Raw genomic sequence first — 56,130 nt, 5'->3', positions numbered from 1 at the left:
CCTGCTGGCGCGGCAGATCTTTGGGGTTGGAGGCGGTAGCACGGGCCACGGCATCCGGCTCATTGACCGCGTACAAGGTATCGCCATCGGCCTCGGCACGGGCTTCCTGGCGGGCGTTCAACCAGCCCAGGGCCTGGGTCTCGATGCGGTGACGCAGATCGTGCTGGCTGGTGATGGTCATCAGCAGGGCCACCACGCCAAGACCCACAAGGGCCAGGGTGTTGTGGCTGACGACCAGCAATCCCTGGGCGATGTCCTTGACGAACACCGAGGAGGCACTACCGACGTCCTCCATCAGGGCAAACAATTTTCGACGCGCTGTCATGCGACTCCTTTCTTCTCTGGGCAGGTCTCTGTTCGTGAACATGTCCACGCTTCAAGACCCGCCAGTGATAATGGGCTGTACTCCGCAGGCTGGGCCAAGATGGCCAGGCAGCACTCGGGACACAGCGTCCATCGGCAGCGTTGCGCTTCCTCCTCCTAGCAGAGGTCGCACGGGTTAACCCCAGTCAAGTCTGGGCTTGGGCGGATTCTAAAGAGCAAAAATAACGAGTCAAGCTTTAGACTGGTCTTCTTAATAACTAATAAGTATGAAATACCGAGATTTGCGTGACTTCATGGCGAATTTGGAGGCCATGGGCGAATTGCGCCGGATTGCAGAGCCAGTGGCGACTCACCTGGAGATGACGGCGCTGAGCGACCGCGTGCTGCGTGCCGAGGGTCCGGCGCTGCTTTTTGAACAACCTAGGGGGTCCGGCATCAAGGCGCTGACGAATTTGTTCGGCACCCCCAAACGAGTGGCCCTGGGCATGGGGGCCGACAGCCTGGCCGAACTGCGCGACGTCGGCCGTGTGCTGGCCAGCCTCAAGGAACCCGAGCCGCCCAAGGGCCTGAAAGACGCAGGCAAGCTGCTGCAGATGGCCAAGGCGCTGTGGGACATGAAACCCTCGGTCGTGCGCAAGGCTCCCTGCCAGGATGAGGTGTTCGCCGGGCCGGACGTCGATCTGGGCCGTCTGCCGGTGCAGACTTGCTGGCCCGGCGACGCGGGGCCCTTGATCACCTGGGGCCTGGTGATCACCCGCGGGCCGCAGTCAATTCCGGTGCCGCGTGCCAGGCAGAACCTGGGCATCTACCGCCAGCAGGTGATCGCCCGCAACCAGGTCATCATGCGCTGGCTGGCACATAGAGGCGGGGCGTTGGACTTCCGCGACTTCGCGCTGGCCAACCCCGGCAAACCGTTCCCGATTGCCGTGGCGCTGGGCGCCGACCCGGCAACGATTCTGGGCGCGGTCACGCCGGTCCCCGACAGCCTGTCCGAGTACCAGTTCGCCGGCCTGCTGCGTGGCAGCCGTACCGAGCTGGTCAATAGCGGCGTCGGCGAGGCGGGCGTGATGCTGCAGGTGCCGGCCAGCGCCGAGATCGTGCTGGAGGGCCATATCCCGGTGGCCGAACCCGGTTTCACCGGCCGCAGCGAAGCGGGTGTGCAGCTGAAGGAGAAGGGCGGCTATCTGCATGCGATGGAGGGGCCGTTCGGCGACCACACCGGCTATTACAACGAGCAGGACTGGTTCCCTGTGTTCCAGATCGACCGCCTGACCCAACGCCAGGACCCTATCTACCACTCGACCTACACTGGCAAGCCGCCCGACGAGCCGGCCATCCTGGGCGTGGCCTTGAACGAGGTCTTCGTGCCGATACTGCAAAAGCAGTTTCCTGAGATCGTCGACTTCTATCTGCCACCCGAGGGCTGCAGCTACCGGATGGCCGTGATCTCGATCAAGAAGGCCTATCCGGGCCATGCCAAGCGGGTGATGTTCGGCCTGTGGAGCTTTCTGCGTCAGTTCATGTACACCAAGTTCATCGTGGTCACCGATGACGATGTCGACATCCGCGACTGGAAGGAAGTGATCTGGGCCATCACCACCCGCATGGATCCGGTGCGCGACACCACGCTGGTCGAGCAGACGCCGATCGACTACCTGGACTTCGCCTCGCCGGTCAGCGGCCTGGGCGGCAAGATGGGGCTGGACGCCACCAATAAATGGCCCGGCGAGACCACGCGCGAATGGGGCCGCACGATCACCATGCCGGCCGAGGTGGAGCAACGGGTGGCCCATCTGTTTGACGCGCTGATGTCAAAAAAATGACCATCCTGGCTTGAAGCCGGGAGTTCGCTCGCCTACTCTTCCACTACCTGCGATGCAGGCCTATCCGCTGGCGCAGTCTCTGCGCGGCAGGAGCCCCAGGGCAATGACCTGGAGCCCCAATGACGGCGTAAGCCGTCCAACCCCTCCCGACTTCGGTCGAGAGGGGTTCGTCGTTTATGGGCTGCAGTTATGTGCTGGAGTTATCGGCTGCAGATTTGCGGCCACTCAGGCCCCTGACAGAGATCCCATCCATTCCTTCAGAACCAGGCGCACCGTCTGTCCGCCCTGTGCCGAGGGCAACCAGCGCTGGCTGCTGACCTTGGCCGAGACGCCCATGCCCATGGGCGCGGCAACAATCTCGATCTCGTTGCCGGCCAGCGCCTGGAAGGCCTTCAGCGCCCGCGGCATGTGCCAGCCGTGTGTGACGACGATCACCTTGCGCACACCGGCCTCGCGCAGCAGGACCAGGCTGCGCAGCGCGTTTTCATGGGTGTCCTTGGCATAGGGGTCGACCCACTGCAGGCTGCGGCCGAACTCCTGGCTGGCGATGCGCTGTGCCACCAGGGCCTCCGGCGTGTCATCGTCGCTGGCCCCTTGGGCCAGCCCGCCGGAGAAGCCCACCGGCGCACCCAGCCGCTTGCCCAGCCACAGGCCGTAGCGCAGGCGCTCCAGCGAATGCGCGCTCAGATTGGCCACCCCATACTCCGGCGCATAGGGCTGGGTGCCGGCGCCCAGCACGGCGATGCTGAGGGTCTTTCTGCTTTGCGTGTCCTTGCTGAGGGCGGCCAGGGCATCGACATCAAGCGCCGGCTGCGGGGGCAACAGCAGCCGCGCCAGACCCTGTCCGGCGGCCTCGCTCTGGCTCAGCCACAAACCTGTCGCGCTGAACAGCACCAGCAGCCAGCCCGCCGCATGCTTGCGCCACAGCAGCAGCGCCGCCAGCGACAGCAGGATCAGGAACGGAATCGGAGGCAGCAGCAGTGCGGAGATGAAGGGCTTTAGAGACTGCAGGGCAAGCGCTTCGAGCAAGGCATTCATTGAGGTAAGGGGCCGGTGATGGGGAGGGGCGCCTGATTGTCCTGGTGCCGTCATGGTCCCCTGCATCCGGATGTAGCCGGCCCTTGATAGCTCAGCCCGGTGTGCCAGGTGGCCGACGTACCGCCGCTTACCTTTGTTGCAGCTTTCGCCTGCTTGCTTCGAGGTGCAGGTCTCGCCATCCGCCGGGGTACAGTTTGATATCTGATCCTTGCTTGGAGCTGTTTTTGCGAATTTGGCGTGGTGCGTGGAAGGCCGGGGCAGCGGCCATTGTTGTGTTGCTGTTGCTGGTCTTGTCCAGCATCTGGCTGCTACCCTGGATGTTGCGGCAACAGGTGTTGCCGCAGCTGGCGCAGACCCTGGGTCGCGCGGTCACGGTGCAGCAAATGGACTTCGTGCCCTGGCGCATGGAGCTGACCCTGCAAGGACTGCAGGTGGCCGGCGCCGCGGCCGGTGATGCCCCGCTGCTGGAGATCGAACGGGTGGCAGTGAATCTGTCGCTGACCAGTCTGTGGCATCGCGCGCCCGTGATGGAGGCGCTGACCTTGGAGCGGCCGCTGTTGCGCCTGGCGCGCCTCGCCGAGGGCCGCTACAGCATCGACGACTTGCTGCAGCGCCTGCAAGCAGGCCCGCCGCCCGCGCCCGACGATAAACCCGCGCAATTTGCGCTCTACAACCTGCAGCTCCGCGAGGGCAGGCTGCTGCTCGACGACAGGCCCGTTGGTCAAGGCCACGAACTCAGCCGGCTTTCGCTGGACCTGCCCTTTCTGTCGAACCTGGACACCCATATCAAGGCCAAGGTCCAGCCGCGGCTGGCCGGTGTGCTCAATGGCGTCGCCTTTGATTCCGGCGCGATCACCACGCCCTTTGATGCGCGTCACGAAACCAGCCTGAAACTGCATCTGGACGCGCTCGATCTGCGGCCCTATCTCGGTTATCTGCCCAAGGGCCTGCCGATCAAGCTGCTGCAAGGCCGCGTGACGACCGATCTGGAGCTGGACTTCGCGCAGGCCGACAAGGCGGCGCCGAAGATCAGCCTCAGAGGGCGGCTGCAGCTGAGCGACTGGGCCCTGGCTCATGCCGATGACCAGCCCTGGCTTGAATGGAAGCGGCTGGATCTGAGCCTCAAGGACGTGCAACCGCTGCGCCAACTGGCGCGGTTCGGCGAGCTGCGGTGGGAGGCGCCCAGCCTGAGCCTGTTGCGGCTGCGCTCGGGTGAGCTGAAGCTGCCGGGCTCAGGTGCGAAGGCTGCCGCTGGCCCATCCGCCAACAAGACCGAGCCCGGCTGGCAACTGAGCCTGGACCGTTTCGCCCTGCAGCAGGGGGCGCTGCAATGGCGCGACCAGGCCGGCGGCCCGGCCGCGGCGCTGAATGTCGAGCAGTGGGCGCTGGAGCTGAAGGGCCTTGCCTATCCGCTGGCCGCCGAGGCCGGCCTGCAGCTGTCGGGACGGCTGGCCTCGGCCGCCAAAGCCGCCGCCGCCGCCGACTTCAAGGCCCAGGGCCAGATCAAGCCCGACGGCGCGCAGATCGAGGCGCAGCTGCAGGGCCTGCAACTCGCCTGGCTGGCACCTTATCTGCAACAGGCCACGCCGCTGAAGCTGCAGGGCCAGTTGGGTGTGCAGGCGCGCTTGAGCTGGATGCAACCTGCCGGTGGCGAGGCCAAGCTGGGCCTGGAGATCCAGCAGGCCAACCTCGACAACTTCCAGGCCCTGGACGGCACGGCGCCGGTCCTGGGCTTGAAGCGCCTGGAGCTGGCCGATACCCGGGTGGACCTGGCCTCGCGCCAGCTGCAGATCGGCGCGCTGAGCCTGAAGTCGCCCAGCGCGCGCCTGGAGCGGGCCGGCAGCGGTGGCTGGAATGTCGAACGCTGGGCGGCCGCACCATCCGCTACAGCAGCATCGGCCCCGGCCGCCACCCCCTGGGCCGTGCAACTGATGACGCTGCGTGTCGAGGACGGGCGCCTGGCCTTTAGCGACGCGCAGGCGGGCGACGGCATCGATGACCTGCCGGTTCGCTATGCGCTGGACGGCCTGCGAATGGAGTTGCAGGAGCTGAACCTGGGCGGCAAGCCCGGCGCGATGGCGCCGCTGCGCCTGCAGGCACGGATCGGCCCCTTGCGGCCCGGGCAGGCCGTTGCCGCAGCCACGGAGACGGGCAGCCTGGACTGGCGCGGCAGCCTGGGCCTGCAGCCGCTGGCCGCCAAGGGCAGCCTGCGCCTCGACCGCCTGCCCATCCAGGGGCTGGACGGCTATCTGGAGCGCGAGCTGCGCCTGAGCCTGCAGCATGGCGACCTCGGCTACCGCGGCGACTTTGCCGTCAGCCTGGCGCCGGGCGGGGGCCTGCAGGCCAGTGCCGATGGCGATGCGTTGCTCGGTGATCTGAAGCTGACCCAGCGCCACACCGGCGAAGACCTGTTGAACTGGCAGGCATTGAGCCTGAAAGGCCTGAAGCTTGCGCTGCAGCCCGGCACTGCACCGAAGCTCGATATTGCCGAGTTGAGCCTCAGCGACTTCTTTGCCCGGCTGGCCGTCAGCGAGCAGGGGCGTTTCAATCTGGGCGAGGTCAGGGTGGTGCACGAGCCAGCTCCTGCTGCCCAATCCGCAAGCGCAGCCGAGGCCACGGCTGCACCGGCGCTGCTGCTCAGCGTGGCCAGCACCCGGCTGCTGAAGGGCCGGGTGGACTTCAGCGACCAGTTCGTGCGGCCCAACTACCGCGCCGACATCACGAATCTGCAGGGCAGCCTCGGCGCCTTCAGCTCGGACAGCACCGAAATGGCGGCGCTGGAGCTGCGTGGCACCGTGGCCGGCACGGCCGCGCTGGAGATCACCGGCCGCCTCAACCCCAGCGCCCAGCCGCTGATGCTGGACATCGCCGCCAAGGCCAGCGATCTGGAGCTGGCGCCGCTGACGCCCTACGCGGCCAAGTACGCCGGCTATGCGATCGAGCGCGGCAAGCTGTCGATGGATCTGAACTACCGTATCCAGGCCGATGGCAAGCTGGAGGCCAGCAACCAGGTGATCCTCAACCAGCTGACCTTTGGCGAGCGGGTGGACAGCCCCGATGCGACCAAGCTGCCCGTCTTGCTGGCGGTGGCGCTGCTGAAGGACTCGAACGGCGTGATCGACGTGCGCCTGCCGGTCAGCGGCTCGGTCAATGACCCGCAGTTCAGCGTCAGCGGCATTGTCCTCAAGCTGATACTGAATCTGCTGGGCAAGGCGCTGACCTCTCCGTTCTCGCTGCTGATGGGCGGCGGTGGGCCGGACCTGAGCTATGCCGAGTTCCTGCCGGGCAGCGCGGTGCTGAGCGAGCAGGGCCAGGCGACGCTGGCCAAGGTCGCCAAGGCCCTGCAGGACCGGCCCGGCCTGAGCATGACGGTGACCGGCGCGGCCGATCCGCAGTCCGAACGTGATGCGATCCAGGCGGCTGACCTGGAGCAACGCCTGCTCGCCGAGCGCCGGCGTGAGCTGCAGCGCGCCCAGACTGCGGCCGGGGCGGCGGCGGCACAGCAGGAGCCGAGTCTGACGCCGGGCGACCGCGAACGGCTGCTGCGGGTGCTCTACAAGAACAGCGACATCCCCGGCCGGCCGCGCAATCTGGTCGGCCTGCTGAAAGACCTGCCGCTGCCGGAGACGGAGGCGATGCTGAGGGCCTGCCATCTCGTCACGGCCGAGTCGGCCCGCGCGCTGGCGCTGGCGCGCGGCGTGGCGGTGCGTGATGCCTTGATCGCCAGCGGCCTGCCCAATGCGCGCCTGTTCCTTGCCGCGCCCAAGCTGCGCGCCGCGGCCGAAGAGGATGAGGCCAAGGCCAACTGGACGCCGCGTGTGGTCTTGTCGCTGGAGAAACATTGAGCAACAAGACATCGCTATGCTGCCGCCTGAACAATTGCAAGGAGATGCAGCCATGAGCGAACCACAAGCCGCCGAAACGATCACCCTCGGTGGAGGCTGCTTCTGGTGCACCGAGGCCGTCTACGAGCAGGTGCAGGGTGTGCTGGGTGTCGAGTCCGGCTACTGCAATGGTCATGTGGTCCAGCCCAATTACGAGCAAGTGTGTTCGGGCCATACCGGCCACGTCGAGGTGGTGCGGGTGCGCTTTGACCCGGCCCAGATCCCTCTGCGCGCGGTGCTGGAGATCTTCTTCAACATCCATGACCCGACCACCCTGAACCGCCAGGGCAATGACGTGGGCACGCAGTACCGCTCGGGCATCTACTTCCACAGCGTGGAGCAGGAGGCTGTGGCGCGCGAGGTGTGGGCCGAGGCCCAGGAGGCCCATGGCGGCAAGGTTGTGACCGAACTGCAGGTCGAAACCAACTACTGGCCGGCCGAGGCCTACCACCAGCACTACTTTGCCCAGCATCCGGAGCAGGGCTATTGCGCCTTCGTCGTCGCGCCCAAGGTCGAGAAATTCCGCAAGACCTTCAAGGCCCATCTTCGCAAGGGCTGAGACGTGATCGAACTGAAGGACTTGCGCTACGACTATCGCAACGGACCCACGCTGAGCTTTGCCGATCTGAGCGCCTCGGCCGGCTGCACGCTGCTGGTGCGTGGTGCCTCGGGTGCGGGCAAATCCACCCTGCTGGCCTTGATGGCCGGGCTGTTGACGCCGACGGCCGGCCAGGTGTTCGTCGATGGCATCGATGTCGGCGCGCTGGCGCCACGCCAGCGCGACGCCTGGCGCGGCGCCCATCTGGGCTTTGTGCCGCAGCGCCTGCATCTGAGCGAGGCGCTGAGCGTGCGCGACAACCTCGGCCTGCCCTATGTGTGCGCTGGCGAGCCGGTGCAGCCGGCACGCATTGCGGAGGTGCTGGAGCGCCTGGGCCTGCAAGGCCTGGCCGCTCGCCGCCCGCATCAGCTCAGCGTCGGCCAGGCGCAGCGGGTGGCGCTGGCGCGGGCGGTGCTGCGCGGCCCCAGCCTGCTGCTGGCTGATGAACCCACGGCCAGCCTGGACGATGAAGCTGCGGCCGAGGCGCTGCGCCTGCTGATCGAACTCGCCGCGCTGAGCCGTGCCACGCTGGTGCTGGCCACCCATGATGCGCGGGTGAGCCAGGCGCTGCCGGATGCGCAGTTGCTGCAGTTGAACAGGGCGCCAGCATGTTCCGCCTGATCGCGCTGGCCTGGCGCTATCTGTGGTCGCAGCCGCTGACGGCGGCGCTGAATCTGCTGCTGCTGAGCCTGGGGCTGGGAGCGATCAGCTTCGTGATCCTGGTCAGCGAGCAGGTCGAGCAGGCCGTCACGCGCGATCTGGCCGGCATCGATCTGGTCGTCGGTGCCAAGGGCAGCCCGATGCAGATCATGCTGGCCGGCGTGTTCCATCTGGACGTGCCCACCGGCAATATCCCGCTGGCGACGCTGGAGCTGTTGCGCAAGCAGCCCCTGGTGGCGCGGGCGATTCCGTTGTCGCTGGGCGACAGCCTGCAGGGTTACCGCATTGTGGGCAGCACGCCCGAGTATCTGGATCTCTACCAGGCGAAGCCGGCGGTCGGTCGCGTCTGGCAGGCACCGCTGGAGGCCGTTCTGGGCGCCGAAGCGGCCCAGCGCAGCGGCCTGACCGTCGGCGCCCAGTTCGCCAGCTCCCATGGTCTGGCGGGGCAGGGCGATGCCCATGAAGACCGTCGCTACACGGTCGTCGGTGTGCTGGCGCGCAGTGGCACCGTGCTTGACCGCTTGGTGCTGACCGGTCTGGAGTCGGTCTGGGCCGTCCATGAGCATGGTGACGAACACGATGACGACCATGTCGACGCCGAACTTGATGCCAGGCGTGAGATCACCATGGCACTCGTCAGCTACCGTGGCCCGCTGGGTGCGGCGATGCTGCCGCGCTGGGTGAACGCCCAGCCGGGTCTGCAGGCAGCGGCACCGGCGCTGGAGACGGCGCGGCTGCTGCGCATGGTCGGCGCCGGCACCGAGGTCTTGCGCGGCTTTGGTGTGTTGCTGCTGCTGGCCGCGGGGCTGTCGGTGTTCGTGGCCATGCTGCATGCGGTGCGCGAGCGCCGCAACGATCTGGCGATGATGCGCATGCTGGGCGCGCCCCCCGCACGGGTGGCCGGCCTGGTGGCCGCCGAGGCGCTATGCTTGGGCGTTGTGGCGACGGTGCTGGGTTTGGCACTGGGCCACGGCCTGACCCATGGGCTGGGGCTGATCCTGGCCGCGCAGCAGTCGATCATGGTCACCGGTGGCTGGTGGTCGGTCCGGGAATGGAGTGTGCCGGCGCTGGCCGTGTTGCTGGCCCTGCTCAGCGCGGCCTTGCCGGCCTGGTCCGCCTTCCGGCTCGACGTCACGCAGCTGCTGCAGACGCCGCGCTGAGGTTTTTTGTAGGAATGGAACGATCATGAACCGCAAGCTCAAGCAAATGCTCGTCGTCGCCGCGCTGGGCGCCAGCCTGTTGGCGGGCCAGGCGCAGGCCCAGGCGCCGGTCGGCCAGGGCCCCGGTTACCACGACCCGCGCAGCCCGATCAAGCCGCTGCAGGAGCGTGAAGGCATCGTCTCCTGGCAGCTCTTGAGCTCGGTCACCACCAAGGCCGAGAAGAACAAGCTGATTCCCGAGTTTCCCAAGCCGCTGCAGGCACTGAACAACCAGACGGTGAAGATCCAGGGTTTCATGCTGCCCTTGGAGCCCGGTGACAAGCAGCGCCACTTCCTGCTGTCCTCGGTGCCGACCAGCTGCTCGTTCTGCGTGCCGGCCGGCCCGGAAGGCCTGGTCGAGGTGAAGACCAGGAACCCGGTCAAGTACACCCTGGAGCCGGTGGTGGTCGAAGGCCGCATGGCCGTGCTGAATGCCGACCCGTACGGCATGTTCTACCGCGTCACCGACGCGCAGGCGACCGAGTGACGATGTCCGCCAGGCGCCGAGGCACGCAACACCGCACGCAGCCCTCCTGGCTGTGGGCGCTGCTGCTGTGCGCGGCGCTGCTGGGCAGCCAGGGGCTGGGCCTGGCCCACAGAGTCGTTCACGCCCAGGCCGGCACCGCGTTGCTGGCGCTGAAGGCGGCAGCTCAGCCATCGGGTGACTTTGCCGGCCATGCCGAGCACAGCATCCAATGCCAGCTGTTCGACCAGCTGTGCCATGGCGATGGGTTGACCGCCCAGAGCCTACAATTTGGCGCCATCGCGCCCCAAGGCCTGCAGACGCTGATACGTCTGGCCACGGCCCATCCTGCGCCGCTCTGGCGCAGCCCCGCCCGCGCACCTCCCGCGCTGGGCTGACAAACCCCCGCTGATCCCTTCCTGACCCAGGTGGCCGTTCGCCGGCCTCGGGTTGGCTGCCTTTCTTGTTGGCCGCTGCCTTGCGAGCGCACATCGCTGCGCGCGGGCCGCCGCCATGGAGTTTCTGTCATGACGAGTTTTGTTCCCCGCCTCAGCCTGCTGAGCTTGGCTTGCCTATTGAGCGTGCCCGCCCTGGCGCAGGTCGGCGACGCCGCCGCCGTATCAACCTTGAAGCCGGTGCTGATCACCGGTAACCCACTGCGCAACAACGAGCTGAGTCCGCCGGCCAGCGTGCTCAGCGGCGAGCAACTGTTGCTCAAGCGTGGCAGCAGCCTCGGTGAGACCCTGGCCGAGGAGCCTGGCGTGTCGTCCAGCTATTTCGGACCCAACAGCAACCGCCCAGTGATACGCGGCCTCGATGGTGACCGCGTGCGCATGCTCAGCAACTCGGGCGCCTCGGTCGATGCGTCGAGCCTCAGCTTCGACCATGCCTTGCCCATCGACCCGCTGGTGATAGAGCGGGTCGAGGTGCTGCGCGGCGCGGCCGCCTTGCTCTACGGCGGCAGCGCCGTCGGTGGCGTGGTCAACACCTTGGACAACCGCATCCCGAAAACGGCCTTGAGCGGCCTCAGCGGCCAGGGCGAGCTGCGTCTGGGCGGCGCCGCCAACGAGCGCAGCGGCTCGGTGCTGGTGGAGGCCGGCAACAAGGCATTCGCCCTGCATGCCGATGCCTTCGACCGCCGCAGCAATGACCTGCGCGTGCCGCGCTTCAGCGGCGTCATCGATGGCGAAACGCTGGCGCCCAGCAGCCGGGTGCGCAATTCCGCATCCGAAGCGCGTGGCGGTGCGCTGGGCGCCTCGGCGACCTTTGCCCAGGGCTATGCGGGTGTGTCGGTGGACGACTACCGCAACACCTATGGCATCACGATGGAGCCCGACGTGACCATTCGAATGCAGAGCCAGCGTTTAGCCACCGCCGGTGAATGGCGGGATGAGCGGGCGCCGCTGCGCCGCCTGAGCTGGCAGGCCAGCCGCACCCGCTATCAGCATCAGGAGGTTGAAGGTAGCGGCGAGGTGGGCACGACCTTCAAGAGCCGCGGCAGCAATGGTCGGCTCGAGCTCGAGCACGCACCTTTGGGCGCGGTGCGTGGCTTGTTCGGGCTGCAGCTCGACAACAGCGACTTCTCGGCCCTGGGCGCGGAGGCATTTGTGCCCTCAACCCGCACCCGCTCCAGTGCCCTGTTCGGCTTGGAGCAATGGAGTGAAGGCGCCCTGAGCCTGGGTGCAGGCCTGCGTGCAGAAAGCGTCAAGGTCAGTTCGCTGGGCGACGAGGCGGGGGTTGAGGAACCCCGCTTCGGTGCCGCCAGCAGCCGCAGCTTTGCGCCCCGCAGCGCCTCCCTGAGCGCCGGCTACAGACTTGATGAGCACTGGTCGCTGAGCGCCAATCTGAGCAGCACCCAGCGCGCACCGGTCTACTACGAGCTCTATGCCAATGGCCTGCACCTGGCCACCGGCAGCTTCGAGATCGGCGACGCGAATCTGGGCCTGGAGCGAGCCCGTGGTGTTGATCTGGGCCTGCAGTGGCAGCAGGGCCACAGCCTGGTGCGTGCCCAGGTCTTCAGCACACGCTTCGCCAGCTTCATTGCGCTGGATGCGACCGGTGCCATGGTCAGCATGCCGAACGAGGAGGGCGGCGTCAGCGAGACGCCCGAGTACCGCTTCAAGGCGGTGCGCGCCACGCTGCAGGGCTTCGAGCTGGAGGCCCGCCACCGCCTGCCCGAGTCACTGACCGGCCGCGACTGGCAGCTCGACATCAGCGGCCAGCTCGACGCCGTGCACGGCCGCAATCTGGACAGCGGCGAGCCGCTGCCCCGCCTGGCCCCGCTGCGTGCCGGCATCGCCCTTGAGGGAAGACACGGACCCTGGGGGATGAAGCTGGAGCTGCGGCGTGCGAACGCACAAAACCGCGTCAACGCCCAGGACCAGGCCACGGCCGGCTACACGATGCTGAAGGCTGCACTGACGCGGCAGTTCAGCCTGGGCAGCAGCGACGCCACCTGGTTCCTGAAGCTGGACAATCTGAACAACGCGCTGGCCTACAGCTCCAGTTCGATGTTGCAGATGCGGGGCCTGTCGCCGCTGCCCGGGCGCAGCCTGCAGACCGGGGTGCAGCTGAGGTTCTGAGCCCGGACGGAGTCTGGGCCGGGTGGTCAGGGAGCGAGCCGCTCCTTGACCCACACACCATCCTGCTGCCGATACACCAGCCGGTCATGCAGGCGCGACTTGCGCCCCTGCCAGAACTCCCAGCGCTCCGGCACCAGGCGGAAGCCACCCCAGTGCGGAGGCCGCGGCGGGTGCAGGCCGTGCTGGGCAGCGGCCTTGGCGGCATTGGCCACCAGCACGGCGCGCGAGCTGATCACCTGGCTTTGCGGCGAGGCCCAGGCGCCCAGGCGCGAGTCCAGCGGGCGGGACTGGTAGTAGGCGTCGGACTCCTCGGCCGTGGTGTGCTCGACCCGGCCCTCGATGCGCACCACCCGTTCCTGCTCCACCCAATGGAACTGCAGGGCGGCAAACGGGTGCAGCGCCAGCTCGCGGCCCTTGCGGCTGTCGTAGTTGGTGTACCAGACGATGCCGCGCTCGTCGGATCCCTTGATCAGCACGATGCGGGTGGAGGGGCGGCCGTCGGCACCGACGGTGGCCACCGTCATCGCATTCGGCTCGGGCACCTCGGCCGCAAGGGCCTGCTCCAGCCAGAGATGGAATTGCTTCAGCGGTTCGTTGGCCGCCTTGGCTTCGTCCAGCTCGCCCAGTTCGTAACTCTTGCGCAGATCGGCTAGTTTGCTCATGCGCCCAGTATGCTGCATCTGAGCGCGTCGCTCAGCTTGGACCCGACCGGGAGCCGGCGGCCCTGGGCAAAGCCCTTAAGTATTGGCCCCACTAGCCCGCAAGGCCCCGAGCTTTCATGCTTGCGCTCATCCCCGGGGGTGACATCCCGGCAAGCAGTTCAAGGGCCTATCAGGGGTAGATGAATGAAACGCGGACCCGTTGTGGTCGTGCTCGCTGCGGGGCGTGGAGAGCGCTTCAAGGGCAGCGGGCACAAGCTGGAACAGGCCTTGGGCACCGAAACGGTCCTGGCCGTCACGATAGGTCATGCCATCGAGTCGCAGCTTCAAGTGCTCGTGGTGACCACCGAAAGCCTTGCGCCCCAGGTGCGGCGTATGGTGGCTGCGCGCGATGTGGTGATTGTTCCCGAGCCAGGCCTTGGCAAGGCGGCCACTTTTGGCATGGGGCACTCGATTGCCGCCGGCGTCAGCGCCAGCAGTCAGGCCCCTGCCTGGCTGATTCTGCCCGGCGACATGCCCCTGGTGCAGCCGTCCAGCCTGCTGGCGGTGGCGGCGGCGCTGGAGCAGTCACCGATCGCCTATGCGCAGTACCGGGGTCGGCGCGGCCACCCTGTCGGCTTCAGCTCCGAGCTGTATTCGGAGCTGACCGAGTTGTCCGGCGATGAGGGCGCGCGCCGCATCGTGGCCCGTTTCCCCGGAGTCGGCGTCGAGTTGGATGACCCCGGTGTGTTGCAGGACGTCGATACCCAGGAAGACCTGCACCGGCTGCGCCTGGTTCGATCGGCTGCTTGATTCGTCAGGGCGCGAGACCATGCCGGCGGGCCAGGGCCACCTGGCGCTGCACCTCGCGGTCCTGGATGCCGTGCTCGCTCAGCGACGCTGCAGTCTGCAGCAGATAGTCCAAGGTGCTGCCGTAGCGGCCCTGGGCATGCCGGAAGATGTGCAGCAGCCTGGCGTCGTCCAGCGGGCCCGTCCAGCCCGGGCTGCGCCGAGACAAGGTGAAGGCCAGCGCCTTGACCTCACCCTCGGGCGTGCGGCAGCTTACCCATTGCGGGTCATAGACGCCGGTGGGCATCTCACGCGCCCACAGGCGGGTCAGTGTGGCCTCGGCCTCGGCCTGGCCAATGCGATAGACCAGGCCCCGGCAGGACCCGCCCGACAGCAACGCAAACACCAGGCCCGGCTCCTGGGGCGAGCCGCGGTTGACACGCGAGCGCATGCGCAGGGCCCGGTGAAAGCCATGCAGCAGGGCGCTGCGCTGCTCCATGGCATGAAAGTCCGGGCGCCAGATCAGCGAGCCATAGGCGAACAGCCACAAATCATCGCTGCCGCCCCACTGGGCCAAGATGCGTTCCAGCAACGGCTGAGGGTCGCGCAGTGTCAGTTGATGGGAATGGCTTGAGGCGTCCACGTCGGCAACAGGGGTGTCATCAAATTGAAGCATAGCGTCAGGCTCCGGCAGCGGCGACAGATCGCCCGTAAAAAGGGGCGCATAACGCCCTTGACGTTGACGCATGTAACTTGGTTACCTGATAATTGAAGTATTGGTTACATCGACGCGCTTGCTGCGCGCTCCCGCATGAAACAAGTTCTTGTTGAAGTCACCCAGCGCATACGCGAGCGCAGCGCACCGACCCGCGGTGCCTATCTGCGGCGCGTCGATCAGGCCATTGCCCGACCACGCGGCAGCGACCGCATGGGTTGCGCCAACGTCGCTCACGCCTTTGCAGCGATGCCGGCAGGCGATAAGCTGCGCATCGTTGCCGAGCGGGCGCCGCATATCGGCATCGTCACCGCCTACAACGACATGCTGTCGGCCCATCAGCCCTACGAGGCCTTCCCGGCGCAGATCCGCGACGAGGCGCACAGGCTCGGTGCCACGGTACAGGTGGCCGGCGGCGTGCCGGCGATGTGCGACGGCGTGACCCAGGGCCTGCCGGGCATGGAGCTGAGCCTGTTCTCGCGCGACAGCATTGCCATGGGCACGGCTATCGCCTTGACTCACGATGTGTTCGACGCGGCGCTGCTGCTGGGTGTGTGCGACAAGATCGTGCCGGGCCTGTTGATCGGCGCGCTGCATTTCGGCCATCTGCCCTGCGTGTTCGTGCCGGCCGGGCCGATGAGCAGCGGCATCACCAACAGCGCCAAGGCCAAGGTGCGCGAGCAGTATGCGCAGGGACTGGTTGGGCGCGACGAGCTCTTGCAGTCGGAGTCGGCCGCCTATCACGGCCCCGGCACCTGCACCTTCTACGGCACGGCCAACAGCAACCAGATGCTGCTGGAGGCGATGGGCCTGCATGTGCCGGGCGCCGCCTTCATTCACCCGCACGACGGCTTGCGCGAGCAGCTGACCCGCGAGGCGGTGCGCACGGTGCTGGGTATCACCCAGCGCACCCAGCGCTTCACGCCCATCGGCCGCCTCGTCGACGAGCGTGTGATCGCTAATGCGATGGTTGCGCTGCTGGCGACCGGTGGCTCGACCAATCACCTGATCCACTGGGTGGCGGTGGCCCGCTCGGCCGGCATCCTGATCGACTGGACCGATTTCTCCGAGCTGTCGCAGGCCACGCCGCTGCTCACCCACGTCTATCCGAACGGATCGGCCGATGTGAATCAGTTCCAGGCCGCCGGTGGCCCGGGCTGGGTGCTGCGCGAGCTGCTCGACGGTGGCTATCTGCATGGCGATGTGGCGACCGTCGATGAGCGCGGCCTGTCGGCCTACGGCACGGTGCCGCACAGCGAGGCCGGCGCACTGAAGTGGTCTGCCTTGCCCTCCGCCAGTGCCGACGAAAGCGTCGTGCGCACCGCCGCCGCGCCGTTCAGCGCCACTGGCGGCCTGGCGCTGCTGACCGGCAATCTTGGCCGGGCGGTGATCAAGGTCTCGTCGGTGCCCGACGACCGCCATGTGATCGAGGCCCCGGCCATTGTGTTCGACACGCAGGAGCAGTTGCAGCAGGCCTTCAAGGCCGGCGAGCTGGAGCGCGACTTTATCGCCGTCGTGCGCTTCCAGGGGCCGCGGGCCAATGGCATGCCCGAGCTGCACAAGCTGACGCCGCCGCTGGCGGTGCTGCAGGGCAAGGGCTACAAGGTGGCCCTGGTGACCGATGGCCGCATGAGTGGCGCCTCGGGCAAGGTGCCGGCGGCCATCCACGTCAGCCCCGAGGTGCTGGCCGGCGGGCCGCTGGGCAAGGTGCGCACTGGCGACCTGATACGGCTGGATGCGACGACAGGCACGCTGCAGGCGCTGGTCGATGCCAACGAGTGGGCGCAGCGTGAACAGGCCGAGCTCAGCGACGAGCAGGCCGAGATCAATGCCCATGACCTGGGCCGCGAGCTGTTCGGCGGCATGCGCCGCAATGTGCTGACGGCCGAAGAGGGCGCCATCACCTGGCTCTGATGGATTCGAACAAGGAACGAACGATGTTGAATACGCTGAAATTGGCCGAGCACGGCCCCGTGATCCCGGTGATCGTGATCCAGAACCTGGCCGATGCCGTGCCCATGGCCCAGGCCCTGGTCGATGGCGGCGTCAAGGTGCTGGAAATCACGCTGCGCACGCCGGTCGCCCTGCAATGCATGGAGGCGATCGCCCGGGCCGTGCCCGAGGCCATTGTCGGCGCCGGCACCGTGCGCAGCGTGGCCGACGCGCAGGCGGCGAAGAACGCCGGCTGCCAGTTCGCCGTCAGCCCCGGCTACACCAGCGAGATCGGCCTGGCCTGCCGCGAGATGGGCCTGCCGCTGCTGCCCGGCACGGCCACCGGCAGCGAGGTCATGCAGGCCAATGCCGACGGCTATTTCTTCCTGAAGTTCTTCCCGGCCACGGCGGCCGGCGGCATACCGATGCTGAAGGCGCTGGCCGGCCCGTTCACCGATGTGATGTTCTGCCCGACCGGCGGCATCACGCTCGAGACGGCGCCGCAATTCCTGGCCCTGCCCAATGTCAAGGTCTGCGGCGGCTCCTGGCTGACGCCCGCCGAAGCGGTGGCGAGCCAGGACTGGGCGCGCATCACGCGGCTGGCCCGCGAGGCCAGCGCGCTACGCGCGAACTGACTTACCAACTGCCAACGTTAGGCATCGAAGCCCAAGGCTCGGCCGGCGGCAGGGCGGTGCCCGCCTGCAGCAGCTCGATCGATATATTGTCCGGCGAGCGCACAAAAGCCATGCGACCATCGCGCGGCGGGCGGTTGATCAGCACGCCGTGGTCCTGCAGGCGCTGGCAGGCGGCATAGATGTCATCGACTGCGAAGGCGATGTGGCCGAAGTTGCGGGCGCCGCCGTAGTCTTCCGTGTCCCAGTTGAAGGTCAGCTCGACCTGGGCCTGATGGTCGCCAGGAGCGGCAAGATAGACCAGGGTGAAGCGGCCCTGCGGGTACTCGCGTTGCGAGACCAGCTCCAGGCCCAGCGCGTCGCGGTAGAAGCGCAAAGAGGCGTCCAGATCGGCGACGCGCACCATGGTGTGCAGATATTTCATTCGAGAGCCCGGGAGTTTGTGGGAGGCCGGATTCTGCTTGAAGACGGCGAGGCTCAGTGTACGGTGGCGCCGCGGCGCAAGGCCACGGCATCGGGTGGCGGCGCCATCGTGTCGCTGGCCCGCAGTTTGAACACACGCACCGCCTGCACCACATCCTGGGCCTGACCCAGCATCGAGTTGGCCGAGGCGGCGAGTTGCTCGACCATCGCGGCATTTTGCTGGGTGATGCCGTCGAGCTGGCTGACCGCCTCGTTGATCTGTGAGATGCCGGTCAGCTGCTCGCCCGAGCTGGTGTTGATGTTGCCGATCAGGCCCTCGAAACGACGCATGGCCTCCAGGGTTTCATCGATGCTGGCGCGGGCCTGCTGAGTCTGGCGCTCGCCGGCCTGCACTTTCTCGGCCGACTCGGTGATCAGTTGCTTGACCTCGCGCGCTGCGCCCGAGGTGCGTTGCGACAGCGCTCGCACCTCGGCCGCGACGACGGCAAAACCGCGCCCCTGCTCGCCGGCACGGGCCGCCTCGACGGCCGCGTTCAGCGCCAGGATATTGGTCTGGAAGGCGATGCTTTCGATCACCTGGATGATCTCGCTGATGCGGTGTGACGAGGCCGAGATCTCGCCCATGGTGTCGCTGACATGGTGCACCGAGTCGCTGCTGCGCTGGGTGACGGCGGTCAGCTGGGCGGCAACCTCCGAGGCCTGTTTGGCCGAGGCCGAACTCTGGCGTACGGTGCCGGTGATTTCCTCCATCGTCGCGGCGGTCTGTTGCAGGCTGCTGGCCTGCGATTCGGTGCGCGATGACAAATCCTGATTGCCGTTGGCAATCTCGCGGGTCGAGGCACACATGCTCTCCAGCTCAACGCGGGTGTCGGAAACGATGGCGCGCATATTGACCGTTAGCTGACTCAGCGCACGCCCGAGTGCGGCGGCCTGGCCGGTGCCGGACAGGGTCAGGCTCTGCGTCAGGTCGCCCGCGGCCAGACGGTTGGCATAGGACAGCAGCGCTTCGATGGGCGCATTGGCCATGCGCTGCGACAGCCAGGCGCCTCCCAGTGCCAGCAACGCGATCACCAGCAGGACAGCCAGCACCGAGCCCGCACCTGTGGTGGCAACGGCGGCCCAGACGCCCAGGCCGACGGCGGCAAACAGCAGCGCGGACTGGGCCACCGGACCGGGGGTCAGCCAGGCCTTGATGCGACCCCAGGCGTCCTGGCGTTGCAGATGGCCGCGGTGCAGCGCATGCACGACGCGACCCGAGGCCTTCTCCTTGGCCATCAGTGCGTAAAGACCCTCGGCCGACTGGATCTGCGGCCGAGTCGCCTCGGTGCGCACCGACATATAGCCGACTGGGCGATTGCCCTCCATCAATGGTGTGACATTGGCCATGACCCAGTAGTAGTCGCCATTCTTGCGCCGGTTCTTCACTGGCGCCGACCAGGGCTGGCCGGACGCGATCGTCTCCCACATGTCGCGGAAGGCCTCCTCCGGCATGTCGGGGTGGCGGATCATATTGTGCGGCTGGCCGAGCAACTCCTGTCGCTGGTAGCCGCTGACCTCGATGAAGGCCGGGTTGCAGTGCAGGATGCGGCCCTTCAAGTCGGTCGTGGAGACCAGCGTTTGTCCCGAAGGGAAGGGGTACTCCGTCTTCGTGACAGGAAGGTTCTGGCGCATGTTCTGGCACTCCCGAGTGCTATGGCGCGCGGGCATCAAGCAAGACGATGCTTGTAAAACTGCCCGGAGCGCCGCAAGCTTGAACCACCCCTGTACGGTTGACCTGATCTGCGTCAAGTGCCGCCAGTGCCTCCCATGGGCGGCAAGTGTTGCGAGCATTTGATCACGAACCCGCGTGAGCGGGAAGTATCAAATGCGGCGGTGCTCAGGCGGCGCGGCGCACGTTTTCATTGGCTGGTGCCAGTTGCAGTTGGCCGAACAAGTCCTTCGGGTCGGCCATCTCGGGGATCAGCGCCACCTGGCTGCCCAGTCCCAGCTCGCGGGCGCTGTCACGCAAGAAGCGCAACGCCGAGAAGTCTTCCAGCGCAAAACCCACCGAGTCGAACACGGTGACTTGGCCGTGGTTGTCGCGGCCGCCGGCCTGGCCGTTCAGCACGCGCCAGAACTCGGTCACGGTGAAGTCGGCCGGCATCTGCTGGATATCGCCCTCGATGCGCGACTGGGGCTCGTATTCGACGAAGACCTTGGCCCGCTCAAGCACGGCGCGGTGCAGCTCGGTCTTGCCAGGGCAGTCACCACCGACGCCGTTGATGTGCATGCCTGGTTCGATCATCTCGGGCGTGATGATGGTGGCATTGGTCTTGTCGGCGGTGACGGTGGTGACGATGTCGGCGCCGCGCACCGCTTCAGCAGTGCTGCCGCAGACGGTGAGCTTCAGACCGGGCACGGATTGGAGATGGCGCAGCAGCTTGGCGGTGGCGGCGGGGTCGATGTCGAAGAGGCGTATCTCTTCGATGCCCAGCAGATGGTGAAACGCCAGTGCCTGGAATTCGCTTTGCGCGCCATTGCCGATCAGGGCCATGGACTTGGCGTCGGGACGTGCCAGATGGCGGGCCACCATGGCCGAGGTGGCGGCGGTGCGCATGGCGGTGGTCAGGGTCAGTTCGGCCAGCAACTCGGGGCGGCCGGTGGCCACATCGGCCAGGGCGCCGAAGGCCATCACGGTGGACAGGCCCAGGCGGGTGTTCTTCGGATGGCCATTGACGTATTTGAAGCTGTACAGCGAGGCATCGGCGATGGGCATCAGTTCGATCACGCCATCTTGCGAATGGGCGGCCACGCGGGGCGTCTTGTCGAACTCGTTCCAGCGCAGATAGTCGGCTTCCAGATAGCCGACCAGGCGGGTCAGGCAGGTGTCAATGCCGAGGCGCTGGACGATCTGGGCGACGTCTCGGGTGGTCAGAAGGGTCGTCATAGGCAGGCTCGGCTGTTGTGATGGCCTGATTCTTCTTAAGCGGCGTGTTAGCGAGAAGCTCAATAAATGCTCAATAAGTGATGGTGTTCTACCATTTTGGCGGTTGCAGATGCCAAAATGGCAAAATTACTGTCGGCTGGAGACCCTCGATGGACACGCTTGACCAGCAATTGATGGCGCTCTTGCGCCTGGATGCCCGCGCCACCGTCGCCACCCTGGCGCACAAGCTCAAGGTCTCGCGCGGCACGGTGACGAACCGCATCGCCAAGCTGGAGGACGCGGGTGTGATCGTCGGCTACACCGTCACCTTGCGGCCCGATGTGACGCCCAACCTGATCACCGCCTGGATGAGCATCGCCGTCGAGGGCAACAAGACGCGCGAGGTGATCAGCATCCTGCTCGGCGAGCCTGGCGTGTCTCGCCTGTTCGACACCAACGGCCGCTGGGACCTGCTGGCCGAACTGCGCGCCAGCACGCTGGGCGAGCTGGCCGATGTGCTGGAGCGGGTGCGCCTGATCAAAGGCATTGGCGCCACCGAGACCAGTATCCACCTGCAGACCTACAAGAACGCCTGAGCAGGTACATTGCCGCCATGAGTCTTGCAAAGAACACCCACCTGCTGATCATCGACGCGCAGAACGATTTCTGCGATCTGCCCGAGGCCTGGCTGCCACCCGACCCGGTGCAAGGCGGCCTGTTGAGGCCGGCCCTGCCGGTGCCTGGGGCGCATGGCGACATGCAAAGGCTGGCGCACCTGATCCGCGCGGCCGGCGATGCGATCGCCGAAATCACCATCACTCTGGACTCGCACCACCGCATCGACATCGCGCATCCGGCTTTCTGGGCGGGTCAGGTCTTGCCTTTCACCGCAATCACCGCGGCACAGGTGAGGGCAGGCGAGTTCAGTCCACGCGATCCGTCCGGCTTGCCGCGCACGCTGGCCTACCTCGATGCGCTGGAAGCGACGGGCCGCTACACCCTGATGGTCTGGCCGGTGCATTGCGAGATCGGCAGCTGGGGTCAGGCTGTGCATGCCGATGTACGCGCGGCCTACAACGGATGGGAGGAGCGGCGGCTGAAGCTCGTGCACAAGGTCTTGAAGGGCAGCAACCCCTGGACCGAGCACTACAGCGCGCTGCAGGCCGAGGTGCCCAGCGATGGCGACGAAGGCACGCAGCTGAACCGCGATCTGCTGGCGCGGCTTGACAGCGCCGAGCTGCTGCTGATCGCCGGCGAGGCCTCCAGCCATTGCGTCAAGGCGACGACCGAGCATCTGGCCCGGCATCTGCCCGGCGGGCGCCTGGACCGGCTGGTGCTGCTGACCGACTGCATGAGCCCGGTGGCCGGCTTCGAGGCCCAGCAGCAGGCCTTCTTCGCGGCGATGCGCGAGCGCGGCCTACGCCTGGCGAGCAGTGCCGAAATGTTGAAAGAATTGTCGAAAGAGCGCGCATGACGCATGTGATCCACAGCCTGCTGGAGACCGATCTCTACAAGTTCACGATGTGGCAGACGATGTTGCATCGCCATCCGCAGACCCAGGCCGAGTACAGCTTTCTATGCCGCAACGAGACGGTGTTTCCGCTGGCCGAGCTGCTGCAGGAGGTCGAGCGCGAGATCGATCATCTGTGCAGCCTCAGCTTCAGCCTCGGTGAACTGGCCTATCTGAAGGGACTGCGCTTCATCAAGTCAGACTTCGTTGACTTCCTGCGCCTGTTCCGCTTCCAGCGCGAGTTCATCTCGGTCGGCGCCGAGGGCCAGGACTTGCGCATCGTCGCTAGCGGCCCGCAGGTCCATGTGATGGGCTTCGAGATCTTTGTGCTGGCCATCGTCAACGAGCTGTACTTCCGCCGTTTCGATCAGTCAGCGGCGCGGACCGAGGGCCGTCGCCGGCTGCAGCACAAGATCGCCCAGCTGCGGGCGTTTGGCGACGAGCCGCCGCGCGCTCATCCGTTCGAGGTGTTCGACTTCGGCGTGCGTCGGCGCTTTTCGGGCGACTGGCACCGCGAGGTCGTGGCGACCTTGAAGCGCGAGCTGCCTCAATACTTCAAGGGCACGTCGAACGTGCTCCTGGCGCGCGACCTGGATCTGGTGCCGATCGGCACCATGGCCCACGAGTATCTGCAGAGCTACCAGGCCACCGGCGTGCGCCTGCGCGACCACCAGAAGGCGGCGCTGGAGGACTGGGTGCAGGAATACCGCGGCGACCTCGGTGTAGCGCTGACCGATGTGGTCGGCATGGACGCCTTCCTGGCCGATTTCGACCTCTACTTCGCCAAGCTGTTCGACGGCCTGCGCCACGACTCGGGCAACCCCTACGTCTGGGGCGAGAAGGCCTTGGCCCATTACGCCAAGCTGCGCATCGACGCGCACACCAAGCGGCTCGTGTTCTCGGATGGCTTGGATGTGCCCGCCGCGCTGGCCCTGTACCGCCACTTCGCCGATCGCACCCAGCTCGGGTTCGGCATCGGCACCAATCTCAGCAACGATATGGGCCTGACCCCGCTGCACATCGTCATGAAGCTGACGCTTTGCAACGGCCAGCCGGTGGCCAAGCTCTCGGACAGCCCGGGCAAGACGATGTGCGACGACCAGACCTTTCTGGCCTATCTGCGCCAGGTGTTCAACATCGCCCCCGTCTAGGCTCAGCTCAGCGTCACCACCACCGGCGCATGGTCGCTGGGCCGCTCGTTCTTGCGCGGCAGCTTGTCGATCTCGCAGGCCTGGACCTGGGCGCGCAGTGCCTCGCTGACCAGGATGTGGTCGATGCGCAGGCCCTGGTTCTTGCGAAAGCCCAGGTTGCGGTAGTCCCACCAGCTGTAGCTCTTGGGCGGGTGATCGAACAGTCGGTAGGCATCGACCATGCCCAGATCGAGCAGGGCCTGGAAGTGCGCACGCTCCTGCGGCGAGCAGTGGGTCAGGCCCACAAAGGCCGCCGGGTCATAGCAATCGCGGTCTTCCGGGGCGATGTTGAAGTCGCCCATCAGCACCAGCTTGTCATGGGCCTTGAGCTCGGTGGCCAGCCAGGCCCGCAGGCCGTCCAGCCAGGCCATCTTGTAGACGAACTTGTCGCTGTCCAGCGCCTCTCCATTGGGGAAATAGGCGCCGATCACGCGCACACCATCCACCGTGCCTGCGATCACGCGGGCCTGAGCATCTTCGAAGCCGACGATGTTCTTGACCACGTCCTGTGCCGGCGTGCGGCTCAGCAGGGCCACCCCGTTATAGGTCTTCTGGCCGAACCAGTGCACCTGGTAGCCGGCCTCGCCGATCTCCAGGGTCGGGAACTTGTCGTCGGTGAGCTTGGTTTCCTGCAGCACAAGCGCATCGACCGGGTTGGCCACCAGCCAGTCCAGCACCTGAGGCAAGCGTACGTTCAGCGAGTTGACGTTCCAGGTGGCGAGTTTCATGGGCGAATCGAGGTCTTGGTCGTGAGGGAAGGGCGGCTGCCACCGATGGTAGCCGCACGGCGTGCCCACATTGTCGCGCGGCCGGTGCCGGACGGCTCAATGAATCCCGGTCCCAGCGCGCAGGCCCCTCAGGACTCGCGTCGTCCCAGTGCCAGCCGGAACTCCTCCAGCTTGGCCTCAAAGGCCTCGGCCTCGCCATAGTCGAGAAAGCGGTTGTAGCGTCCGTGTGTACCGAGCACCTTGTGCGCGTGCTTGATCGGGCAGAAATACTGTTCGGTGCGTGCGAGGATCTCGGTCATATAGGCCATCAGGCCATTGCCGTACTCGCAATAGGTGCAGTGGAACTTCTCGATCAGATTGAGATAGCCGAGGTGGCGTCGATCGAATACCAGGTAGTCGCTTCGCCTGACCTTGTTGATGCCGTAGATCGGGAAGCACGCCCACTGGTAGAAGGTCACGCACAGATCAAGCATCAGCAGCGGAATCACCATGCCGTAGATCAGCGGCCCGGTGATCAGGTTCAGCGGACGGTTGGTCACCAACCAGCGAAACAAGCCGGTGCGCAGCTTGATGTGCGCCTCCTTCACCGAGCGCTCGAACTCAATGCGCTTGCCCTTGATCTTGAAAAACATCCGGCTTTCCTGCTCGTGAACCGCGGTGCGCAGTTCTTCGTCCAGGGCCGGCGGGCGCACTCGCGCCCGCAAGGCTCAGATGTGCAAGGCCGACAGCGCGCCCAGCACAAAGCCGACGCCGCCCATCGCCAGCGTGGCCCACTCCATCCAGCGCTTGCGCGTCAAGAGGGCAATGGCGGCCAGGGCGATCGAGACCTGCAGCGCCGTGGTGGCCTGGGCCCAGCGGTGGTGCTGGTGCATCTGCTGCTCGCTCCTGTGGTCGAAGGCCTTGGATTCTTCCTCGAGCTTCTCGGCCGCCAGCTTGATCTCGGCCTTCTCCTTCTTGTAGCGCTCAATCTCCTCGACGTACTTTGCCCGCTTGTCCTCGGCCACCAGCACGGCGGCCAGTTCGGCCAGGTTCTGTTTGCCGCTCTTGGCCTGGTAGAAGGCCCACTGGTTGGCAGCCTCGGTCTTCTTGATCGCCGCGTCGTTCTTCAGCAGACCGGCGTTGGCCTGGGTGGCGCCGCCCATGTACGAGAACATCGCGCCGACGGTGGCCAGCACGGCAGTGATCACCGCCAGCTGGCCGCCCATGCCCTTGGGGTCATGTTGTGCCGCATGCTCCAGCTCGTGGTCATGGGGGCCATGCACGTGAAAGCCATGTCCTGACATCGTGGGTTCCCTCAGTTGATTCTTGTGTAGTGAGCAAAGTCATAGTGCAGGCCTTGGGCCTGGCGGACCTCGCGGGAGCGTTCAGTGAAGCGGCTGCGGTCCCAGGCCGGGAAGAAGATGTCGCCGTCGACCTCGGCATCGACCTCGGTCAGCACCAGTTCCTGCGCCAGCGGCAGGGCCAGCGCATAGAGCTCGCCACCGCCGATGACAAAGACTTTGGGCGCGTCGGCCACGGCGGCCAGCGCGGCCTCCAGCGAGGTGAAGGCCTCGGCGCCGTTGTCACGCCAGCCGACGTTGCGTGTGACGACCAGATTGCGTCGACCCGGCAGCGGCCGGAAACGCTCTGGCAGCGAGTCCCAGGTGCGCCGGCCCATGATGACCGGGCAGCCCATCGTCACGGCACGGAAGTGCTTCTGGTCCTCTGGCAGCTTGAACAGCAGATCGTTGCCACGGCCGATGGCGCCGTTGCGCGCCACGGCGGCGATCAAGGCGACTTGGGTCATACCGCCACCGGCGCCTTGATGGCGGCGTGGTGTTGGTAGTCCAGCACCTCGAAATCTTCGTACGCGTAGTCGAAGATCGATGCGGGCCGGCGCTTGATGTTCAGTGTCGGGTAGGGGTGGGGGGCGCGCGACAGCTGCAGCTCGACCTGCTCCCTGTGGTTGCTGTAGATGTGGCAGTCGCCGCCGGTCCAGATGAAGTCGCCCACGGCCAGGTCGCATTGCTGGGCCAGCATATGGGTCAAGAGCGCATAGCTGGCGATATTGAAGGGCACGCCCAGGAAGATGTCGGCGCTGCGCTGGTAGAGCTGGCAGCTGAGCTTGCCGTCCGCCACGTAGAACTGGAAGAAGGCATGGCAGGGCATCAAGGCCATCTTGGACAGATCGGCCACATTCCAGGCGCTGACAATGATGCGGCGCGAGTCGGGGTTGGTTTTAAGCGTCTTCACTACCTCGGCGATCTGGTCGATATGGCCACCGCCCGGTGTGGGCCAGCTGCGCCATTGCACGCCGTAGACCGGCCCCAGGTCGCCGTCGGGCTTGGCCCATTCGTCCCAGATCGTGACGCCCCGTTCCTGCAGCCATTTCGCATTGCCATCTCCGCGCAGAAACCACAGCAGCTCCAGGATGATGGACTTCAGGTGCACCTTCTTGGTCGTGACCAGAGGGAAGCCTTCGTTGAGGTCGAAACGCATCTGGTGACCGAAAACGCTGGTCGTGCCGGTGCCGGTGCGGTCGGTCTTCAGCGTGCCGGTGTCGCGCACATGGCGCATGAAGTCTTCGTACTGGCTGCGCACGGGGCGTGGGGGATTGAGTTCCATGGGGAATGATAGGTTTCCTGGCGTGCTTCAGTACGCGCCAAACAAGGTGTCCAGGGCAGATTGGATCTGCAGCTGTTCGTGGTGCAGATTGCCGACCCGCTGGCTCAGCAGCCGCAGCGGAATGGCGCCCATCGCGGCGGTGTCGAGCACAACGGCTGAGTCGGCCACGCTGACCAGCGGATTCAGGTCGCGGGCGCGTGGGCCGAACAGGGATTCGCTGCGCAGCGGGATCACGACGCGGGTTGCCAGACCGGCAATGAACTCATTCTGCACGTCCAGCAGAAAGGGCGTTTCGTGGCGCTCGCTGGTGAGCGGATTGGCATAAACGTCGAACCGCGCCACCGTCACTCACCCTTGGCAAAGCTGCGATAGCGGGCCAGCGGCAGACCTTCGCGTTCGACTCGCTCGTTGTAGGCGGTGATGGCGGCTTCGTTGTCCGTGTTCCAGCGCTCCCAGTAGCGGCGCTGCACTTCCTTGGCAAGCAGTTCATCGACCGTCTGCGAGATGTTCATGCCCAACTCTCGGGCACGGTCCAGCACCTCGGCGTTCAGGCTCAGATTGGCGGCGCGCTTGGCTGTGTTGACGATGGCCATGAAGGGCTCCGATGCGCATGTTGTATGCGCATGAAATTGTAGCGCTTCATTTCAGGCGTGGCCGGTATCGAACTGCAGCGCCGCCAGCCGCGCATACAGGCCGCCCTGGGCGCTGAGCTCGGCATGGCTGCCGACCTCGACGATGCGGCCATGCTCCAGCACGACGATGCGGTCGGCCTTCTGTACGGTGGCCAGGCGGTGGGCGATGACCAGGGTCGTGCGACCTTGCATCGCGGTTTCCAGCGCGGCCTGGACCATGCGTTCGCTTTCGGCATCTAGCGCGCTGGTGGCCTCGTCGAGCAGCAACAGCGGCGGGTTCTTCAGGATCGCGCGGGCGATGCTGATGCGCTGGCGCTGGCCGCCGGACAGGCGCACGCCACGCTCGCCCAGAAAGGTCTGGTAGCCCTCGGGCAGGGCGGTGATGAAGTCGTGGGCGAAGGCGGCCTTGGCCGCGGCGATGACCTCGTCGTCGCTGGCCTCGGGGCGGCCGTAGCGGATGTTTTCCATCGCGTTGACCGAGAACACGACGCTGTCCTGCGGCACGATGCCGACGCGGTGGCGCAGATCGTTCAACGCGGCCTGATCGACCGGCACGCCATCAAGCGTGAGCCGGCCCGACCCGATGTCGTAGAAGCGCAGCATCAGCTGGAACACCGTGCTCTTGCCGGCGCCGCTGGGGCCGACCAGGGCCACCGTTTCGCCGGGGCGCACCTGCAGCGAGAAGTCATGCAGGGCCGGCTGCAGCGGGCGCGACGGGTAGTTGAAGCCGACATGCTCGAAGCTGATCGCCGAGCCGCCGTTGACGGCGGGCAGCGCGCGCGGTTGCACGGGTTCCGCCACGGGGGACTTGCTGTTCAGCAGCTCCATCAAGCGCTCGGTGGCGCCGGCCGCCCGCAGCACATCGCCATAGACCTCGGACAGCACCGCCACGCTGCTCACCAGCAGGATCACATAGACGACGGTCTGGCCCAGATGGCCGGCCGTGATGCTCCCGGCCACCACCGCCTGCGTGCCCTGGTACAGGCCCCACAGCAGCGCGCCGAAGGTGGCGGTGATCATGAAGGCGACCAGGAAGGAGCGCACCCGGGTGCGCTTGCGCGCGGTGTCGAACGCGTTCTCGGTGGCCACCGTGAAGCGTTGCGCCTCTCTAGCCTCCTGGGTGTAGCTCTGCACCACCGGCACGGCGTTCAGCACCTCGGCGGCTATTGCCGACGAGTCGGCCACGCGGTCCTGGCTGGCGCGGCTGAGCTTGCGCACGCGCCGGCCGAAGTACAGCGAGGGCAGCACAACAAGGATCAGGATGCCCAGCACCTGGGTCATCACATAGGGGTTGGTGATGATCAGCATGACCAGCGCACCAATGCCCATCACCGTGTTGCGCAGGCCCATCGACAGGCTGGAGCCGACCACGGTCTGCACCACGGTGGTGTCGGTGGTCAGGCGGGACAGCACTTCGCCGGTCTGCGTGCTCTCGAAGAATTCGGGGCTCTGCCTGACCACATGGGCATAGACGGCATTGCGCAGGTCGGCGGTGACCCGCTCGCCCAGCCAGGTGACCATATAGAAGCGCCCGGCCGAGAACAGCCCCAGTGCCGCGCCGACGGCAAACAGGGCCAGGAAGTGCCCTTGCAAGGCCATCACGCGGGCACCCGGGTCGGTGGCGACGACGCCCTGGTCGATCAGCGAGCGCAGCGCCAGCGGAAACACCAGCGTGGTGACGGCCGCCAGCAGCAGGAACAGGCCGGCCATGGCGATGCGGCCGCGGTAAGGCCGCAGAAAGGGCAGCAGGCCGCTCAGCGAGCGGGGCGGGGCGGTGGCTTCCAGCCGTTTGTTGGAGGACAGGGCGGTATTCAGGGTTTCGGACATCGGGGCAGTGTAGAGGCTGGGGCGGAAGGCGTTTCGCGAGCATTGTTGCTGAAATTGGAATAGATCGTTGCCTTGACAATGGTTGCCTAGGCAAATACATTCTGCCGCATGTCAACCGACCCATCCGCGGCCCCTGCACCTGCCGCTTTCTACTCCAAAGAGAACTACGGTCCCGAGGCAAGCGTCGGCCTGGTGATCAAGCAGGTGATGCAGTCCATCGTCCAGCAGGCCGATGCCCACCTGGAGGCCTATGACCTGACCCATGCACAGTGGAAGCCTCTGCTGCGTCTGCATCAGCTGGGCGCCTGCACGCCGGCCGAGCTGGCACGCGATCTGAGCATGGACGCTGGCGCGGTGACACGCCTGATCGACCGGTTGGAGCGCAAGGGCCTGTGCTCCCGTGAACGCTCCAGCGAGGACCGCCGCGTCGTCAACGTCGCGCTGACCGAAGAGGGCAGGCGCAGCGCCGCCCTGGTGCCCGGTGTGCTGTCCGATGTCATGAATGGCCATCTGGCCGGTTTCAGTCATCAGGAATGGCAACTGCTGATGCAGTTCCTGAAGCGCATGCTCCTCAATGGCGAGGCCATGCGCGCCGAGGCCATCAAGGCAGTCGCCCACCCGAACAAGAAAGACTGAACCATGCGCACGCATGCTCCCCTGACCTCTATGACTTTTGTGCTGGCCCTGGTGTCGGCCGCCGTGCTGATGCTGGGCGGCTGCGTCAACATCCCCCATATCCCGACCAAGACCCAGGCCACCGAGGCCGCCAGCTTGGGCCTCGGTGATCAGGCCAAGACCCCCGAACTGTCCGACGCCTGGTGGCTGGCGCTTGGCGACACCAAGCTCGACGCGCTGGTGCAACGTACCCTGGCCGCCAATCCGGACCTGCAAGTGGCAGCCGCCCGGCTGGACCGCGCCGGCGCGCTGGCCGAAGCCGCCGGCGCCCTGGGTAAGCCGGTCACAGGCGTCGGCGTCGACGCCACCCGCCAGCGCTATACCGAACATGGCCTGGTGCCGAAGCCGATTGCCGGCAGCGTGCGCACCACCGCCAATCTGCAGGCCGGCGTGTCCTGGGACTTTGACTTCTTTGGCCGCAATCAGGCCCAGCTGCAAGCCGCACTGGGCACCCAGCGTGCCGCGCAGGCCGAGGCCCAGGCGGCCGCCATGGTGCTGAGCACCCAGGTGGTTCGCGGCTACCTGACGCTGGCGCGCCTGCTGGAGCAGGGCGAGCATCTGAACCACCTGATGACCTTGCGCGAGCGCTCGGCCGAGCTGATCGGCCAGCGCGTCGGCGCCGGCCTGGACACGCAGATCGAGCTGCGCCAGGCACAGACGCCGCTGCCCGAGCTGAAGCGCCAGCAGCAGGCGTTGCAGGAGCAGATCAGCCTGCTGCGCCATCAACTGGCCGCGCTGAGCGCCCAGCCCATGGATGCCCTGGATGGCCTGGCCCCCACTGCGCCGAAGCTGCCGGCCGCGCTGGCAGGGGCCGCCCAGGCGCCGCTTGGCATCGATCTGCTGGGCCGCCGCCCGGACGTGGCCGCCGCCCGCTGGCGCGTCGAGGCGGCCACGCAAGATGTCGCCGCCGCCCGCGCCCAGTTCTATCCGAACCTGAACCTCACCGCCTTCGTGGGCTTCAATGCGATCGGCTTTGACAATCTGCTGAAGTCGGGCAGCCTGCAGGGCGGCTTCGGCCCGGCGCTGCGCCTGCCCATCTTCGACACCGGCCGTCTGCGCGCCCAGCTGCATGGCAATGTGGCCGAGCTGGACGCTGCCGTCGCCAGCTACAACGCCCGCGTGCTCAGCGCTGTGCATGAATCGGCCGACGCGCTGAGCAGCGTGCGATCGCTGGCTGCCCAGGTGCAGCAGCAGCAGCAGGCGCTGCAGAGCGTGGCCTCGGCCCGCGAGCTGGCCCGCCAGCGCCAAGCCGCCGGCCTGGGCAATGCGCTCACGCTGATCAATGCCGACATGGCCCTGGTCAACCAGCAACGTGCGCTCAGCGAGGTCCAGGCCCAGTGGCTGGACAGCCATGTGCTGCTGATCAAGGCCCTGGGCGGCGGCTGGCAAGCCACCGCCATCTGACCCGCCGCGAACCAAGAAGAGAAGTACAAGATGACCACCGACACCTCCAAGATGGCCCGCACGCGGGGCCGCGCGCTGCTCAGCATCGCCATCCTCGTGGCCCTGGCCCTGCTGGCCTGGTTTGCCTTCCACTGGCTGCATGGCCGGCATTTCGAGAGCACCGACAACGCCTATGTGCAGGCCAATGTGGTGCAGATCACGCCGCAGATCGGCGGCACGGTGCGCAGCATCCATGCCGATGACACCGACTTCGTCAAGGCTGGCCAGCCGCTGGTGAGCCTGGACCAGGCCGATGCCCGCATCGCGCTGGAGCAGGCCCAGGCCCAGCTGGCGCAGACGGTGCGCGAGGTGCGCACGCTGTTTGCCGGCAACACCACCTTGCAGACCCAGGTCAGCGTGCGCGAGGCCGATCTGGCCCGGCTGCAGAACGACCTGGCCCGCGCGCAGGACGACGCCCAGCGCCGCGCGCCGCTGGTCGCCACCGGTGCGGTCGGCAAGGAGGAGTATCAGCACGCCACTGCGGCCGTGGCCACCGCCCGCAGCGCCGTCGCTGCAGCCCAGTCGGCCGTGCAGGCCGCCCGCGACCAGCTGGCCTCGAACCAGGTGCTGACCGATGGCATCAATGTGCAGGAGCACCCGAATGTGCAGCGCGCCAGCTCCAAGGTCCGCGAGGCCTATCTGGCGGTGCAGCGCAGCGTATTGCCGGCGCCTATCGATGGCTGGGTGGCACGGCGCAATGTGCAGCTGGGGCAGCGCGTCCAGGCCGGCGCACCGTTGATGGCCGTGGTCTCGCTGGGCCAGCCCTGGGTGGACGCCAATTTCAAGGAGAGCCAGCTGCAGAAGCTGCGCATCGGCCAGCCGGCCGTTGTCGTGGTCGACCAGTACGGCAGCAAGGTCGAGTTCCATGGCAAGGTCGCCGGCCTTGGCGCGGGCACCGGCTCGGCCTTTGCGCTGCTGCCGGCGCAGAACGCCACCGGCAACTGGATCAAGATCGTGCAGCGCGTGCCGGTGCGCATCACGCTGGACGCCAAGGACGTGGCCGAGCATCCGCTGCGCGTGGGCCTGTCCACTGTGGTGACCGTCGATGTGGCCTCGCAGGACGGCAAGGCCCTGGCCGAGGCCAACCCGAACGCCCCGACCAGCCAGACCCAGGTGTTTGACCGCGCCGAGCAACAGGCCGACGCCGAGGTGGCCCGCATCATCCGCCTGCATGCCGGGCCGGCCAAGGCTCCGGCCAAAGTTGCTCGCCACGGCTGAAGCCCGCCATGTCTGACGCTACCTCTGCAGCGGCTCCGCCGCCGCCAGCGCCGCTGAACCCGCTGGCCGGCACCGCCCTGGTGCTGGGCACGCTGTCGCTGTCGCTGGCGACCTTCATGAATGTGCTGGACTCGTCCATCGCCAATGTGTCGCTGCCAGCGATCGCCGGCGATCTGGGCGTCAGCCCGAACCAGGGCACCTGGGTCATCACCAGCTTCGGCGTGGCCAACGCGATCTCGGTGCCGCTGACCGGCTGGCTCACGCAGCGCTTCGGCGCCGTGCGCCTGTTCACGATGAGCGTGCTGCTGTTCGTGCTGACCTCCTGGCTGTGCGGTTTCGCGATGTCGCTGGAGATGCTGATCGCCTGCCGCGTGCTGCAGGGCCTGGTCGCCGGGCCGATGATTCCGCTCTCTCAAACCCTGCTGCTGTCGAGCTACCCGCCTTCCAAGGCCGGCACCGCGCTGGCGCTATGGGGCATGACGACCCTGGTGGCACCGGTGGTCGGGCCGCTGCTCGGCGGCTGGATCACCGACAACGTGTCATGGCCCTGGATCTTCTACATCAATGTGCCGGTGGGCTTGATCGCCGCCGGCCTGACCTGGAGCATCTACCGCAAGCGCGAGACGGTGATACGCAAGCTGCCTATCGACTCCGTGGGCCTGGCGTTGCTGGTGCTGTGGGTGGCGGCGCTCCAGGTGATGCTGGACAAGGGCAAGGAAGAGAGCTGGTTCGAGTCCGAGATGATCGTCATCCTGGGCGTGATCGCCCTGGTCGGCTTTGCCGTGTTCGTGGTCTGGGAGCTGACCGACAAGCATCCGGTGGTGGACCTGCGCCTGTTCGGCCGCCGCAACTTCCTGTTCGGCGTCGTCACGCTGTCGATCGCCTACGGCCTGTTCTTCGGCAATGTGGTGCTGCTGCCGCTGTGGCTGCAGCAGTACATGGGCTACACGGCGACGACGGCCGGCATGGCGCTGGCGCCGGTGGGCATCCTGGCCATTCTGATGTCGCCCATCGTCGGCAAGAATGTGTCGCGGGTGGACCCGCGCTGGATGGGCAGCCTGGCCTTCATCGGCTTTGCCCTGGTGCTGTGGATGCGCTCCAACTTCACCACCCAGACCGACTTCGCCAGCATCATGGTGCCCACGATATTGCAGGGCGCGGCGATGGCACTGTTCTTCATCCCGCTGACGACGATCGCCCTGTCGGGCCTGACGCCGGACCGCATGCCGGCCGCCGCCGGCCTGTCGAACTTCGTGCGCATCACCGCCGGCGCGATGGGCACCTCGATCGCCACCACGCTGTGGGAGAGCCGCGCCGCGCTGCATCACGCCCACATGACCGAGCGCCTGGCCGTTGGCGATCCGGTGACCACCGATATGCTGGCCAAGCTCGCTGCCGCCGGGCTCAGCCCGGAGCAGGGCCTGCTGCAGGTCAACCGGCTGATCGACCAGCAGGCCTTTACCCGGGCGGCGGACGATATCTTTCTTGGTTCGGCGGTGCTGTTCCTGTGCCTGATCACGATGATCTGGCTGACCAAGCGCCCGGCTCGGCTGGGCGCTCCCGCAGACGCGGGAGGGGCTCACTGAGCCGCCGGGTTCGTGGTCGAATAGACTTCTTGTCAGATTCGCCACTTCCGGCCCCGGGCCGGCTCCTGCATGCTGCCTCCCAAATCTGCTCCACCCGTCTGGCTGCCCTGGCTCAGCCGCCTGGTGCTGCGCCTGGGCGTGGGGCGTTCCACCGCCTTGCTGACCCTGCTGGCCTGGGCCGGGGCGGTGGCCCTGTCGCAGCTGGCCATCACCCTGATCGGCCAGGGTGACCGCTGGCTGGCGGCGCTGTTCTCCAGCATCTGCTGCCTGGTCATCACGCCGGTGCTGGGTTTTGCCTGCATGCGCCTGGTCAGTCATCTGGACCTTGAGCACGGCCATATGCGTCGCCTGGCCACCCGCGACGGGCTGACCGGGGTTTACAACCGCCGGCACTTCCTCGACCTGCTGGAGCGCGAATGGTCGCGCGCGCAGCGCTACGACACCGCCGCGGCCATGCTCTTGCTGGACGTCGACCACTTCAAGAACATCAACGACCAGTTCGGCCATCTCTGCGGCGACGCCATGCTCAAGGCGGTGGCCGAGGCGCTGCTGGACATCCTGCGCCAGCCGGATGTGCTGGCACGTTTCGGCGGCGAGGAGTTCATCGTCTTCCTGCCGCAGACCGACCCGCTGGGCGCCATCGACGTGGCCGAACGGATGCGCGACTGCATCGAGCGTCTGTCGCTCGACTGGGAGGGCAAGTCGGTCAGCGTGACCATCAGCGTCGGTGTGGCCGCGATGCGGCCGGAGCATGTGACGGTGGACCACCTGATCCACGACGCCGACGTGGCGCTCTATGCCGCCAAGGCCGCCGGACGCAACTGCGTGCGCGCCGGCGATGGCTTGTTCGCGGGCAAGCCCAGCTACCAGCGCACGTGATCTCCTGATCGCGTGCAGCCTGCATCCAATCTGAACCGGATTGCGTAAGGCATTTGCCGCTCCGCGGCGAAGTGTCCTTGTTCAACCTGTTCAGGAGGATTCATGACTCATACCCAATCGCCAACCCGACGCCTGGCGCTGTGCCTTGCCGCCGTCGCCGCAGCCTGGGGCGCCAGCGCCCAGGCCGAAACCGTCATCGGCCTGACGACCACCAATGCCCTGGTCAGCTTTGACAGCAGCATGCCCACCTGGTCGGGCATGGCCGTCAACATCAGCGGCCTGTCGGGCGCCAACGAACGCATCCTGGGCATTGACCTGCGCCCGGCCACCGGCATGGTCTACGGTCTGAGCAGCGACGCACGTCTCTACACCTTGAACGCGATGACCGGTGCGGCCACCTTCGTCGCCTCGCTGGCCGCCGATCCGGCCGATCTCACGAACCCCTTTGCCGGGCTGATGGGCAGCACCTACGGGGTGGACTTCAACCCGGTGGTGGACCGCCTGCGCATCACCAGCAATGCGGGCCAGAACCTGCGCGTCAATGTGGCCGGCGGCAACACCACCACCGACGCGATGCTCAATGGCGCGGCCAACGGCATCGCCGCAGCGGCCTACACCAATAACGACAACAACCCGGCCACCGGCACCACCCTGTTCGGCATCGATGGCGCCACCGACAGGCTCTACATCCAGAATCCACCGAACAACGGCACGCTGGTGGCGGTCGGCTCGCTGGGCATGAACACCAGCAATGTGACCGGCTTCGACATCAGCGGCGCCACCGGCATGGCCTATGCCTCGCTGACCGATGGCGACACCAGCAAGAGTGGTTTCTACACCATCAATCTGGCGACCGGTGCCGCCACCCTGGTTGGTGAGCTGGGCTATGGCGGCAACACGGCGATTGCGCCGCCGTTGCTGGACATCACCGTGGCTGCCGTGCCCGAGCCCGGCAGCTATGCGCTGATGATGGCTGGGCTGCTGGCGGTCGGTGGGCTGGCCCGGCGCCGCAACAAGGTGCGCTGATTCAGTCACGCGGTGCATGTTGGGCGCGCCGCTCGGAGGCCTCAGCGTTCTGACGCCAGGGCCTCTTGCCGCGCGACGAACTGCCGCAGCACATTCCACAGCGGGGAGGGTTCCCCGCCTTCCAACTGCTGCAGCGCCAGGGCAATGGCCTCCAACGTCGACAGCTGATGTTCGGCATGGGCGCGGCGGATGCGGTACTGCGATGGCGGGGTTGCCTGCAGCCGCAGGCGGGGCAGTGCCTGCAGCCAGGGGTTCAGGTGCAGCATCTTCAGGCTCTTGCGCCAGGTGCCGTCGATGACGATCAGGCGCAGGCCGTTGGCGGGTTGCAACCTGGCCTCGTCCAGCGGTATCGGCGTCGCCAGCCCTTGACCCGGTGCTGTTTCGGGGTAGAGCAGCAACTCGTACAGGTTGCGGGGATTTGCCGGCCGCTCGTGCACCTCGCCGACCCGCAGGACGCTGCCGGGCAGGCACAGATGCGCCAGGCGCGCCGTGCCCTTGGCCTGGAGTTGCTCCAGCGGGTGCTGCAGTATCTGCACCTCGACCTGATGCTCCGCCGGCCGCACCAGCCCGCAGAGGCAGGCGCTGCCGCCTGCCTCGGTGGCGAGCGGCCGCAGGCAGCGGGTACAGCGCAGACGACTTGAGCTGGAGATGGGCGGCATGAGATCTTGATGATGGCATCCCGATATCAGGTGTCGGAGCCGCGGCAGCAGGGTTTCAGCGCGGTGGCGGATATTTGGCCAGCTCTGCCATGAAGGCCCTGTGCGCAAGCTCATCGTCGCCGTAGTAGCTGCTGCCTGGCGGATCGACCTCGGCAAGTATCGTGCGCATGCTGCGCCCGTCGGGTGCCGTGTAGTCAGGCGAGAGCCCTTGCATCAGGAAGAAGCGGGCTGCGGCCCACATCTGCATCGACACCGCATTCATCAAGGCGTTTTGCTGCAGGCGGTCGCTGCGTGGATCCAGTCGGGTGAAGTCGGCTCCGTGCCGGGCCAGTATCTCCAGCGCCGGCAGCACGGTGTAGGTGGAAAAGTAGATCGGTCGCCCATCCTCATCCACGGCATCCGCACTGGCGCCGGCCGCGAGCACCATATCCAGCACGGCCAGGGCGTTCGGATTGTGGATGCCGTAGAGGTGGTAGACGAGGTTGTGCGCGCTGATTGACGCCATGCCCGGCTCTGCGACGAGCGCATTGGCCGCGGGTGGGGCGCCGGCCGCCAGCAGCATGCGCACGAATTCGGCGCGCGAGGGTTCGCCATAGTCGGACACCGCCTTCTCGACCGCGTGACCCAGCAGCGTGCGCCCCCAGCGGTCGCGTGCGGTCCAGTCGATTGGGCCGCTGGCCAGCTGGCGCTGCAAGACGGCGGCATCCTGCCCATCGATCGCCTGGGCCAACTGGGTGAGTCTGGCGTCGGCAAAACGGCCCTGCTGGGCCCGCCACATGCCGCGGTCGATCTTCTTCAGCATGTCGACAGAGAAGTTCACCGCGCCGTAGGCCAGCGGCGAGGCAACGATGCAAAAGCCCAACCACCAGGCCACAGCCGGCCCGCCGCGGCTGCCCCACCAGAGCAGGCCTGCGGCCGCCAACACGACGGGTGCGAGCAGCATCGCAAAGCCGGTGGCCATGCCGCGGCCGGCAGCATCGTCGCCCATGTTTCGCTGCAGCGCGAGCATCAGCACGAACAGTGCCTCCAGCGCGAGCAGGGTCCAGGCGGACATCACGTGGATCTTCATGGCGTTTCGATTCCCCTTGTCAACGGCAATGTTTGCCGCCCGCTAGGGTGGAGCGCTGCCGTTGCAAGCGTGCTGCATCCGCTCGCAGCCGTGTTTCATTCGTTGCAACAGGGATGACCGGGGCGGCGGCGGAGCTCAGCCCAGTCTCAGCGCCCCGGCATAGCCGGTCATCTCCAGGTAGCCCAGGCCGACGCGGCGGCCACTGCCGTCCAGCAACTCGGACAGGCCTTCCCAATAGACGGTGCCGGTGCTGCTGCGGGCGTCGAGCTCCTGGTCGTCGAGCAGGGCGCGCAGCTCGAAGGCGCCGATGGGGGTGTTCAGCCGCCAGCTGACCGGATAGCTGGCCCCGGTGCGAGCGCTTTTCCAGAGGCGACCGGGCTGCAGGCCGACCTCGGTTGGCGCGAAGTCGCGAACCTGGCTCTGGCCGACCGCTCGATAGCTGCCGCCGGCCCAGTGCACGCTGCCGTCGGCGCGGCGCAGGCGGAACAGCGTCAGCGCGCCGCCGTCCGTCAGATTGATGCCGGTCCAGTCCCAGCCGATGGCGCTGTCGGGGCCGGTGCCGAGCAGCTGATTGCTCCACTCATGGTCCAGCCAGGCGCGGCCCTGGACGGGCTGGCGTTTGCCATCGACGGTCAGCTCGCCGGCCAGTTGCAGCTGCGGTTCGCTGTAATAGTGGCTGGCTGCACCGGGCTCCGGGCCTTTGCGCGAGTAGCCGGCCTGGCCCTGCAGCAGCAGCGGCTGCGTTGGCTTCAAGTCCAGCGTCAGCGCGAAATTGGCGCGCTCGCTCTTCAGCTCGGCCCGGTAGCCGGCGCTGGCGTGGCGGCGCAGGCGCCAGCCGTGCAAGACCACATCGGTGTCGGGCTCGGCGGCCGCGGCGAGGCCGAAGCCGCTGCGGGCCAGGGCCTGGTCGTGGCGCAGGGTCTTGGTCGAGAGGTCGGTCAGCGCCGCATGGGCCATCAGCAGCTGCTTGGCGGCAAAGCGGCTGGGGTGGGCGGGGTCAACCGCGGTGCGTACGCGGAAGAAGGTCAGCTGGAAGCCGTAGATGGGCGTGGCCGCATCGGTCCCGCTTGGCACCAGCGCGCCGGTCAGATACCACCACTCGATATGCGTGTCCGGGTGGGCGCCGAAGTCGGCAGGGAAGCGCAGCGGCCGCGGCGTCACACCCAGCGCTGCCGCCTTGGAAGCCGGGCTCAAGGTCAGCGCGCCCATTGCCAGCAGAAGGTCACGCCGCTGCATCATCACCAATCCTCCTTGACCGACTGCGCCAGATCACGCCGGGCGGCGCTGCGTCCGGCGATGACGCCGGTCACCGTGCCGGCCAGCAGCACGGCCGCGGCAAGCACGCTCAGCCGTGCCCAGGGCACATGCAGCTCCATCGTCCAGTTGAAGCTCTGCGGGTTGACGACGAAGACCAGCACCATGCTGACCAGCAGGCCCAGGGCCAGGCCCAGCACCGTGCCGACCAGCGTCCAGACCGCGCCCTCCATCGCCACCAGAGTCAAGATCTGGCCCTTGGTCACACCCAGATGGGCGAGCAGGCCGAACTCCTTGCGCCGGGCCAGCACCTGGGCCGAGTGGCTGGCGGCAATGCCGAACAGGCCGATCGCGATGGCCACCGCCTGCAGCCAGTAGGTGACGGCAAAGCTGCGGTCGAAGATCTTCAGCGACATCTCGCGGATCTCGCGCGCCGAGGCGAACTCGATCAGCGACGGGTCGGGCAGCAGCGCGCGCAGTCCGGCCTGCACCGGCGCCATCGCCGCACCGGGCTCCAGCCACAGCGCGAGATCGTTGCCACGGGTGTCGCCAGTCAAGCGCACGAAGTCTGCCGCGTCCATCATCACCGAGCCATGCTGCCGGGCATAGTCGCGCCAGACACCACGCACCCAGACCTCCACCGGCGCCTCGTCGGCGCGCAGCGGCAGCCTGAAGGTGCTGCCCGGGCTCGCCTGGTACAGCGTGACCATGGCCTCGCTGACGTAGACCGAGGGCAGGCCCGGCCGCGCCGCGAGCAGGGGGCCGATCAGCGGCAGCCGCGGGTCTTTCGCATCCAGCGGCTTGGCGATCAGCGCGACGCCGGGGCGTTGCGGGTCCAGCAGCAGCGGCAGCGTGCGCTGCGCCTCGACGCGGGTCACGCCGGGCAGACGGCGGGCCGCTTCTACGAAGGTGGGCGGCAGAAAAGCGGTGTCATTGGCGGCGCTGCGGTCGGCCGTGCGGGCATAGAGCTCGGCTGGCAGCACGGTGTCCAGCCACAGCATGATGGAGCCGCGAAAGCTGCCCACCATCACCGTCAGGGCCACCGCCAGGCTCAGGCTGACGACGACGCCGGCCACCGCCACCGTCGCGCTGTGGCGCTGGTCGCGGGCGCGCTCCAGCGCCAGCAGGGCCAGCGCATGGCGGGGCTTCGGCGCCAGCCGCAACAGCAGGGCCACCCCCTCGGGCACGCACAGGATGCCGCCGATCAGCAGGGCCGCTACCGCGCCGTAGGCGGCCAGTGGCAGCTCATGCCAGGGCGGCAGCTGAGCCAGGCCGGCGCCCGACAGCAGCAGCACCGGCCCCAGCCAGCCGAGGTGACGCGAAGCATCGGTCTGGCCCAGGCCCTTGAGCACCTGGGCTGGTGCCATGCCCTGCGCCCAGCGCGCCGGAAGATAGCCGCCGACGAGCGCCGCCAGCACGCCCAGGCTGCCATAGCCGAGCGCTGCCCAGAGGCTGAACTGCAGCTGGGGCTGCGCGCCGCCGAGCATGCCACTGCCGAGGTCACCGCCGAGCAGCTGCAGCGCCGTCGCGGCCAGACCCGTGCCCAGGGCCACGCCCATGGCGCTGCCGATCAGGCCCAGCACAAAAGTCTCGAGCAGAATCATCTGCAGCCGCTCGCCCGATGACAGGCCCAGCACCCCCAGCAGGGCCAGTTGCGGCAGCCGCTGTGCCACCGACAGCGACAGCACCGAGAACACCAGAAAGGTGCCGGTGAACAGCGCCACCAGGGCCAGCACCGTCAGGTTGACGCGGTAGGCCCGCGACAGATTGGAGATGCGCTGCACCGCCTCGTCCGGTTTTGCCGCGCGCACGCCGGCGGGCAGGGCCAGGTCCTGCAGCAGGCGAGCCTGGTCGGTGCCGGGCTGCAGCCGCAGATCGATGCTGTCGAGCCGGCCCAGGCGGCCGAAGCGCAGTTGCGCGTCGGCAATGTCCATCACCGCCAGCGGCGTGCCCTCGGCGGCAACGCTGCCGGCGATGTTCAGCGGCAGCAATTGGTCGCCGAACTGGGCTTTGATGGTCTGGCTGCGGGCGCCCAGTCTGGCACTGGCGGCCGGGTTCAGATAAAGCGCATCCGGCGCGAACAGGGTGGCGGGGCCGTTCGCCCTGCCAGCCGTCGGCATTGGCGTCAGCCCCGGCGCCAGCTGGGCGGCCTGCAGCGGATCCAGTCCGACGATGCGCAGCGAAAAGCGTTTGCCCTCGCTGTCCAGCGCATAGGTTTGCACCTCGACCGTCGGCGAGGCCAGTTTGACCCCAGGATGAGCCGCCACGCGGGCATACAGCTGCTCGTCGAAGCCGCCACCGGCGCCGCGCAGCACCAGGTCCGGCTGGCCATTGACCGAGCGCACGGCCGAGGCGAATTCGGCCAGCGCCGAGGCGTTGATCAGGTGCACGGCGAAGGCCAGGGCAACACCCAAAGCAATCGAGACAATGGCCATGGCCTGGCGCCAGGGATGCTGGCGTGCAGCCGGCCAGGACAGCTGGCGCAGCCAGCTCCAAGGGAGGAGCTTCACTGTGCCTCGGTCACGCCGTGGGCGTGCAGCCTGAGCACGCGCTGTGCCCGTTCCGCCGCCCGCTGCGAATGCGTCACCAGCAGGCAGGCCGCGCCCTCCTGCTGCGTCTGCGCCCTCAGCAGGTCCAGCACCTGCTCGGCGGTGTCGGGATCCAGATTGCCGGTCGGCTCGTCGGCCAGCACCAGGCGGGGCCGGTGCACCAGCGCACGGGCAATCGCCACGCGCTGCAACTGGCCGCCGGACAACTGGCGGGGCATGCGTGCGCCTAAAGCGCTCAATCCCACCGCATCCAGCATCTGCTCCACCCGCTCCGGATCAGGCTTCTTCAGCAGCAGCAGGGGCAGGGCGATGTTGTCGGCCACGCTCAGATGGGGCAGCACATGGAAGGCCTGGAACACAAAGCCCAGGTGCGAGCGCCGCAGCAGCGCCTGGGCCTGCTCGCTGATCCGGCCGATGTCGTGGCCATCCAGCAGCACCTGGCCGGCATCGAAGCTGTCCAGCCCCGCAATGCAATTCAGTAGGGTCGATTTGCCAACGCCTGATTCGCCCAGCAGGGCCACCAGCTCGCCGGGTTGCAACTGCAGATCAACCGATTCGAACACCGGGCTGGCGCCGTAGTGCTTGGCCAGCCCCTTCACGTCGAGCAGGGGCATAGGGGATTCGTCAGGTGGTTGCAGAGACTGCACTTGCTGCAGCGGGGCGGCCCAGGCGCTGTACCAGGGTCCAGGCGGTCAGCGCGCTCAGCGCGGCGAAGCCGGCGATGGTCCAGGCCCAGGGCGCGATGCGGCCGTCCAGGGCCACGCCCAGCCAGGCACCGACGCCGAACGCCGTGGCGGCAATGGCAAAGCCCGACAGCGCCGAGGCCGCACCGGCATGGCGCGGGAAGGGGCCGACCACCCCGGCCTGCGAGCAGGGCTGCAGCACGCCATGGCCGAAGATGAACAGCGCCTGGGCAGCGGTGACGCTGATCAGGCTGGCTTCGCCACCGAGGGCCAAGGCCGCCATGGCCAGCGCACCGGCCAGCGTGAAGAAGGCGCCACGGGCGATCGCTTCGGGCACCGTCTTGCGGCGCAGCATGGACCGGCACCACAGCGTGCCCAGCACATAGATGCCCGAGCAGGCACCGACCAGCAGACCGTAGTGCGGGCGCGAGGCTCCGAGCAGGACTATGTAGATGAAGGACGAGCCGGCCAGAAAGCTGTACAGCGCGCCATAGCTGAGACTGGTCAGCAGACCGTAGGCAACGAAGGTCGGGTGCCGGGCAATCTGGCGCCAGGCGCCAAGCAGGGGCAGCAGCCGGGTCGCCTGCGGATTGCGCAGCTTGAGCGTCTCGGGCACACGCAGCGCGATGAACAGCAGCGCGCAGGCACTGAAGACGGCGATCACGCCCATCGCCGCGCGCCAGCCAAACTGCGCCGCGACGAGGCCGCCCAGCGTGGGACTCAGCATCGCGATCAGGCCCAGGCCGGTCAAGGCCTTGGCCATGATTTGCGCGCCCTGCTGCGGCTCGTAGAGATCACGCAGCATCGCCCGTGCGCAGACCACGGCCGCGGCCAGGCCCAGACCCTGCACCGCCCGGCACAGGATGACCATCTCAATGGTGGGCGACAGCGCGGCAAGCGCGGCGGCCAGCGTGTACAGCACCAGGCCGGCCAGCAGCACCGGCCGGCGACCGATGCGGTCGGCCAGCGGCCCGAGCAGCAATTGGCCGAGGCCGAAGCAGACCATCAGTGCCGACAGCGTCAGCTGCACCGCGCTCATCCCCGCGCCCAGATCGGCCCGCAGGGCGGGCAGGGCAGGCAGATAGACGTCGGTGGTGACCGGTTGAAGCCCCAGCAGCAAGGCCAGGGCCAAGACCGCTGTGGCTGCGGTCATGCCCCGCTCAGAGCGGATGATCAATCAAAGCGCTCCCAAGGCCCCAGATAGCGCCATTGCCCGACCGGCAGATGGCCCAGATTGATGCGGCCTATGCGCACGCGCTTCAGGCCGACCACCTTCAGGCCGACCAGCTCGCACATGCGGCGGATCTGGCGCTTCTTGCCCTCGCGCAGCACGAAGCGCAACTGGTCGTCATTGATCCAGCTGACCTTGGCCGGCTTGAGCTTCTCGCCGTCCAGTTCCAGTCCGTGGTTCAGCAGGGCCAGACCTTCGGCGGACAGCAATTCGCCGCCCTGCGGGTCAACGGCCTCCACGCGCACCAGATACTCTTTTTCGATCGTCGAGTCCTCGCCGATCAGCAGCTTGGCCGTGCGGCCGTCCTGCGTCAGCACCAGCAGGCCGGTCGAGTCGATGTCCAGCCGGCCGGCGGGGGCCAGGCTGCGGCGGTGGCCTTCGTGGTACTTGACCTGGGAGCTGTCGTCGTCCCAGCGGTTCTGCGGCTGCACCAGCACCGAGGCGGGCTCATAGCCGTCCTCGGCCTGGCCGCTGACATAGCCGATCGGCTTGTGCAGCAGGATGGTGACCTGCTGCGCCTGCTGGGTGCGGGCGGCGGGGTCGATGTCGATCTTGACGTTGCGGCCCACGCGCTGGCCCAGCACCGCCATCTTGCCGTCCACCTTGACCCAGCCGGCCGCTATCCAGTCATCGGCCTCGCGGCGCGAGGCCAGGCCCAGCTCGCCCATGCGCTTGGACAGGCGGTCGCCCTCCTCATTGGGCGTCAGCGGCGCACCCTGGTGGGCGCGGGGCATCTGGCGGGGGCGGCCGGGCTCATTGATGCGCTGCTCGCGGGCAGGGCGATCAGGGCGCGCCGGGCCGCGGTCCTGGCCGCGGGAGCCGCGCACGATGCCACCGGCGCTGGTGCCAGTATTGCGCTGCGGTTTGGCCTCAGGGGCAGGGCCTTGATGGGGATTGTGGGCACGCGGGCCCTCGTGACGCGGGGCGCCGAAGCCACCGCGGCTGCCCGGCCCACGCTCCTGGCCGCGCTCCGGGTGGCGGTCTTCGCGCGGGCGGCCGGGATCGGGGCCATAGCCGCGGGGGCCGGGCCTCAGATCGCGCTGCGGCTCGGCCGGGCGGTTGCGGTCTTCATGGACAAAGCGGCTGCTCGGCTTGGCATGGGGGCGATCCTGGCCGCGCGGGTCTTCATGGCGTTCATTCCGATGCGGTCCACGGGCCTCGTCGCGGCGGGGCGGCGGACCATCGCGGCGGTCCGGTGCATGGGCGCCGGCGGGGCGGGGACGCGGAGGTGCTCCAGCATCGCGGCCGAAATCGCGCGGTTCACGTTGCGGCGCGTCACGACGCTGCGCCTGGTAGCGCTCCTCGCGTTCCTGGCGCTCTTTCTGCGCCTGGGCGATGGTCGGGCGCGGATTGGCAATGCCTCGGCCACGTATCGGTGCGCGGCCAAAGGTCTTGCCAATGGCGGCGGCTTTTTTCTTGAGTGTCAGGGTGGCCATAGGGCAGGATTGGACCACGGCTCGGGGTTTACGCCTAGCGACCCCGCATAAACAGCCCGTCCAGCTCCTTCATCGTCAGCTGTCGCCAGGTCGGTCGGCCATGGTTGCACTGGTCGGCGCGCTCTGTGCGTTCCATATCGCGCAAAAGGCCATTCATCTCGTCCAGGGTCAGTTGCCGGTTGGCGCGCACGGCGCCGTGGCAGGCCATCGTGGCCAGTATCTCGTGCTGCGCACGCTCGATCGCGTGGCTGGCATCGAACTGACTCAGCTCGGCCAGCACGCTGCGCGCCAGCTCGACCACATCGCCGCCGGAAAGCAGAGCAGGGCGGGCGCGCACGGCCAGCGCCTTGCTAGAGAGCGGCGCCACGTCCAGGCCCAGGCGCAACAGGCTGTCGGCATGGGCCTCGGCGGTGGCGATCTCCTGCGGCGTGGCGGCAAAGCTGACCGGTATCAGCAGCGGCTGCGATTCGATCTGCGCCGAGCCCAGACTGGCCTTCAGCCGCTCGTAGACGACGCGCTCGTGGGCGGCGTGCATATCGACGATCACCAGGCCCTGGGCATTCTCGGCCAGCACGAACACGCCGCCGATCTGGGCGATCGCCCGGCCCAGCGGCCAGCTGCCTTCGGCGGCCGAGGCCAGGGCAGGGCTGGGCACGTACTGCGGTCGCTGCACTTCTTCTTCATCGACACGCGGCCTGGCTACAGGGATGGGCGCCTGCTGCTGGCCATACAGCGTGGCCAGATCTGCCAGACCCAGGGCCGCCTGCGTGGCGCTGGCGCCCCAGTGCTGCGGTGCGCGCTCGGCGACCTTCCACTGTTGCGCCGGTACGGGTGCCGCAAAAGCCGTCTGCTCGGGAGCCAGGGACTCCGCAGCCGGCGCCCGCGACAGGGCCAGCGCCTGCGTCACCGCATGGCGCACCTGCTGATGCACCTCGCGGCCGTCGCGGAAGCGCACCTCGATCTTGGTCGGGTGCACATTGACATCGACCAGCTCCGGCGCGATGTCGATGAACAGCACATAGGCCGGCTGGCGGTTGCCGTGCAGCACGTCCTCATAAGCCGAGCGTATGCCGTGGGCGATCAGCTTGTCGCGCACGAAGCGGCCGTTGACGTAGACGTATTGCATGTCCGCGCGGCTGCGCGAGGCCTCGGGCAGGCCGGCGCGGCCGAACACGCGCATCGGGCCGCGCTCCAGCAGCAACTCACGGCTGGCGGCCTCGAAATCGCTGCCCAGAACATCCTTGACCCGCTGCTGCGAGCTGGCCGCCCGCCATTGCTCGACCAGCTTGCCCTCGTGCCAGACGGCAAAGCTGACATCGGGGCGCGCCAGCGCATGGCGGCGCACCGCATCGACGCAGTGCGCCAGCTCGGTGGACTCGCTCTTCAGGAACTTGCGCCGCGCCGGCGTGTTGAAAAACAGCTCGCGCACCTCGACGCTGGTGCCCACCGCGCGGGCGCTGGGGCTCAGCTCACCGGAGCGGGCGTCGAGCCGGCTGGCATGCGCATCCTGCGAGGTGCGGCTGGCGATGGCCATCTCGGCCACCGAGGAGATGGCGGCCAGCGCCTCGCCGCGAAACCCCATCGTCGCCACATGCTCCAGATCGTCCAGCGAGCCTATCTTGCTGGTGGCGTGGCGGCGCAGGGCCAGCGGCAGTTCCTCGACCGGGATGCCTGCGCCGTCGTCCTCGACGACGATGCTGCGTATGCCCCCGGCCTGCAGCTTCAGGCTGATCTGGGTGGCGCCGGCGTCCAGCGCGTTGTCCACCAGCTCGCGCACCACCGACGCGGGCCGCTCGACCACCTCGCCGGCTGCAATCTGGCTGATCAACTCATCGGGCAACTCACGGATCACGCGGCGCAGGGGGGCACGGACATCATTCATGGCTCGATTGTAGGAGGGCCTCCGGAATTGTCGCGGCGCATGGTGATAATGCGCGCCATGGAAATATTCAGCCTCGTCATCGATTTCATCCTCCACGTTGATCGCTATCTGATCGACTTCGTGGCCGCCTACGGGGCTTGGGTCTATGCCCTGCTGTTCCTGATCATCTTCGTCGAGACCGGCCTGGTGGTGATGCCCTTTCTGCCGGGTGACTCGCTGTTGTTCATCGTCGGCGCGATGTGCGGCACCGGCCTGCTGGAGTTGCCCATTGCGATGGGGCTGATGAGCGTGGCGGCGGTGGCCGGCAACCAGACCAACTACACGATAGGCCGCTTCTTCGGTCCCAAGGTGTTCCAGTGGGAGCAGTCGCGCTTCTTCAACCGCCAGGCCTTCCTGAGCGCCCATGAGTTCTACGAGCGTCATGGCGGCATCACCATCGTGATTGCGCGCTTCATGCCCTTTGTGCGCACCTTCGCGCCGTTTGTGGCAGGCGTGGCCCAGATGACGCGCAGCAAGTTCACCTTCTACGACGTCACCGGCGGCCTGCTGTGGGTGGTGGGCATCACCAGCCTGGGCTATGCCTTCGGCAATGTGCCCTGGGTCAAGCAGCATCTGGAGAAGATCATCTGGGCGATGATCGTGATCCCGGGCTTGCTCGCGATCTACGGCGGCTGGAAGGCCAAGCGCAAGGGCGCAGCCGCCTAAGACACCGTGCGATGCCGCGCCAGCGGCGGATTCTTGGCAAAGTAGCGGCTGATGCCGGTGGCCAGCGCCTGCACCAGCTGCTGCTGGAACTCCGGGTCGCGCAGCTTGGCCTCTTCTTCCGGGTTCGAGATGAAGGCCGTCTCGACCAGGATGGACGGCACGTCCGGCGCCTTCAGCACCGCAAAGCCCGCCTGCTCGACCTGGCCCTTGTGCATGCGGCCGACCTTGCTGATCTGGCCCAGCACCTCGTTGCCCAGCTTCAGGCTGTCCTTGATCTGGGCGGTGGTGCTCATGTCCAGCAGCGCGCGCAGCACGGTGGCGTCTTTCACCGCGACATTGACGCCGCCCACCATATCGGCGGCATTCTCCCGATTGGCCATCCAGCGGGCGGCGGTGCTGGTCGCCGCACCATCGCTGAGCGCAAACACCGAGGCGCCGCGGGCCTTGGGCGTGAAAAAGGCATCGGCATGGATGGACACGAACAGATCGGCCTGCACGCGCCTGGCCTTGCGCACCCGCTCGTGCAGCGGCACGAAGAAATCGGCGTCGCGCGTCATCATCACCCGCATATTCGGCATCGCGTTGAGTTTGTCTCGCAGCTGCAGGGCCACGGCCAGCACCACGTCCTTCTCCTTCAGCCCGCTGGGGCCGACGGCGCCCGGGTCCTCGCCACCATGGCCGGGGTCCAGTGCGATGACGATCAGGCGGTCGACACGCCCCTGCGTCATCGGCTGCGGCGGTACGGCCGGCGGTGGCTTGGGCGTCTGCACTTCGGGGGCCGAGGCCGGCAGCGCAGGGGCCGAAAGAGGACCGCCCGCCAGCGGCGCCGGCTTGTCCACCCGGCCGATGAAGTCGCCCAGCGCATCGCGCACCGCCTGGGCGGCCTGCTGCTCGGCGGCTTCCTTGTCACGTATCAGGGCCAGCAGCGGATCACGCTCCTGCTTCGGGTAGAGGTCGAACACCAGCCGGTTGCGGTAGGCGGCCACCGGCGCCAGCGTGAAGACCTGGGGCGCCACAGCCTCCTTCAAATCGAGCACCAGGCGCACCACGCGGGGCTGGTACTGGCCGACGCGCACGCCGGCAATATAGGGGTCGTCGGACTTGACCTTGCTGACCAGGTCGCGCAGTGCCGGGTTCAGCTCCAGGCCGTCGATGTCTATGATCAGTCGGTCCGGGTTCTCGGCGAACGAGTGGCGGGCGGCCAAGGGCGTGTCGGACTCCAGCGTGACCCGGGTGTAGTCCTCGGCCGGCCAGACGCGCACGGCCACGATGCTGGCGCCAAAGGCCAGCTGGCGGGCGCTCAGGCCCAGCACCAGGGCACCCATCGTGCGCAACGCTTTGCGGCGTTCGGGGCTCATGCGGCGTCCAGCCCTTGCAGCAGGGCCTGGCCCGCGACCGTGTGCGCCTCGATGCGCACCCGGCGGGCGTCGTCTTCCACGGCCTCGATGAAAATGCTCAACTCCGGCTCGGGCAGCATGCCCTGGGCCTTCTCGGGCCATTCGCACAGCTTCAGGCCGGGGCTGGTGAAGATCTCGCGAAAGCCGGCATCCTCCCACTCGCGTGGATCGCTGAAACGGTAGAAGTCAAAGTGGCTGGCAATGCCCTGCGGCAGCTCGTAGCTCTCCAGCACCGCGTAGCTGGGGCTCTTGATGCGACCGCTGACGCCCAGCGCACGCAGCAGGTGGCGCACCAAGGTGGTCTTGCCGGCACCCAGGCCACCATGGAGCTCGATGCAGGCATTGAACAGCGCGGGCTGGCGGCTCAGCCGCTGCGCAAAGGCCTCGCAAGCCGCCTCATCGGACCATAGATATTCGCGTGTTTCTAGAATCGACAAATGCACCACCCCAAGAACGACCCTCCCGACCTCGATGCGCAGGCTCTGCTCGAGAAACTTCGCGGCTGGGCCCGTGAGCTGGGATTCTCACAGATTGGCGTGGCCGACATCAATCTGGCCGACGCGGAGCCAGGTCTTGCCGCCTGGCTGGCCGCCGGCTTTCACGGCAGCATGCACTATATGGAGGTCCACGGGATGAAGCGCGCCCGGCCGGCCGAGCTGGTGCCCGGCACCCTGCGCGTGCTGAGCCTGCGCATGGACTATCTGCCGGCCGCCACGCCCACCGACTGGCAGGCGATCGAATGGCAGGGCCTCGCCGAGCCGCAGCGTGCCCAGGTGTCCCTCTACGCCCGGGGCCGGGACTATCACAAGGTGCTGCGCCGTCGCCTGCAGCAGCTGGCCGATCGGCTGCAGGCCGAGATCGGCCCCTTCGGCCACCGCTGCTTCACCGACTCGGCACCGGTACTGGAGGTCGAGCTGGCCTCGCGCGGCGGCCTGGCCTGGCGCGGCAAGCACACCCTGGCCCTGCACCGCGAGGCGGGCTCGATGTTCTTTCTCGGCGAGCTGTTCGTTGATCTGCCGCTGCCTCTGACCGAGGCCACCAGCGCACATTGCGGCCAGTGCACGGCCTGCATTGACGTGTGCCCCACCCAGGCCATCGTCGGCCCGTATCGGGTGGACGCCCGGCGCTGCATTTCCTATCTGACGATAGAGCAGGACGGGCCGATCCCGCTGGAGCTGCGCGCGGCGATGGGCAACCGCATCTATGGCTGCGATGATTGCCAGCTGGTCTGCCCCTGGAACAAATTCGCCCAGCGCGCGACGCTGCCCGACTTCGACGCCCGGCCCGAGCTGAGCGCGCCGACCCTGCTGCAGCTGTGGCAGTGGGACGAGCCGGCCTTTTTGCGCCACACCGAGGGCAGCGCGATACGCCGCATCGGCCATGGGCGCTGGCGGCGCAATCTGGCGGTGGCCATCGGCAACGCGCTGCGGGCCGAGGAGGTGCCGGCGCTGCGCCTTGCGCTGACCGAGGCCAGGGCGGGCGCCAGCGAGCTGCTGAGCGAGCATATCGATTGGGCCTTGGCGCAAGAGCCCGTGTGAAGCGCCCCGTCGGTGCAAAAGCCAGGGCTTTGACGTAGCGGTCGGCGCAGCAGGGCAGCCTCGCGTTAAGCTGGCTCGGCCATCGCTGTTGAAGGAGTTTCCCGCAATGCGGAAGTGTTTGGATGTGAACAAGGGCCGTCGCGGCCTGCTGCTGGCGGCCATGGGCGCCACTGGCCTGATGGCTACGCCGGCCTGGGCTCTGCAGTACGAGGGCTTCGACGTGCCGGAAAGCGTCACCTTGGGCGGTGTGCCCCTGGTGCTCAATGGCGTAGGCATGCGGGCAGTGGCGGTGCTGAAGGGCTATTCGGCGGCGCTCTACCTCAGCGGCAAGTCTCAGCAGCCCAGCGAGGTGCTGGCCAATACCGGGCCAAAGCGTGTGCAGATCCGCATGCTGCTGCAGATCAGCGTTGGCGCCGAGGAGTTCGTCAAGGCCATCAACAAGGGCGTGCAGCGCAATTGCACCGAGGCCGAGCGCCTGGCCGTGGCCGACCGGGTGGCCCAGCTGAACGCCAATCTGCGCCGCATCGGCAAGGTCAGCCGCAAGGACTTGATCAATCTGGACTATCTGCCGGACAGTGGCCTGGTGCTGAGCGTCAATGGCAAGGTCAGCGGCGATCCGCTGCCCGGCGCGGATCTGTACGGCGCCATCCTCAAGGTCTTTCTGGGCGAGCGGCCGGTGGACCGCAGGCTCAAGGCCGGCATGCTGGGGCTTCCCGTCCAGGAGCTGCGCTCTACGTAGAGTTGCGTAGGGGATCCAGTAGGATGCTGGGGACAATCATCGCAAAACACCACAGTCGGAGACCTCAATGACGCGCCGTTCCCTCCTGATCAGCAGCACCGCCCTCGCAGCCTCGCTGTTTGCCGCGCCTTGGGCCATGGCCCAGTCCTACCCGAACAAGCCGGTGCGCCTGGTCGTGCCCTTCGCCCCGGGCGGCACCACCGACATCGTCGCCCGCGTGCTGGCCGAGAAGATCAATGCGGCGCTGGGGCAGAACATGATCGTCGAGAACAAGGCCGGCGGCGGCGGCTCGATCGGCGCCAATGAGACGGCCAAGGCCACGCCGGACGGCTATGCGCTGGGCATGGCCACGGTCTCGACCACGGCCGCCAACCCGGCCATCAACCCGAAGATTCCGTACAACCCGCTGACCGATTTCACGCCCATCATCAATGTGGCGGCCACGCCCAATGTGATCGCCGTGCACCCTTCGTTCCCGGCGCGCGACTACAAGGGCTTTGTCGCCGAGCTCAAGAAGAACCCGGGCAAGTACAGCTTTGCCAGCTCCGGCACTGGCGGCATCGGTCACCTGCAGATGGAGCTGTACAAGAATCTGGCCGGTGTGTTCATCGCCCACATTCCCTACCGCGGTGCCGGCCCGGCACTGAATGACACGGTGGCCGGTCAGGTGCCCATGCTGTTCGACAACCTGCCGTCGGCGCTGCCCTTCATCAAGGACGGTCGCTTGATCCCCATCGTCGTGGCCGCGCCCCAGCGTCTGAGCCAGCTGCCCAATGTGCCGACCTTCAAGGAGGTGGGCCTGGAGGCGGTGAACCGCATGGCCTATTACGGCGTCTATGGCCCCAAGGGCCTGCCGAAAGAGGTGGTGGACAAGATCCATGACGCGGTGAAGAAGACCGTCGAGCTGCCCGATGTCAGGAAGCGCATCGAGGACACCGGCTCGCTGGTCGTGGCCAACACGCCGGCCGAGTTCTCGGCCCAGATCAAGGCCGAGTTCGAGGTCTATAAAAAGGTCGTCGAGCAGCAGAAGCTCAAACTCGACTGATGGCGTCTTGAGCAGGGCGATCAGCCAGGCCGGCATAGACCGCTTTCTCGATGCCCTGTGGCTGGAGGACGGTCTGGCGGCCAACAGCCTGGCCGCCTACCGGCGCGACCTGAGCCTCTATGCCGACTGGCTGGACGCCAACCATCAGCTGGCGCTGGACCAGAGCACCGAGTTGCATCTGCTGGCCTATGCGGCGGCCCGTCATGACAGCAGCAAGGCAACCTCGGCCAATCGCCGGCTGACCGTTTTCAAACGCTACTTCCGCTGGGCGCTGCGCGAGCATCTGCTGACGGCCGATCCGACCCTGCGCCTGCAGACGGCCAAGCAGAACGCGCGCATTCCCAAGACGCTCAGCGAGCTGCAGGTCGAGGCCCTTCTGGCCGCGCCCGACACCGCAACGACGCTGGGCCTGCGCGACCGCGCGATGCTGGAGCTGCTCTATGCCAGCGGCCTGCGCGTCAGCGAGCTGGTGCTGCTGAAATCCGTCCATGTCGGCCTGAGCGAGGGGGTGCTGCGCATCACCGGCAAGGGCGCCAAGGAGCGCCTCGTGCCCTTTGGCGAGGAGGCCCATGGCTGGCTGATGCGCTATCTGCAAGGGGCCCGCGGCCTGCTGCTCAAGGGCCAGGCCAGCGACATGCTGTTCATCACCGTGCGCTCGTCTCACATGACGCGCCAGATGTTCTGGAACTTGATCAAGAAGTACGCGGCCCTGGCCGGCATCACGGTGCCGCTGTCGCCGCACACCTTGCGCCATGCGTTCGCCACCCATCTGCTGAACCATGGCGCCGATCTGCGCGCGGTGCAGCTGCTGCTGGGGCACTCGGACCTGTCAACGACGCAGATCTACACCCATGTGGCGCGGGAGCGGCTGAAGAGCCTGCACGCGAAGCATCATCCAAGAGGGTGATTGAGTTGCATGCGGGACAATAGCGCCCCATGGATCACAGCTTCTTGTCCGCCCTGATATTGCTCCTGCTGGTGCTCGACCCCCTGGGCAGCCTGCCGGTGTTCATTCCCATCATGCGCAGCGTCGCGCCCGAGCGCAGGCGCTGGGTTGCCTTCCGCGAGGTGGCGATCGCCTTCGGCGTGCTGCTGGGCTTCATGTTCGCCGGCGATGCGTTCCTGCGCGTGATGCACCTGTCCGAGCGTTCGCTGGAGGTGGCTGGCGGCGTCATTCTGCTGATGGTCGCCATCCGCATGATCTTCGCCACCGAGGGCGGGGTCTATGGCACCGAGGGTGATGGGCGGGAGCCCTTGATCTTTCCGCTGGCCGTACCGCTGCTGGCCGGCCCATCGGCGATGGCCACCGTGCTGCTGCTGGCCTCGCGCCAGCCGGACCGCATGCTCGATTGGGTCGGTGCGCTGACCGCGGCGATGCTGATCTCGGGCATCACGCTGCTGCTGTCCGATCGCATCCGCAAGCTGCTGGGTGACTCGGTGGTCTCGGCACTGGAAAAGCTGATGGGGCTGGTGCTGACCGCGATTGCGGTCGAGATGATTCTGGCGGGGCTGAAGCGCTACTTTGTCGGCGGTCTTTGACCCCGGATTGCATCCGGGAACGACGAACTCAAGCCCGCGCCCAGCGCCTCATTTGTCGAATCATCGGCGCCAGCTGCACCAGCAGCAGGCAGGCAAAGATCAGCGCGCAGCCCAGCAGGCCGGTGCTGCCGAGCCGGTCACCCATCAGCAGATAGCCGAAGGCGGCGGCGAACAGCGTCTCGGACGACAGGATGATGGCCGCGTCGGGGGCCTGGGCATAGCGCTGCGCAATCACCTGGGCCGTGAAGGCCACGCCGACCGACAGCACGCCAGTGTAGACGATGGGCCAGGCGGCCGCTTCAAGACCCGACCAGGTGATCGGCTCAGTCACCCCGGCCCAGCCCAGGCTGACCAGGCCGCAGACCATGAACTGCCCGCCGGCGACCAGGAAGGGCGCGGACATCTTGTCGGCCACGCGGCCGACCAGCAGCACATGGACGGCCCAGGGCAGGGCGGAGGCCATCACCCAGATATCGCCGACATTGATGCTCAGGCCGTGCGCCCCCGACAGCAGATAGGTGCCGATCAGCGAGCCACTGGCCGCCGGCCAGACCGACCAGTGCGGTGGCTCGCGCAGCAGCAGCCAGGACAGCAGCGGCACCAGGGGCACGTACAGCGCCGTCAGAAAGCCGGCATTGGTGACCGTGGTGTGGAGCAGGCCGATCTGCTGCATCGCCGCACCCATCGTCAGCAGCAGGCCCAGGCCGAGAATCTTGGCCCCATCGTCGCGGTTCAGCGCCAGCCTGCGCGCCTTCAGGGCCCGCCACTCGCGCCACATCAGCGGCGAGACCACCAGCGCGCCGATCAGAAAGCGCACTCCGGTGAAGGTCATCGGTCCGACATCGGCCATGCCCTGGCTTTGCGCCACAAAGGCCGAGCCCCAGATCAGGGCGATGGCGATAAGTAGCAGATTGGCGTTGAGACGGGTCACGGCGGGGCTCGGTTGAGGCGAGAGAGCCCGCCAGGGAAAACCCGGATTTTAGCGGGCTCGCGTGCGAGGCGCAGGGGCTGCATATCGGCAATGCCGGTGCGGCCATTCCGTGTCTGGCGCCGGGCCGCTCCTACAATGACGGCATGCCCCGCACGCCTCCATCAACCGCAGCATCGCGACAATATGTCGCTGTGCGGGGTGCTGCGTGCCCGACACGCCGGTGGAAGACTGCCCTGCTGCTACAGCCGGCCGCACATTCCTGAGCCCGGCGATCACCTCCTCTTTTTTTTGCGCAAACCTTCGATCGCCGGGCACCCGTCCCGCGCGATGGTCCGTGCCTGATCGATCCAGGCACAGGGCCTCCTTCGACAGGAATGCACCATGCACGTCTCAAACAACCATGAGCGCACGCTCACCGAACTTGATCACACACGCCTCGTCAAGCTGACCCGGCAACTGCGCTCAGGCACCGCTCAGCATGAAACGGACGACATCGAGGACGCGCTCGAAATGGCCCGCCTCGTGCCCTCGCGCAGCGTGTCGCCCGACATCGTGACCATGTATTCCCAGGTGAGGCTGCAGGACAGCTTCAGCGGCAGCCGCTACCAGCTGACGCTCTGCTACCCATCGGATGCCGAGCCGTCGGCCGGCTTCGTGTCGGTCACGTCGCCGGTGGGTGCCAGCCTGCTGGGTCTTAGCGTCGGGGCCACGGCGCGTTGGGTCACGCCGAGCGGAGAGTCACGCGCGGCCGAAGTGCTTGCCGTGCTGTTCCAGCCGGAGGCCAGCGGCGACTACACGCTGTAGTCTCTAAAATCGCGGCATGCAATCCCTGCGCACTGCCGCTCTGACCCCCTTGCTGGCCACGAATGCCGTCCAGAAAGCCTCCATCACGCTGGACCTGAGTCTCGATCTGCCGATTGACACCGACAAAGTCATTGCGGCGCCGGCCGGCATCCCCGGCCGCCCGGCCAGGCCCGAGCTGGTCGGCCACACCCAGCTGAAACACCATTCGCTGCGCCTGCCCGAGGGCAGGGCGGCGCTGATCCACTCGATCGCCCATATCGAGCTGAATGCAATCAATCTGGCGCTGGACATCGTCTGGCGCTTCCCCGGCATGCCGGAGTCCTTCTACCGCGACTGGGTGCGCATTGCGCAGGAGGAAGCGCAACACTTCACCCTGCTGCGAAATCATCTGGTTGAGATGGGCTTCGACTACGGCGCCTTCCAGGCGCACAACGCGCTGTGGGAGATGGCGGAGCGCACCAAGGGCGACATCCTGGCGCGCATCGCGCTGGTGCCGCGCACGCTGGAGGCCCGGGGTCTGGACGCCTCGCCGGCGGTGAAGCGCAAGCTGGTCGGGGCGGGCGATCACCGGGCCGGCGAGATACTGGACGTGATACTGCGCGACGAGATCGGCCATGTGGCCGCCGGCAACCGGTGGTATCGCTGGGTCTGTGAACAGCGCGGCCTGGATCCCATCAGCACCTATGCCGAGCTGGTCAAGACCTATGACGCGCCGAAGCTGCGGGCACCGTTCAATATGGAGGCGC

General features: G+C 67.2%; 54 protein-coding genes (2 of these 54 cut by a window edge). 28 read left to right on the top strand and 26 right to left on the bottom strand.

Annotated features, from left to right (window positions below):
* A protein-coding gene (locus tag DES47_RS05065; RefSeq protein ID WP_133699534.1) for a lytic transglycosylase domain-containing protein crosses the window boundary here: on the bottom strand, positions 1-325 show its beginning. It extends 518 nt beyond the left edge of the window; only the first 325 of its 843 coding nucleotides appear in the window; its start codon is at positions 323-325; its stop codon lies beyond the left edge, outside the window.
* Between the two features lie 265 nt (positions 326-590).
* Here DES47_RS05065 and DES47_RS05060 point away from each other — a divergent pair, with 265 nt between their 5' ends.
* Positions 591-2,147 (top strand): UbiD family decarboxylase, encoded by a 1,557-nt coding sequence (locus DES47_RS05060; protein ID WP_133699533.1) that lies wholly within the window; start codon positions 591-593, stop codon positions 2,145-2,147.
* A gap of 225 nt (positions 2,148-2,372) precedes the next feature.
* Here the strand turns inward: DES47_RS05060 and DES47_RS05055 are convergent, their stop codons facing one another.
* Positions 2,373-3,185: a YdcF family protein gene (locus DES47_RS05055; RefSeq protein ID WP_208114902.1), complete on the bottom strand. Its 813-nt coding sequence runs from the start codon at positions 3,183-3,185 to the stop codon at positions 2,373-2,375.
* A 224-nt stretch (positions 3,186-3,409) separates the two neighbouring features.
* Between DES47_RS05055 and DES47_RS05050 the strand changes: the two genes are divergently transcribed.
* The 7 genes from DES47_RS05050 to DES47_RS05020 all read left to right on the top strand — a co-directional run bounded on the left by DES47_RS05050 (position 3,410) and on the right by DES47_RS05020 (position 12,571).
* Entirely contained in the window at positions 3,410-7,030 is a 3,621-nt protein-coding gene (locus DES47_RS05050) for a DUF748 domain-containing protein (protein WP_133699531.1), read from the top strand.
* Positions 7,031-7,082: 52 nt separating this feature from the next.
* Entirely contained in the window at positions 7,083-7,628 is a 546-nt protein-coding gene (msrA, locus tag DES47_RS05045) for a peptide-methionine (S)-S-oxide reductase MsrA (RefSeq protein WP_133699530.1), read from the top strand.
* 3 nt (positions 7,629-7,631) lie between these two features.
* A complete protein-coding gene (locus tag DES47_RS05040) occupies positions 7,632-8,288 on the top strand; it encodes an ABC transporter ATP-binding protein (protein WP_133699529.1) in 657 nt (218 codons plus the stop codon).
* The gene (locus DES47_RS05035; RefSeq protein WP_133699528.1) at positions 8,276-9,487 is read left to right on the top strand and encodes an ABC transporter permease; all 1,212 of its coding nucleotides are present in this window, start codon (positions 8,276-8,278) and stop codon (positions 9,485-9,487) included. The genes DES47_RS05040 and DES47_RS05035 overlap by 13 nt, the downstream gene beginning before the upstream one ends.
* A 25-nt stretch (positions 9,488-9,512) precedes the next feature.
* Positions 9,513-10,013, top strand: a complete 501-nt coding sequence (locus DES47_RS05030) for a DUF3299 domain-containing protein (RefSeq protein ID WP_133699527.1) — start codon at positions 9,513-9,515, stop codon at positions 10,011-10,013.
* Between the two features lie 2 nt (positions 10,014-10,015).
* A complete protein-coding gene (locus DES47_RS05025) occupies positions 10,016-10,387 on the top strand; it encodes a hypothetical protein (RefSeq protein ID WP_133699526.1) in 372 nt (123 codons plus the stop codon).
* A 129-nt stretch (positions 10,388-10,516) separates the two neighbouring features.
* Positions 10,517-12,571, top strand: coding sequence for a TonB-dependent receptor (locus tag DES47_RS05020; RefSeq protein WP_133699525.1), 2,055 nt, complete (start codon positions 10,517-10,519; stop codon positions 12,569-12,571).
* Positions 12,572-12,597: 26 nt separating this feature from the next.
* On the opposite strand, the gene pdxH is transcribed toward DES47_RS05020, so the two are convergent.
* A complete protein-coding gene (gene pdxH, locus DES47_RS05015) occupies positions 12,598-13,233 on the bottom strand; it encodes a pyridoxamine 5'-phosphate oxidase (protein WP_133699524.1) in 636 nt (211 codons plus the stop codon).
* A 183-nt stretch (positions 13,234-13,416) separates the two neighbouring features.
* Between pdxH and DES47_RS05010 the strand changes: the two genes are divergently transcribed.
* A complete protein-coding gene (locus DES47_RS05010) occupies positions 13,417-14,022 on the top strand; it encodes a nucleotidyltransferase family protein (protein WP_133699523.1) in 606 nt (201 codons plus the stop codon).
* A 4-nt stretch (positions 14,023-14,026) separates the two neighbouring features.
* On the opposite strand, the gene DES47_RS05005 is transcribed toward DES47_RS05010, so the two are convergent.
* On the bottom strand, positions 14,027-14,674 hold the full coding sequence (locus tag DES47_RS05005; RefSeq protein ID WP_133699522.1) for a gamma-glutamylcyclotransferase: 648 nt from the start codon (positions 14,672-14,674) through the stop codon (positions 14,027-14,029).
* Between the two features lie 135 nt (positions 14,675-14,809).
* On the opposite strand from DES47_RS05005, the gene edd reads away from it, so the two are divergent.
* Together edd and eda are read left to right on the top strand one after the other, a co-directional pair.
* The gene (gene edd / locus DES47_RS05000; RefSeq protein ID WP_133699521.1) at positions 14,810-16,627 is read left to right on the top strand and encodes a phosphogluconate dehydratase; all 1,818 of its coding nucleotides are present in this window, start codon (positions 14,810-14,812) and stop codon (positions 16,625-16,627) included.
* Positions 16,628-16,650: 23 nt separating this feature from the next.
* Positions 16,651-17,280 carry a bifunctional 4-hydroxy-2-oxoglutarate aldolase/2-dehydro-3-deoxy-phosphogluconate aldolase gene (eda, locus tag DES47_RS04995; protein ID WP_208114901.1) on the top strand — a complete coding sequence of 210 codons (630 nt, stop codon included), beginning with the start codon at positions 16,651-16,653 and terminating at the stop codon, positions 17,278-17,280.
* Position 17,281: 1 nt separating this feature from the next.
* On the opposite strand, the gene DES47_RS04990 is transcribed toward eda, so the two are convergent.
* The 3 genes from DES47_RS04990 to DES47_RS04980 all read right to left on the bottom strand — a co-directional run bounded on the left by DES47_RS04990 (position 17,282) and on the right by DES47_RS04980 (position 20,626).
* Positions 17,282-17,701, bottom strand: coding sequence for a VOC family protein (locus DES47_RS04990; RefSeq protein WP_133699520.1), 420 nt, complete (start codon positions 17,699-17,701; stop codon positions 17,282-17,284).
* A gap of 53 nt (positions 17,702-17,754) precedes the next feature.
* Complete coding sequence (locus DES47_RS04985; RefSeq protein WP_133699519.1) at positions 17,755-19,371, bottom strand: methyl-accepting chemotaxis protein; 1,617 nt, start codon at positions 19,369-19,371, stop codon at positions 17,755-17,757.
* Between the two features lie 205 nt (positions 19,372-19,576).
* Positions 19,577-20,626, bottom strand: a complete 1,050-nt coding sequence (locus DES47_RS04980) for an ornithine cyclodeaminase (RefSeq protein ID WP_133699518.1) — start codon at positions 20,624-20,626, stop codon at positions 19,577-19,579.
* 149 nt (positions 20,627-20,775) lie between these two features.
* On the opposite strand from DES47_RS04980, the gene DES47_RS04975 reads away from it, so the two are divergent.
* The 3 genes from DES47_RS04975 to pncB are packed head-to-tail and all read left to right on the top strand — an operon-like array spanning position 20,776 to position 23,266.
* On the top strand, positions 20,776-21,201 hold the full coding sequence (locus DES47_RS04975; RefSeq protein ID WP_133699517.1) for an Lrp/AsnC family transcriptional regulator: 426 nt from the start codon (positions 20,776-20,778) through the stop codon (positions 21,199-21,201).
* Between the two features lie 17 nt (positions 21,202-21,218).
* On the top strand, positions 21,219-22,079 hold the full coding sequence (locus DES47_RS04970) for a cysteine hydrolase family protein (RefSeq protein WP_133699516.1): 861 nt from the start codon (positions 21,219-21,221) through the stop codon (positions 22,077-22,079).
* Positions 22,076-23,266: a nicotinate phosphoribosyltransferase gene (pncB, locus tag DES47_RS04965; RefSeq protein ID WP_133699515.1), complete on the top strand. Its 1,191-nt coding sequence runs from the start codon at positions 22,076-22,078 to the stop codon at positions 23,264-23,266. Before DES47_RS04970 ends, pncB begins: the two co-directional genes overlap by 4 nt.
* Before the next feature lie 2 nt (positions 23,267-23,268).
* Here pncB and xth read toward each other — a convergent pair whose 3' ends face one another.
* The 8 genes from xth to DES47_RS04925 form a co-directional block, all read right to left on the bottom strand.
* Positions 23,269-24,033 carry an exodeoxyribonuclease III gene (gene xth / locus DES47_RS04960; protein ID WP_133699514.1) on the bottom strand — a complete coding sequence of 255 codons (765 nt, stop codon included), beginning with the start codon at positions 24,031-24,033 and terminating at the stop codon, positions 23,269-23,271.
* Between the two features lie 128 nt (positions 24,034-24,161).
* Positions 24,162-24,665: a hypothetical protein gene (locus DES47_RS04955; protein WP_243748161.1), complete on the bottom strand. Its 504-nt coding sequence runs from the start codon at positions 24,663-24,665 to the stop codon at positions 24,162-24,164.
* Positions 24,666-24,740: 75 nt separating this feature from the next.
* On the bottom strand, positions 24,741-25,316 hold the full coding sequence (locus DES47_RS04950; protein ID WP_133699512.1) for a DUF4337 domain-containing protein: 576 nt from the start codon (positions 25,314-25,316) through the stop codon (positions 24,741-24,743).
* Between the two features lie 11 nt (positions 25,317-25,327).
* Positions 25,328-25,819, bottom strand: coding sequence for a dihydrofolate reductase (locus DES47_RS04945; protein WP_133699511.1), 492 nt, complete (start codon positions 25,817-25,819; stop codon positions 25,328-25,330).
* Positions 25,816-26,637: a thymidylate synthase gene (locus tag DES47_RS04940; RefSeq protein ID WP_133699510.1), complete on the bottom strand. Its 822-nt coding sequence runs from the start codon at positions 26,635-26,637 to the stop codon at positions 25,816-25,818. The genes DES47_RS04945 and DES47_RS04940 overlap by 4 nt, the downstream gene beginning before the upstream one ends.
* A gap of 27 nt (positions 26,638-26,664) precedes the next feature.
* Positions 26,665-26,979 (bottom strand): CcdB family protein, encoded by a 315-nt coding sequence (locus DES47_RS04935; RefSeq protein WP_133699509.1) that lies wholly within the window; start codon positions 26,977-26,979, stop codon positions 26,665-26,667.
* 2 nt (positions 26,980-26,981) lie between these two features.
* Positions 26,982-27,230 carry a type II toxin-antitoxin system CcdA family antitoxin gene (locus DES47_RS04930; protein ID WP_133699508.1) on the bottom strand — a complete coding sequence of 83 codons (249 nt, stop codon included), beginning with the start codon at positions 27,228-27,230 and terminating at the stop codon, positions 26,982-26,984.
* Positions 27,231-27,281: 51 nt separating this feature from the next.
* Positions 27,282-29,096, bottom strand: a complete 1,815-nt coding sequence (locus tag DES47_RS04925) for an ABC transporter transmembrane domain-containing protein (protein WP_133699507.1) — start codon at positions 29,094-29,096, stop codon at positions 27,282-27,284.
* Positions 29,097-29,204: 108 nt separating this feature from the next.
* Between DES47_RS04925 and DES47_RS04920 the strand changes: the two genes are divergently transcribed.
* The 6 genes from DES47_RS04920 to DES47_RS04895 all read left to right on the top strand — a co-directional run bounded on the left by DES47_RS04920 (position 29,205) and on the right by DES47_RS04895 (position 35,923).
* On the top strand, positions 29,205-29,732 hold the full coding sequence (locus DES47_RS04920; protein WP_133699506.1) for a MarR family winged helix-turn-helix transcriptional regulator: 528 nt from the start codon (positions 29,205-29,207) through the stop codon (positions 29,730-29,732).
* Between the two features lie 3 nt (positions 29,733-29,735).
* On the top strand, positions 29,736-31,175 hold the full coding sequence (locus tag DES47_RS04915) for an efflux transporter outer membrane subunit (RefSeq protein ID WP_133699505.1): 1,440 nt from the start codon (positions 29,736-29,738) through the stop codon (positions 31,173-31,175).
* A 30-nt stretch (positions 31,176-31,205) separates the two neighbouring features.
* A complete protein-coding gene (locus tag DES47_RS04910; RefSeq protein WP_133699504.1) occupies positions 31,206-32,432 on the top strand; it encodes an HlyD/EmrA/EmrK family protein in 1,227 nt (408 codons plus the stop codon).
* An 8-nt stretch (positions 32,433-32,440) separates the two neighbouring features.
* Positions 32,441-34,018 (top strand): DHA2 family efflux MFS transporter permease subunit, encoded by a 1,578-nt coding sequence (locus DES47_RS04905; protein WP_133699503.1) that lies wholly within the window; start codon positions 32,441-32,443, stop codon positions 34,016-34,018.
* Between the two features lie 69 nt (positions 34,019-34,087).
* The gene (locus DES47_RS04900) at positions 34,088-34,897 is read left to right on the top strand and encodes a GGDEF domain-containing protein (RefSeq protein ID WP_133699502.1); all 810 of its coding nucleotides are present in this window, start codon (positions 34,088-34,090) and stop codon (positions 34,895-34,897) included.
* Between the two features lie 102 nt (positions 34,898-34,999).
* Positions 35,000-35,923 (top strand): DUF4394 domain-containing protein, encoded by a 924-nt coding sequence (locus DES47_RS04895; protein ID WP_133699730.1) that lies wholly within the window; start codon positions 35,000-35,002, stop codon positions 35,921-35,923.
* Between the two features lie 41 nt (positions 35,924-35,964).
* Here the strand turns inward: DES47_RS04895 and DES47_RS04890 are convergent, their stop codons facing one another.
* The 8 genes from DES47_RS04890 to mutL form a co-directional block, all read right to left on the bottom strand.
* Positions 35,965-36,582, bottom strand: coding sequence for a tRNA-uridine aminocarboxypropyltransferase (locus DES47_RS04890; protein WP_133699501.1), 618 nt, complete (start codon positions 36,580-36,582; stop codon positions 35,965-35,967).
* A 55-nt stretch (positions 36,583-36,637) separates the two neighbouring features.
* The gene (locus tag DES47_RS04885; RefSeq protein ID WP_133699500.1) at positions 36,638-37,651 is read right to left on the bottom strand and encodes a hypothetical protein; all 1,014 of its coding nucleotides are present in this window, start codon (positions 37,649-37,651) and stop codon (positions 36,638-36,640) included.
* A 135-nt stretch (positions 37,652-37,786) separates the two neighbouring features.
* The gene (locus DES47_RS04880; RefSeq protein ID WP_133699729.1) at positions 37,787-38,887 is read right to left on the bottom strand and encodes a lipocalin-like domain-containing protein; all 1,101 of its coding nucleotides are present in this window, start codon (positions 38,885-38,887) and stop codon (positions 37,787-37,789) included.
* 2 nt (positions 38,888-38,889) lie between these two features.
* A complete protein-coding gene (locus DES47_RS04875; RefSeq protein ID WP_243748160.1) occupies positions 38,890-41,415 on the bottom strand; it encodes an FtsX-like permease family protein in 2,526 nt (841 codons plus the stop codon).
* Positions 41,412-42,068, bottom strand: coding sequence for an ABC transporter ATP-binding protein (locus DES47_RS04870; RefSeq protein WP_133699499.1), 657 nt, complete (start codon positions 42,066-42,068; stop codon positions 41,412-41,414). Before DES47_RS04870 ends, DES47_RS04875 begins: the two co-directional genes overlap by 4 nt.
* Positions 42,069-42,078: 10 nt before the next feature.
* The gene (locus DES47_RS04865) at positions 42,079-43,290 is read right to left on the bottom strand and encodes a Bcr/CflA family efflux MFS transporter (RefSeq protein WP_133699498.1); all 1,212 of its coding nucleotides are present in this window, start codon (positions 43,288-43,290) and stop codon (positions 42,079-42,081) included.
* A gap of 20 nt (positions 43,291-43,310) precedes the next feature.
* Positions 43,311-44,804, bottom strand: a complete 1,494-nt coding sequence (locus tag DES47_RS04860) for a pseudouridine synthase (protein ID WP_133699497.1) — start codon at positions 44,802-44,804, stop codon at positions 43,311-43,313.
* Positions 44,805-44,838: 34 nt separating this feature from the next.
* Positions 44,839-46,686, bottom strand: coding sequence for a DNA mismatch repair endonuclease MutL (mutL, locus tag DES47_RS04855; RefSeq protein ID WP_133699496.1), 1,848 nt, complete (start codon positions 46,684-46,686; stop codon positions 44,839-44,841).
* Between the two features lie 57 nt (positions 46,687-46,743).
* On the opposite strand from mutL, the gene DES47_RS04850 reads away from it, so the two are divergent.
* Positions 46,744-47,391, top strand: coding sequence for a DedA family protein (locus tag DES47_RS04850; RefSeq protein WP_133699495.1), 648 nt, complete (start codon positions 46,744-46,746; stop codon positions 47,389-47,391).
* Here the strand turns inward: DES47_RS04850 and DES47_RS04845 are convergent.
* Positions 47,388-48,749 carry an N-acetylmuramoyl-L-alanine amidase gene (locus DES47_RS04845; protein WP_133699494.1) on the bottom strand — a complete coding sequence of 454 codons (1,362 nt, stop codon included), beginning with the start codon at positions 48,747-48,749 and terminating at the stop codon, positions 47,388-47,390. The genes DES47_RS04850 and DES47_RS04845 overlap by 4 nt on opposite strands.
* The gene (gene tsaE / locus DES47_RS04840) at positions 48,746-49,231 is read right to left on the bottom strand and encodes a tRNA (adenosine(37)-N6)-threonylcarbamoyltransferase complex ATPase subunit type 1 TsaE (protein WP_133699493.1); all 486 of its coding nucleotides are present in this window, start codon (positions 49,229-49,231) and stop codon (positions 48,746-48,748) included. Before tsaE ends, DES47_RS04845 begins: the two co-directional genes overlap by 4 nt.
* Between tsaE and queG the strand changes: the two genes are divergently transcribed.
* The 5 genes from queG to DES47_RS04815 all read left to right on the top strand — a co-directional run bounded on the left by queG (position 49,226) and on the right by DES47_RS04815 (position 53,649).
* Positions 49,226-50,326, top strand: a complete 1,101-nt coding sequence (gene queG, locus DES47_RS04835; protein WP_133699492.1) for a tRNA epoxyqueuosine(34) reductase QueG — start codon at positions 49,226-49,228, stop codon at positions 50,324-50,326. The genes tsaE and queG overlap by 6 nt on opposite strands.
* A gap of 106 nt (positions 50,327-50,432) precedes the next feature.
* Positions 50,433-51,065, top strand: coding sequence for a chalcone isomerase family protein (locus DES47_RS04830; protein ID WP_243748158.1), 633 nt, complete (start codon positions 50,433-50,435; stop codon positions 51,063-51,065).
* A 67-nt stretch (positions 51,066-51,132) separates the two neighbouring features.
* A complete protein-coding gene (locus DES47_RS29155; protein ID WP_133699491.1) occupies positions 51,133-52,110 on the top strand; it encodes a tripartite tricarboxylate transporter substrate binding protein BugE in 978 nt (325 codons plus the stop codon).
* 7 nt (positions 52,111-52,117) lie between these two features.
* Complete coding sequence (gene xerD / locus DES47_RS04820; protein WP_243748157.1) at positions 52,118-53,017, top strand: site-specific tyrosine recombinase XerD; 900 nt, start codon at positions 52,118-52,120, stop codon at positions 53,015-53,017.
* Positions 53,018-53,046: 29 nt separating this feature from the next.
* Positions 53,047-53,649, top strand: coding sequence for a MarC family protein (locus DES47_RS04815; protein WP_133699489.1), 603 nt, complete (start codon positions 53,047-53,049; stop codon positions 53,647-53,649).
* A 28-nt stretch (positions 53,650-53,677) separates the two neighbouring features.
* Here DES47_RS04815 and DES47_RS04810 read toward each other — a convergent pair whose 3' ends face one another.
* Complete coding sequence (locus DES47_RS04810; protein ID WP_133699488.1) at positions 53,678-54,580, bottom strand: DMT family transporter; 903 nt, start codon at positions 54,578-54,580, stop codon at positions 53,678-53,680.
* 381 nt (positions 54,581-54,961) lie between these two features.
* Between DES47_RS04810 and DES47_RS04805 the strand changes: the two genes are divergently transcribed.
* A complete protein-coding gene (locus DES47_RS04805) occupies positions 54,962-55,384 on the top strand; it encodes a GreA/GreB family elongation factor (protein WP_133699487.1) in 423 nt (140 codons plus the stop codon).
* A 16-nt stretch (positions 55,385-55,400) separates the two neighbouring features.
* Positions 55,401-56,130: the 5' portion of a ferritin-like domain-containing protein gene (locus DES47_RS04800; protein ID WP_133699486.1), read on the top strand. It continues 50 nt past the right edge of the window; the window shows 730 of its 780 coding nt (coding positions 1-730); its start codon is at positions 55,401-55,403; the stop codon falls past the right edge of the window.

The organism is Roseateles toxinivorans (assembly GCF_004362525.1).
GTDB lineage: Bacteria > Pseudomonadota > Gammaproteobacteria > Burkholderiales > Burkholderiaceae_C > Paucibacter > Paucibacter toxinivorans.
The sequence above is the reverse complement of the archived record's forward strand: the minus strand, read 5'-3'. Positions and strand labels throughout refer to the sequence as shown.

Coding starts and splice junctions, on each gene's coding strand:
- DES47_RS04890 (WP_133699501.1), bottom strand. CDS start 36,582: ATGCCGCCCATCTCCAGCTCAAGTCGTCTGCGCTGTACCCGCTGCCTG.
- DES47_RS04830 (WP_243748158.1), top strand. CDS start 50,433: ATGCGGAAGTGTTTGGATGTGAACAAGGGCCGTCGCGGCCTGCTGCTG.
- DES47_RS04865 (WP_133699498.1), bottom strand. CDS start 43,290: ATGACCGCAGCCACAGCGGTCTTGGCCCTGGCCTTGCTGCTGGGGCTT.
- msrA (WP_133699530.1), top strand. CDS start 7,083: ATGAGCGAACCACAAGCCGCCGAAACGATCACCCTCGGTGGAGGCTGC.
- DES47_RS05030 (WP_133699527.1), top strand. CDS start 9,513: ATGAACCGCAAGCTCAAGCAAATGCTCGTCGTCGCCGCGCTGGGCGCC.
- DES47_RS04815 (WP_133699489.1), top strand. CDS start 53,047: ATGGATCACAGCTTCTTGTCCGCCCTGATATTGCTCCTGCTGGTGCTC.
- DES47_RS04930 (WP_133699508.1), bottom strand. CDS start 27,230: ATGGCCATCGTCAACACAGCCAAGCGCGCCGCCAATCTGAGCCTGAAC.
- queG (WP_133699492.1), top strand. CDS start 49,226: ATGCACCACCCCAAGAACGACCCTCCCGACCTCGATGCGCAGGCTCTG.
- DES47_RS04850 (WP_133699495.1), top strand. CDS start 46,744: ATGGAAATATTCAGCCTCGTCATCGATTTCATCCTCCACGTTGATCGC.
- DES47_RS29155 (WP_133699491.1), top strand. CDS start 51,133: ATGACGCGCCGTTCCCTCCTGATCAGCAGCACCGCCCTCGCAGCCTCG.
- DES47_RS05020 (WP_133699525.1), top strand. CDS start 10,517: ATGACGAGTTTTGTTCCCCGCCTCAGCCTGCTGAGCTTGGCTTGCCTA.
- DES47_RS04975 (WP_133699517.1), top strand. CDS start 20,776: ATGGACACGCTTGACCAGCAATTGATGGCGCTCTTGCGCCTGGATGCC.
- DES47_RS05025 (WP_133699526.1), top strand. CDS start 10,016: ATGTCCGCCAGGCGCCGAGGCACGCAACACCGCACGCAGCCCTCCTGG.
- DES47_RS04845 (WP_133699494.1), bottom strand. CDS start 48,749: ATGAGCCCCGAACGCCGCAAAGCGTTGCGCACGATGGGTGCCCTGGTG.
- pncB (WP_133699515.1), top strand. CDS start 22,076: ATGACGCATGTGATCCACAGCCTGCTGGAGACCGATCTCTACAAGTTC.
- DES47_RS04950 (WP_133699512.1), bottom strand. CDS start 25,316: ATGTCAGGACATGGCTTTCACGTGCATGGCCCCCATGACCACGAGCTG.
- DES47_RS05060 (WP_133699533.1), top strand. CDS start 591: ATGAAATACCGAGATTTGCGTGACTTCATGGCGAATTTGGAGGCCATG.
- DES47_RS04900 (WP_133699502.1), top strand. CDS start 34,088: ATGCTGCCTCCCAAATCTGCTCCACCCGTCTGGCTGCCCTGGCTCAGC.
- DES47_RS04870 (WP_133699499.1), bottom strand. CDS start 42,068: ATGCCCCTGCTCGACGTGAAGGGGCTGGCCAAGCACTACGGCGCCAGC.
- DES47_RS05005 (WP_133699522.1), bottom strand. CDS start 14,674: ATGCTTCAATTTGATGACACCCCTGTTGCCGACGTGGACGCCTCAAGC.
- DES47_RS05055 (WP_208114902.1), bottom strand. CDS start 3,185: ATGAATGCCTTGCTCGAAGCGCTTGCCCTGCAGTCTCTAAAGCCCTTC.
- DES47_RS04945 (WP_133699511.1), bottom strand. CDS start 25,819: ATGACCCAAGTCGCCTTGATCGCCGCCGTGGCGCGCAACGGCGCCATC.
- DES47_RS04885 (WP_133699500.1), bottom strand. CDS start 37,651: ATGAAGATCCACGTGATGTCCGCCTGGACCCTGCTCGCGCTGGAGGCA.
- DES47_RS04860 (WP_133699497.1), bottom strand. CDS start 44,804: ATGGCCACCCTGACACTCAAGAAAAAAGCCGCCGCCATTGGCAAGACC.
- pdxH (WP_133699524.1), bottom strand. CDS start 13,233: ATGAGCAAACTAGCCGATCTGCGCAAGAGTTACGAACTGGGCGAGCTG.
- DES47_RS04990 (WP_133699520.1), bottom strand. CDS start 17,701: ATGAAATATCTGCACACCATGGTGCGCGTCGCCGATCTGGACGCCTCT.
- eda (WP_208114901.1), top strand. CDS start 16,651: ATGTTGAATACGCTGAAATTGGCCGAGCACGGCCCCGTGATCCCGGTG.
- DES47_RS04880 (WP_133699729.1), bottom strand. CDS start 38,887: ATGCAGCGGCGTGACCTTCTGCTGGCAATGGGCGCGCTGACCTTGAGC.
- DES47_RS04805 (WP_133699487.1), top strand. CDS start 54,962: ATGCACGTCTCAAACAACCATGAGCGCACGCTCACCGAACTTGATCAC.
- DES47_RS05035 (WP_133699528.1), top strand. CDS start 8,276: ATGTTCCGCCTGATCGCGCTGGCCTGGCGCTATCTGTGGTCGCAGCCG.
- DES47_RS04895 (WP_133699730.1), top strand. CDS start 35,000: ATGACTCATACCCAATCGCCAACCCGACGCCTGGCGCTGTGCCTTGCC.
- DES47_RS04985 (WP_133699519.1), bottom strand. CDS start 19,371: ATGCGCCAGAACCTTCCTGTCACGAAGACGGAGTACCCCTTCCCTTCG.
- DES47_RS04980 (WP_133699518.1), bottom strand. CDS start 20,626: ATGACGACCCTTCTGACCACCCGAGACGTCGCCCAGATCGTCCAGCGC.
- DES47_RS05010 (WP_133699523.1), top strand. CDS start 13,417: ATGAAACGCGGACCCGTTGTGGTCGTGCTCGCTGCGGGGCGTGGAGAG.
- DES47_RS04970 (WP_133699516.1), top strand. CDS start 21,219: ATGAGTCTTGCAAAGAACACCCACCTGCTGATCATCGACGCGCAGAAC.
- DES47_RS04940 (WP_133699510.1), bottom strand. CDS start 26,637: ATGGAACTCAATCCCCCACGCCCCGTGCGCAGCCAGTACGAAGACTTC.
- DES47_RS04920 (WP_133699506.1), top strand. CDS start 29,205: ATGTCAACCGACCCATCCGCGGCCCCTGCACCTGCCGCTTTCTACTCC.
- edd (WP_133699521.1), top strand. CDS start 14,810: ATGAAACAAGTTCTTGTTGAAGTCACCCAGCGCATACGCGAGCGCAGC.
- DES47_RS04955 (WP_243748161.1), bottom strand. CDS start 24,665: ATGTTTTTCAAGATCAAGGGCAAGCGCATTGAGTTCGAGCGCTCGGTG.
- xth (WP_133699514.1), bottom strand. CDS start 24,033: ATGAAACTCGCCACCTGGAACGTCAACTCGCTGAACGTACGCTTGCCT.
- DES47_RS04905 (WP_133699503.1), top strand. CDS start 32,441: ATGTCTGACGCTACCTCTGCAGCGGCTCCGCCGCCGCCAGCGCCGCTG.
- DES47_RS04910 (WP_133699504.1), top strand. CDS start 31,206: ATGACCACCGACACCTCCAAGATGGCCCGCACGCGGGGCCGCGCGCTG.
- DES47_RS04915 (WP_133699505.1), top strand. CDS start 29,736: ATGCGCACGCATGCTCCCCTGACCTCTATGACTTTTGTGCTGGCCCTG.
- DES47_RS04925 (WP_133699507.1), bottom strand. CDS start 29,096: ATGTCCGAAACCCTGAATACCGCCCTGTCCTCCAACAAACGGCTGGAA.
- mutL (WP_133699496.1), bottom strand. CDS start 46,686: ATGAATGATGTCCGTGCCCCCCTGCGCCGCGTGATCCGTGAGTTGCCC.